This is a genomic window from Peribacillus aracenensis (assembly GCF_025175645.1).
Lineage (GTDB): Bacteria > Bacillota > Bacilli > Bacillales > DSM-1321 > Peribacillus > Peribacillus aracenensis.
The window spans coordinates 1-49,546 of record NZ_JANZMJ010000039.1 but is presented as its reverse complement, the minus strand read 5'-3'; the positions used below and the strand labels follow the sequence as shown (position 1 = coordinate 49,546).

Sequence of the window (49,546 nt, the reverse complement as noted above, 5' to 3'; positions counted from 1 at the left end):
TGATCTTCCACGTTTGGAAAGAACAATTTGGCCTTTCCACTTCCCAGAGCTTGCTTCAGCGAGATGCAATCCTGCATGACGAAGGAGCGCATTCCCGTGAGCGAACCCACTCAGATCTCCAGCTTCTCCTAAGATTCCCGCCAGGGAAATCTCGCTGATGCCTTTAATGGCAAGTATTTGCTTAACGAATGGAATCTGTTCCAAGACGTTTGTGACTTCTTGCGTCACTCTTTCTAGTTGGGATGAAGCGAGATCATATTCCTCTAATAACTGTCCCAAGTGAAGTTTATACGCATCTAGGGCTTGTTTCGTCCCAATTGAACGCTTGGCCAATACAAGCAGGGAACGGGCTTTTTTATGCCCGGAATGTCGCTTCATACATGATTTCCATCCGGTTACGATATCTTGAAGCTGTAAGGAACATAATTCATTTGGGGTAGGAAAGAGGCGTAGGGTTGCGATTGCCCCTTTACATGATACGTCTTTAAACACTTGCCGGAGCTCGGGAAAGACAACATCCACCCAGCGATTAATTTGGTTGATGGAGCTAACAAGACGCTTAACGATCACATCTCGGTTAGCCATAAGGACACGAAGTTTTTCAAATGATTCTGAAGTGGAACGAACGAAGGCATAGTAGCCATTCTTCACCATATCAGCGATGACAAGGGCATCTTTTTTATCACTTTTGGATTGCGTATTATCACGATTTTCTTTGTTTCTTTTGACATGGTGAGGATTGACGGTGACGACATCCATGTTTTGTTTGACTAGCCACTTTGAAAGGTTTATCCAATAATGACCGGTAGGTTCCATACCCACTATCGTTGTGTCTAGATTTTTCATTTGTTTTAGTTCCTGGATCCAGTTTAGTAAGCTAGTAAAACCCTCCTCGTTATTTTCAAAAGACAGGGGTTTCCCGACCACAATGCCCCGAAAGTTTACAGCACGGGCCACGTGTACGTGTTGGGCAATATCCACACCAACAACTAGATGTTGATCCGTAATTCTCTCAATTAGTTGATTTTGTTTGTTTTGCATTTTAAAATTCATAGTAGGGCTTCCTCCTTAAGACTTTGAGTTAGATTGGTCTCTATACTCGTATCTTACTGAGGAGTTCTATTTTTTTCAAACCTGATATTTAACGATCTACAGGAATGCTAAAGGGGCAGTTAGTGGAAAAAGAGAGATGATAATCTATCTCTCTTTTATGTGCATTTGACTCCTCATGCGAAAATTTTCTCTTTTTGTAGGATAAATTTCAAAAGAGTCTGGAATTATTTGTGTCGACTGGTAGAGCAATTCAGATACAGTTACACATTTATACCCTCTATCGTATAAAAACCCCAAAATGTTATCTAATACAATAACTGTTTGAGAAGTCTGAGTAAATTCACTACCATGCCAATCATGAAATAGAATGATATTACCTGGTTTTACTCCTTTTGTTATATAGTTATAAATTTGACTTGCGGGTGGATTTGACCAATCACGAGAGTCCTGATTCCATGACCATAAAACGACATCTTTTCCATTTTTTAAAGAAGTATTAATAATTAAATCATTATAAAAACCACCTACTGGGCGATAAAGAGTCGGTTTTAAACCAACTGTCTTCTGTATAATTTTATCTGTTTCTTCTAATTCTGATGATAGTTTTGCTGATGTAATATTACCGTAAATATGATGATAAGTATGATTGGCAATTTCGTGTCCTTCTTTTACTTCCCGTTTTAATAGTTCAGGAAATCTTATTACTTTATTACCAGCTACAAAAAAGGTGGCTTTAGCATCATATTTAGCTAATATATCAAGTATTTGTGGGGTGAAAAACGGATGAGGTCCATCATCAAAAGTAATGGCAACTAATTTTTCCTTTGTGTTAACTTCCCAAATAACATGTCCAGTTTTTTCATATTCCTCACGACTTTTAGTGGATGCGGACACATTTATTTGAAAGGAGAAGAAAGGAATCAATAACAGAAAGATTAAAAACAATATTTTTTTCATTGGACACACTCCTCATTTAACGACTTGGTTTATGATGCCCTTATTAAAATATTTAATGAGAAACATGAAATGATTGGCAGGATTTAGTTGAACATTTAGAAGATTTTGTGCAATAAAAGATAAGGTGCTTGTTCAACTACCATGAAAATAGACTTCTGGAATTTAGGGGAAAGGGCAATACTTAAGAAGACGCAGCTTATTGTTTTTTTAAAAGGGGGAGAGCGCCTAATTTACTGATTTATTGTAGGTAAGTGGCTGGATTAAGATGCTTCAGGTTCTTGTAATGTAACTGTGTATCCTAAACTTTCAAGTCTTCTTAGTGAAACCGAAAAATTGATTGTTGTCTCTGCTTATCAAAGTAGTCTTCGCCTAAGTCTACATACATTTCTTTTCGAGATAAGAAATAGGAGATACGTAACATGGCATGAGGCAGGTTAGTTGAATATAGGAATGAAGTAAAAGGTTGTTGGCTCTATGGTTGATATAACGGAACGAAAAAAGATTGAAGAGGAATTAAGATCGACCAAAGAACGACTGTAATCATTTATAAACCATAACATGGATGCTATTACAATATGTGATATAGAAGGATATATATTACAGGTCAATAAAGCTTATGAGGAGGTACTTGGTTGGTCAGCACAAGAAATCATGGGGAAAAAATACCTTTTGTACCTGATTTTTTAATGGATCAAGCTTTAGGAAATATTCACAAGGTTATATCCGGAGAATCTATTACTAGATTGGAAACAGTTAGACAAAGAAAAGATGGAAGCCTCATCGATATAAGCCTGACGCTTTCACCTATTCGAGATTCAAAAGGAAAGGTGATCGCCGTGTCAGCGATTAGTAGAGATATTTCCGAAAGAAATCAAGCAGAAAGAGAACTCCATCGATTACATCAACAATTGCAGGAAAGTGAAATGAAATATCGTACGCTATTCGAACATGCAACTGATGCGATTTTCTTATTAGAATTGAATGATGATCGAATCCCAACTCGATTTCTTGAAGTAAACCCAGTTGGGTCTAAAAGGTTTGGATACAGTAGGGAAGAACTTCTCTTGAGTCCATGTGCCGAAATTGTTGATTAAAGTTCTCCAATGTTCATAAGATTTAGGAATAAAATTAAAGAAAGAGAACATTCGTTCGCTTTACAAGAAGAATATGTTTTTGAAAATGGGAAGAACATGCATCTTGAGCATAGTGTTTGTTTTTTTAACTTGAGTGGGAAGGAAGTTTTACTGGTTATTTCTCGAGATGTTACCGAACGGTTTAAAACGGAAGAATTATTACGGAAATCAGAGAAGCTTGCTGTCGTCGGACAATTAGCAACAGCAATCGCCCATGAAGTTAACAATCCTTTAACCGCAATGAAAGGGTTTATGAAACTACTAAAATCAACTTCGAATGAGAACAATCAGCGTTATATAAATGTAGTGTTATCAGAGATTGAACGAGTAGAAGTAATTACCAATGAATTCATGACGGTAGCTAAACCACAAGCAGTAAAGGTTCAACCTAATGATCTAAATATATTAGTAGAACAGGTTACAACCTTACTTCAACCTCAAGCAACAATGAATAATGTGAAAATCAGAACGAAGTTTAAATCTGACATTCCATTAATACCTTGTGAAGGGAACCAATTAAAACAAGTATTTATCAATATCAAAAAATGCAATTGAAGCGATGCCGACGGGAGGAGAAATTTTGATTCAAATCGATAAATCCGATGATAATCAAGTAAGCATTCGTTTTATCGATCAGGGTTGTGGGATTTCAAAAGAACGTATCCCATATCACGGAGAACCTTTTTACAGTATCAAAGAAAAAGGAATTGGTTTAGGATTAATGATCTGTTATAAAATTGTTGAAACACATCAGGGAAAGATAGTGATTGAAAGTGAAGTGAATAAAGGAACGATAGTTGATGTCATTGTCCCTATTTAACACTATCCAAAAGAAGAGTTATTAACCAAAATTCCGGGACTGCGAAAATGAATCAGCAAGAGAACAATCATAATTAAAAAACATATTTGTTTGTATATTTATAACAAATGGATAGGATTGCTTTGATCATTAAATTGTTTGGGGCTGGTTGGAACCAGATCTCGTATAACAAGCGAAGCTATGACACTACATGGAGGACTAGGTAGGGGTACTGGTGGGTATGGGAAAAAGCAAAAAAATAATGGATTCCGCGTCTCGAAATCCATTTCAAATAAACGTGTATCAAAGTCACGTAATTAATCTTCGTAATTTATTGGAAGATAGAAATGAACTACCAGATTTACAAGAATGAATTAAGAAAATTCATGCAAGATTAACAGGGGGATGTTACATTTGGAAGTAAATAATTCAGAAAATCTTTTAAATTAAAAGGAACGAATGTAATCGTTGAAGTGATCAAAGGTAAAGATTGGGACGTTATAGCCAAAAGATTGGATACCGGAAAAGTTTATTCTTATCCAATAATGTACATCAAAAAACACTTTATTTAAAGGGTTGGATTATCACATTGAAGCTACAAAACGAAATTAAAATATTCTCATGATGACACCACATGGCGGAGGGATTGAGGTAGGAACTTCTGAACTTGTTTTATTCGCTGCTAAGGGGATGTTTTCTGAATATGCTTTTGAAGGCTGTAGAACTTCAAACAATCGCGAATTACACATCACTACAACTAATTTTGATGAGCCAATTTGTTTGGATATGGTTAGAGAAACTGAACACATTCTAGCTTTTCACGGATACGCAGACACAACAAATAAACACACCTTAATTGGTGGTCGTGATACAAGTGCAAAGCAATCCGCATTTAAAGCTTTAAATACTGCCGGATTTAGTTGCGAAATTGTACCTGTTGGGGGATACCTTGCTGGTAACGATCCCAACAACATTTGCAATAAAGGCCCAAGGGGAATGGGATTGAAATTAGAGATATCCACTGCACAACGTAACGCATTTTTCGGAACTAATACACGTGCTAAGCGCAGGCATACAACACTACCTGAATTTCACAAGTATGTAGAAGCTATAACTAGTATTTATAATCCAGTTGTTTGAGTAAAAACCACTTGAAGTAACAACACTTCGAATGTAGTGTGACGTACAGTTGACACAAACTGTGATGTTGGATTACTGCTAGTATGGGATATGATTAATTTTTAATTTTAGAATACAAATAAATAAAAATAACTGTAATAAAAATTATTAATAAAATAGGGAACAACACTGTATTAATCAAATGATTATAAATCCATGTATCATGCATTAAATTCACCTCAGTTTTTGTTTAAGTACATAGTTTTTAAAGAGAAAAAAAACAGGCAACAAAAAAGAGAAATATAAATATGTAAATTAAAAAGGTCCAATACCGAAGGCTAAATAACATCATCCGTCTTTTAACGTGTGGATATACGTAATATCTGCTACCCATTTCTCATTAATGGTTTGAGTAGTGAAGTTTCGTTTTAGCAAATTATCCAATTGAATAAACTTTTCTTTAGATGGATAGGGACGGTATTTTTTCTTGGTAATAGAACGAATTCTCGCCTTGTTCATTAAACGTTGAACACGCTTTAGACTTAGGGAAAACCCTTTGGTTAATAAGGTTTCATGAATCTTTGGAGCCCCATATCGTCCTTTGCTTTCCAGGTAAATAAGATGAATTTCCTTCGTTAGTTCTGTGTTTTCCTGTTCGCGATTTGATACGACTATTTGAAGGGATTGATAATGGCTGCTTCTTGGGATTTCTAGTATTTCACACATCTTCTGTACGGGATATTGTTTCTTGTGTTCCTCAATAAATTCGGTAAGATCTGTCTCGTTTACTTTTTCGCGAATATGGCCATAGCCTTTTTTTAAGATTTCAACTTCTTGCTTTAACCGAAGGTTTTCCTTCTGAATGGCGGCTAATTCCTTTGGAGTCATTGACTCTTCCCCTAAACCAATAGGAGTAAATTCTTTAATCCATTTATAAATGGTAACTTCTGATACGCCATATTCGCCGCTTAATTCTTTGACCGAATTACCCGAGTGATAAAGATCTACAATAGTTTTTTTAAATTCATTATTATATTTTTTACCTTTATCCTTACGTTCCAAGACGGACACATCCTCTCAAAAATCATTGTAAGGACTTAACTAAAATGTGTCCATGAAACTATACTAACTCCATTTCCTTCAATGCACCTTTGCCTTAAAGTCCTTACTCTTTGTGAGTAGGGGCTTTTTTTGCATTGTAGAATGAATAGAAATTAATTGAATGAATACACTGTGAATAAACCTTTTAAAAATGAAATCCATTACTTGGTACCCTTCTTCTTAATTGGGGAAGGGATTTTTTTTGTCTTTTTCAAGAACGCCCGTTGCATATAATGGATAAAAAGGCGGGATCTATCTCATGAGTACAATTCGTGATAGAGGGCTCGCTAAATGGAAAGCAGCATTAATTATGCAATAGTGGGTGAGGTTGATTATTTCCTAAATGCCAGATTGAAGAGTTTGAAAACAGTATTCACTATGCGATGGAATATCATTTACCTCTAAGTTTTTGATTGCATAACGAAGGTAATCCACATGAACTGCACGGGTATTGTTGTGTACATATATCCTGTCGCGAAAGAGTTACTATTAAATATTTGAGATTGTGGTTTCATATGACTAAGTCTACAGATTGAAAGATTAATTGATCAAAATCATTACTGAAGTTCCGTACCAAATCTACAAGTTTTTGGTTGTATTCAAGCATTAATTAATAACTCCATTCTCTACAATTTCAGTGTTTAATTCCACTTTTATGGGAAGTTCTTGATACTCCTTGTCCCAGCTTATGTTTTTCCACGTATTGTATTCGTTTGCCTGAACCTTTGAACCAATTCCTAACCCATCACAGTTAGCGACTTTCATTTTTTTAAGAGTTAGATTTGCCATTTCCCGAAAGCTTTTTTCAATTTTCTTATTTAATTCTGTTACTTCTAGCTGCCTATCTAAATGATCTTCTGGGTATTCTTTAACTTCCAATTTTATGTTTACTTTTATTTTCGCATAAGGTTTACCTTTATTTTGTGAAACTAATAATTTTCTTTTAGTCCGAATAACATCAACGCTAATGAAGTTTTTGTCTAGGCTTTCTTTTTTATTATGGACTTTTATCGTAAAAGATGTTTTTTTCTTTTTATTTCCTTTCATCAATAAAAACATTTTTGATTCAGTTATACCTAGCTTACCGACAAACTTATCTTTGTGAAACATAGCTAAGCCAGTAACTTTCGTTCTTTTTTCTTTACTAAGTATCTTTAGGTATGGAACCAAAAAGTCCTCACCTTCAGAAAATATAATTGTGCAAATCGATTGTACATTTTCATTATTTATAACGCCTATTTCAGCAGTACTTTTTAATAACTTAGGCAAGTACTCACTTGAAAGAGGAGTTTCTGGTGGAAACTGGGACAAAGCTTTTTTAGCGCTTCCGTCAACAACTGCTAACTTAGCTTGTAAAGGACCTTTAGGATCTCTATAAACAGCGTCCAACACTGGATATATTCCCTGTTTGGCTAAGGACTCTCCGAATAAAAAAATCCTGTTTTTAGACGCATCATAGCGATCGGGTAGTTTCTGGTCAAGTTCGCCTTTTACATTTAAGGTTGTATCTCCTTTCGAAGAGATTGTCACAACATGTTGTTGAACATTGAGTCCTCGCTTAGACTTAGGGAATGTAACAGTTTCTAATATTTTTTTATCCTTAGTCAAATCAAATGCAGTACCAAGAATAAGACTGGTATCCTTTAATAAACGTTGGTCCCAGCAACCGGATGTAAAGAGTAATAGGAGTAAGCTAAAAAGAAAACCTATGTATTTTTTCATTTATTTGTGAATGCCTCCTGCTTTCTCAATATTATTGATATAAATAACAGAATTATAGGTATTACTATATTGAAAATTAATCCACTATTTGCGACGATTTTAGAAAGCCATATGATTTCTTTTTTATTCATGGGAATTATGGAAATTATAAAGATAGCTATTGCGCAAAAATATACAAACTTCTTTCTATTCATAAATTTCAGGGTGGATAACCCCTTCGATGCAGCATATAAAAAACTCATGAAGGTAGTACTAACTAATACAATCCAAAATGAAATGAAAAAAACATCAGGACGTTCAATGATACTAAAGCCAAAAGATTTTATTAAATAAAGTATTGGTTCGGGAATTAAAGGAAATTCCTTAGGACTAAAAAACATCAAACATATTAAGGTGAGAAATGTATATAAAATAGTGACAGTGATACTGGCTGAAGAAACTATTTTTAATTTTGACTTCGATGTTGCATTAACAAAAGGAAAAATAATTATAAAAATTTCAAACCCTTGCATTAGAAGAAAAGCTTCTTTTGCTCCTTTTAAAATTGCAAAAGCTCCTTCTTTTCCGATTGGTAGTAAATACAACGTGGTACCGTCTTTTAATGAGTATATGGGTAGAAGAATAAAAAGAAAGAGAACAATCGTCGTAAGAACAAACAAACGAGCCATAACATTTAGCTTCTCCCTAGCAACATAAATACCGATACTTATTATTAATAATTTCACAATCCATCCTGGAGTGAATGGCAATAACCAATTTTTTATCGTATGACTAAAAAAGGAAAGTAGCGTACTGCAAACTAAAATAAAATATATGGAATATGAAATTGTAATAAAAGTTCCGATTATTTTTCCGCATAAACTATTTGTGATTTCAAAAATTGTATTTGACGGGAATCTTCTACACAAAGCCCACTGGATTAAAATCACTACCTGCACGATTAATCCACCTATCAATACAGAAATCCAACTGTCGGTCTTTGCCTTTAGAAATACTATATAAGGTATTGATATGAGACCGAATCCTATTTGGGATTGCAAAACAATGAAAAATAGTTGAGATTGTGAAATACGTTTGTTATTCATTTTGATTGTCCCAACCCCTAGTATCATGCTGTCGCAATATTTTTTTAGGATTTAAATCTCTTGAACGTTTATTCAGCTGCCATATCGGAAACCTGACGAATGTATCTTTTAAGGCTGAAATGTCTAATGGGGCTATTGGCGCAAAATAAGGTTTTCCGAAAGATTCAAGCATGCATAAATGAGCTACAATAAACATAATCACAATTACGATACCTAAAAGTCCTAGAGTTGAGGCAGCTACCATTAATGGAAAAGTTAATAAACGAACCGTTGAGCTCAATTCGTAACTTGGAATAGTGAATGAAGCGACGGCAGTTATTGCGATTATTATCACCATGAAATTTGAAATGAGACCAGCATTAATAACTGCATCACCTAGTATTAATCCACCAACAATACCTATCGTTTGTCCAATTGGAGTAGGTAAACGTACTCCTGCTTCTCTAATAAGTTCAATTGTAAATACCATAATTAATGCTTCAATTAATGGTGGAAAAGGTATCCCCTCCACAGAACCTTTAACTAAAACAATAATGTCATTAGGGATTACCTCGAAGTGAAAACCAATTATTGCTATATATAGTGCTGGAAAGGTGAGAGAAATAAAGAAACTAATTAACCTTAAAAGACGAAAGAAGCTTCCCGTATATACTCGGGTGTTAAAGTCATCCGGTGACTGGAGAAATACGAAAAAAGTGACAGGAACTATAATCACATCAGCACTTCCATCAGCGAAAATGATAACTCTACCCTCCATTAAATGTGACATTGCTCGATCTGGACGTTCCGTATATAAGGTATGAGGGAATGGGGAAAATGGATTGTCTTCTATGAATTCTTCAATATAACCTGGACTAAAGAGCATATCTGAAGAAGCAAAAGATAATCTTCGTTCAACTTCCTTAACCACTGAAGAATCTGCTAACCCCTCCATATAAACTAGCGCAAGCTTTGTGTTTGATTCTTCTCCTAGTTCCATGTATCTTATTGTCAATTGTCGATTTACAATTCGTTTTCTAATAAGAAATAGGTTTGTATTAATGTTTTCTATAAATCCTTCATGTGATCCTCTAACTATTTTTTCATTTGTAGGTTCCTCGGGTGATCTTTCAATGATTTTGCTTGAATTAAGCATGTAAACCTGATTCTCGTTTTCAATAAAAACTATACTCATCCCATATAGAATTTTTGATACTGCTTGATTTAAGTTGTTGGTTTTTTTGAGTTCTGCAGATGAGATTAATAATTCTAGAGGGATATTCTTTTTTGTGGTCAGGGGTGTTAGTATATCTGTCTTTAGTTTCTCCGTGTCTACGACGGTTTCAAGATACAAGATAATCCCATTTTTACCGTTATAGTTTATTTCCCGTTTTTTTAAATCACTTGAATAATTAAAGCTATGTTGAAAATATTCAAAGTTTTCTTCAATATTGGAATATATGTCTTTTTGTTCCAAAGGAACTACTTCTTCTTTATAATTAAACTCTTTTGTTTTTCTTTTCTCTTTCATCAAAAATCACCACACTCTCTTTTATATATAAAGTTATTATTGTTGTTTTTAATAAAAAAAATACACTGCTAATTTATCTTACTAAGGCAAATAGATATGACAAGAATTTGGATTAGGGCGAAAATAGCCTCAATTATTATTTTTACCTACAAAAAAACCAAATGATATAGGAATATACATCAATGATTCATTTAATTTCATTCATGAAACCCTCAACAAAATACAACTTGTCCATCAGTTTATTTACAATCCCATTGAAATAAGCAAATTGTCCTTTATGTATTTCACTCCACTTTTCACCTTCATAGCAAATTACTTAAACAGTATGGTGCCGGTTTCTATTCCTGTTCACCTGTGAATCTCTTTTGTTAGTATAATAACCAACCACTCTATTACACTGTTTAATTACCCTTCCAAAATTCCTGTATAGTTTCAGCCTTGTCTCAGAAAGAGCCTACTAGATTACTAAATGCATCTGGAACCCAATGAGCTACAAAATTCGCATGTTTCAAAGAGTTTTCTGGATAATTATCCACATGAGAGAATTGAGCAACGGGGGAGGGGTAGTGAATATAGGAGAAATCGATAAATTCCATACCCAGAAGATCCTGCTTCATAACATACTAATAGGCTTTCAGGCTTCCCTAACTTTTTCATCAATTTGCGAATATCCTCTGGCTTATTTTGAATAGTTCCATGAAATCTAGGTTCACCACGACCAGAATCAGCAATCGCAACAGCAATTGAATCTTTAGATACGTCTAAACCAACAAATTTTTGAACATCCTTCATAATATAGGCTCCTTTTCGTGTGTAGCTCTACACTTGTTTTTTTATTTTTGGTAGTAACATTATGACCAAGTGCAATCTACGTTAAGCGATGGGAGCCGTTTTCGTTCATTATGACTATCGGGGCAGGATAGTTGAAGAGTGCTGGTTGATCTTTATTCAACAATTGGGCCATTTAATTGAATAAGATCTCCAAAAAAAGACTGGATATTTATGTTAATATTAGAGGAGGTAAATCCTAAGTATCAAGCGCTTGGTGAGCTTAGAAGGCAGTTAAAACATCTTTCTGTCTATGCGATTATTTACATTCAAAAGAACTTCAACGTGAAATCAACATAGGACTGAATGTAGTGGAAAATTTAATTAACACGCCTGTTAATACTAATTAGTGTTGAAGAAAGGAGGGATAGAGTGCGTGAGTTTTCTTTAAATCTTTTGTCCAATCAAAAACCTTTATTTTTTCAAATTTATAGCTATTTTAAAGATGAAATATTACAGGGACAATTAGAATATGGTGTGTTTCTTCCCTCCATACGAAGCTGTGCACAATCGCTTAAAGTAAGTAAAAATACGATAGAGAGTGCCTATCACCTTTTAGTATCAGAAGGATACATATGCAACATTCCAAAAAAAGGATATAAAGTTGTATATCAAGGTGATCAAAACGTTTATGATAACCTATTTGTTTCAGATGACTCTTATAATAAGAATATACATTTAGATTTTCGTTACGGAAATATTGAACTTGCTTCATTTCCTTTTAATCAATGGAATAAAGTGCGTAACACATTTATATCGGATAATCAAAGTGATTATATGGTAGAGGGGAAATCGCAAGGAGAATATATCTTAAGGAAAGAACTTTCAAGATTACTGTATGAATCGAGGGGAGTGGTATCTAACCCTGAACAAATTATTATCGGTTCTACCCCTCAGCAACTTGTATCTCTTTTATGCCAACTTCTAGAAGCGGATAAATATATAATTGGAGTGGAGAATCCCGGTTACGATGGGGCAAGGAACACTTTCTTAAACCATGGATTTCAAGTGCATGCTATTCCATTGACTGGAGACGGGGTTTCTATTGAAGAACTTGAAAAAAGTGATGCAGATGTTATGTATGTAAGTCCGTCACAGCAATTTATGAACAAGATGGCTATGTCTCAAGAAAAAAGACAACAGTTGATTCAGTGGGTCTTTTCAAATAAATATATCATAGAGGATGACTATGAATGGGAATTTAAATATGAAGATGGTTATTTACCCTCCATTCAAAGTCTAAATCCCGAAAAGGTAGTTTATATTGGAAGAATTTCAAAAGTGTTATTACCAGTCTCCAATTTAAGTTACATAGTACTTCCTTACGATGTACTATCCTTATTTTACTCTAAAATGCCAGAATATGATCAATCTGTTCCTAGACTTGATCAATTGACTTTTTCTCAATATTTATCCGACGGATATTGGTATAAATATTTACAAAAGATGCGAAAACAATATGAAGAGAAAAGGAAAGTTTTTTTCGAAGCTATATCGCATAATATGGGAACTTTAGTGGAAATCGAAGGGAAAGATATAGGTCTACACACTTTCTTAACTGTTAAAACAGATAAAACAGAATCTGAATTAATTGCTTTGGGCTTAAAAAAAGGCGTTAAAGTTTATGGAACATCTAGATATTGGTTTCATACTACAGGTAAGTATCCAACAGTACTGCTAGGTTATGGAGCTTTAAATTGTGAGCAGATCTATAAAGGCACAAAATTACTAGCTGAGGCTTGGTTTGAATCCGGTTAATCTCAGCCTGTCCTACTCACTTTATCCATTCTGTCCCTTTTACAGTAAAGAAGTTCTGTTTACCATGTACTTAAATCAAACTTATTAAGGTGGTTATGTACATGAACTTAATTTTTGATATGGATGGAACAATTTGCTTTAAGGGACAACCAATTTCAAAGAACATTTTAAATCTTTTAATGGAATTACAGGAATCCGGTCATTTTATTGGATTTGCTTCCGCACGACCTTGTCGTGATATGCTGCCAATTTTAGATAACCGATTTAAGAACCATCTTTTAATCGGAGCGAATGGGGCGATGACTTATAACCAAGGAAAACCCAAATGCTTTACACCTATTCCTACTAAAGTAGCTGAAGAGATAGTAAATATACTAGATGACTATCATGCTGAATATCTTATTGATGATAAATGGAACTATTCTTTCAATTTAAAGCATCATCATCCTTTTCTAATGAATGTAGATCCACATAAGTTGGCTAACCATATAGAAATTGATCAAATTGAATCTTTCATTAAAATCGTTGTGTTATCTTGTAATAACTTTGAAGAATTATCTGAAAGAATAACACAATTAGATGTCACCATTCATTATCATTCTGCTGAAGGTATTTTAGATATAACATATAAAGATGTGAATAAAATGGCGGCCTTGGAGGAATCAGGTCTCTCTCTAGAGGAGTTTATTTGCTTTGGAAATGACATGAATGATCTCCCATTATTTCAAAAAGCTCACTATTCAGTAGTAATCGGTGAATATGAACCTCTTCTTATGATAGCGAGGGATCAAATTTTAGTTGATGAAAAAGTCGAACAAAATATTATATCAAAACTACAAGAGCTTAGTACAATATTTGTTTAAAAGGATAATTATTAATTTTACTTTTCTTCTAAACATCAATTAAGTATGATCAATTTTAATATATTATTATGAGAGGTGGAGGGAAGTTTTGAATCAATTCCTAGAGAAAAGACATTCAGCCTTAAGAGATGCCGAAAGGAAGGCTGAAGAGCTATTCAGAGTGGTTGATGAAAAAGGTATATTACGTGATGGTGTAACTGAAAAACAAATCAATAGAGAAATTTATGAATTGGCCTTTCGAATGTTCGGAATTAAGAAATATTGGCATAAACGCATTGTGCGAGCTGGAAGGAACACATTATTTCCTTATAGAGAAAATCCACCAGATTTAACCGTGTCGGAGGAAGATATTATATTTCTTGACTTTGGTCCCATCTTTGAAGACTGGGAAGCTGATTTCGGCCGGACATACGTTCTTGGAGAAGATCCAGTCAAAATAAAGCTTCGTAATGACATTAAACAAGCTTGGGAAGAGGGAAAAGCCTTCTTTCAATCCAGGCCTAATATTACAGGTAGTGAACTCTACGCATTTGTTTGTGATCTTGCAAAAAAGTATGGATGGGAATATGGAGGTCCGCACGCCGGTCATCTTATTGGTGAGTTCCCTCACGAACGAGTTCAAGGAGAAGAAGTTGAGAACTATATTCATCCTGATAATGAAGTTCCCATGGGAGAACTTGATAGAAACGGTCAACCACGAGATTGGATTCTAGAGATACATTTTATTGATCGAGACCTAGAAATAGGCGGTTTCTATGAACAGTTATTAACAGTTGAATAGATGGGGATAGTAGGGTCTGGAGACTACGCTAAGATTAAAAGACGATTTCTGTAACAAAATGTTCAATTTTGTTACAGGGATCTGTTAGTTTTGTGAAATCTATTCTCATGTTGAAGAAATTCGTCCAATTGTATTGTTTTGATTTTATTTTATTTTAGTGAACCACATTGCACCATTATCACCTTCAGGTTGATCACGTTTCGTACCTGTTAAAGATATCAATACGTTCAAATTATTGATACATATATAGCACTTTAAGGGTTATTTAAAGTTAGGAAGATTTTATCTTTGCTTATTCAAGAAAAGGTCGCGATTCTTTAATAAGAATCGCTTTTCTTAATGAACTCCCTCAGTTTAATAGATAATGCTCACGAATACTCGCTTATTCGCAGGATTTCAAACCACATGGTATAGGTTGCTTTAGATGAACGAAAGAGATAGGACCGTTTTGATAAGATGAGGGCAGATTGAAATAGGGGATCTATTGGAAATCCCAAATTATTACATAAACTGCACGCATTTTCCACGCTACCCCTGGAGGCTTTCCCTCCCATGTCTCAACGGGTCATATTTCATATGCCCTTTCATTCCGTTTTGCTAACGGGTGCGTGGGACTTGATCCGTGAACTAAACTGTCCGCCCCTACTTGTAGAAACATGTTTGAGGCTGATTGGGACTTAGATTTCGTATAACAAGCGAAGCTATGACACCGCATGGATGACTAAATGGTACTGGTTAGTAAGTAGAGGACGGAAAAATAATGAATCCAGTTGTTGGTCTGGATGTGGCAAAAGGAGAGAGCCAAGTTCACGCATTTTTAGATCAATCTAAACCGTATGGGTAGAGCTTTCAATAAAGCATATCAAAGAGGAATTAGATCATTTTTTAGACTTTCTAAAAGAAGTTGAAGAGGTGACAGGGCAGATGAATTAATAAAGGAGTTATGTACATTTTTTATTCAGTAATGGATGAAATTGTAGATGAGTATTTCCCAAGCATTTATAAAAAGTGAAGGAATTGAATGGAATAGAAACGAAAAAACAAATCAAGATTTAATTGAAAATTATGTTAAACATCCTTATGCAAAAAATCTATTGGTTCTGTGATGCCTTTAAGTATCTCATAATAACAGTTTCCTCGAAGGCATAGCAGAAGGGATTAACCTTGGTAATCAGTATATAAAAGTTAAGCCAACGACATCTAAAATATGATACATCGCATTTTAGATGTCGTTGGCTTAATATTAATTAGAAACGGGCTGAACATTATAGTATTCTTCGAGTGTCACCCCTTGAGCTTGAATGTCTTTTGCTATCTCTATACCTACATAACGAATATGCCAAGCCTCATATTTATAGCCTGTAATTTCTTGCTTCCCTTCTGGGTAACGAATGATAAATCCAAACGCACTTGCATTTTTAGCTAACCAATCAGCCTCTTTAGTTTGACCAAAACATTCCTCAGCAGCACAAGTGCCATTAATGCCACTTACATCAATAGCCAAGCCTGTTTGGTGTTCACTGGTTCCTGGATATGCACTATAAGTTTTAGCCTTTTCAAGCCCATCCCTTTCTACATAATTATTAAAAATAGCTTCTTGCGTTTCCTGTGAACGAAATGCCGATACGCCGGCTAATTTAATATCGTCTTCTTCGGCCTTAAGAAATAATTTTTCCAAGGCTTCTCCGCCCTCTTTGCGCATCATTCGTTTTTCGATTTTTTCCTTGAAAATAAACGGTACATTTGGATAATAAAGGTCATCAGGTCTGTATTTATCAGGAAGTGGATTAAACTTATTTACTAATACGGGAATGCTTTCAGGGTTTGCAGAGACTTTAATAGCCTCTTGTTGAACCGTGTTAATATTAGGTTCATTTTCCTTTGGGTTAGATGCTGAATTTATCGTACCTACACTTTGATCGTGTATATTATCTTCTTCTTTAGAGTTATCCTTAACTGTACAGCCTAAAGTACATAATAAAATAAACGTTAGTAAAGCTATGGTGATAATGGATCTTAACATAGTGCGGCCCCCAGGTTCAATTTGTTACTAATCTTGCTTAATATTTTATACAAAAATTTAACAATCGATATATTAGGGAGGGAGAAAACAAAAATGAACTGTCCTATCATTTAGTCTCTTATATCCATCACATTTCGATTAATCATTCAATATGAAAATAGATATTAATAAAAAAGAAAATAGTCGATAGATTCCCATAATTTAAACATGAAATTGTATATCATGTATTTGTCTTTATAAATCGTAATTGTTACTATTTATAATTGATAAAACTCACAATATCAAATAAGAAGATAAAAATCAATATCTTTAAAGTACATTTCTACTAATTTCTGTAACGCCAACTCATCTTTTTCCTTCTGTGCTTTATAGAAATCCCCCGAATACCCCGACTAACTCCTTATCTGCGACCTGGTTTCCCATTTCTTTTAAATCGTTTTTGCTGCACTGATATGTAAAGGTGAATAAAATTCAAAGGGATAACCATGGAAAAAGAGAAAATTAAAAATTATGACATTGTTTAAGCGGCAATAGTGTAAAAAAAACTTGACCAAATATTGACACTTTCTAACATTATGCTATAATTCATTTTGTAATTGATAATCGTAATCATTACTATTTGTGGTGAATAATACTTTATGAAGAAAGGAAAACCAAAAAATATAATGTAGAGGGTAGTTGAGATGATCCAGGAAATAGATTTTATAAAATTTAATCCAACACAAAATATGACAATTCTCGTTAAAACTAATTATCTAGTTGAAGAGTATAAGCACATTGCTGAGAAAATCATGTCATACGACAGCGTGCATGCAGAACAAGTTGGATTTATAGAAAAGCCGATAAATAATAAAGCTGCTGCAAAGTTACAAATGGCTGGAGGTGAGTTTTGTGGTAATGCTTGTATGGCACTGGCAGCTTTTATAGCATCTGAAAAAGGATTAAAGCATAATGATTTGGCGGAGATAATATTAGAAGCTTCAGGCACAGATAAATTAATTACATGCCAAATGAAAAGAAATTTAGATGAATATCTCTGTCTGGTTACTATGCCTGTTCCTAAAAAGATAGAAGAGAGAACAATAAAATATGATGGCAACGATTTGAATATAATTATAGTGAGATATCATGAATTTATACACATTGTGATAGAAGTGGAGGAATTCGGAAAAACAGTAAGGGAAAAAGCGCAATCATTAGCAAAGTTGCTTGGAATAACTTTAGCTGCTAATTTGATTGGCGTTTTATTGTATAAATCGAAATCTGAGGAAATGGCGCCCCTCATTTATGTCCCACATTTAGATAGTATGATATGGGAAAGGGGGTGTGGTTCCGGTACAGCCTCCTTAGGAGCCTATCTAGCTTGGAAGTATAAAGGGGAGATTGTTACAAATATAAGGCAACCCGGTGGCGATATTAAAGTATTTGCTACTTGTCATGGAGAAGAATTAACAAGCCTTATGATTGAAGGGTCGGTACAAATAGTAGCACAAGGCAAAGCTTTTATAGATGGTTAGTTATAACATTGTACTGGGGGAAAATTAATGAATGCATTAATAACTTTTCAAGAATATTTAAGTGAGTTTTCAGAAAAATTCGATGGTTTAGCAGGAAGTTATGATCATACAATCAATAATTGTTCAGAGTTAGAGAGTTTAATAGATGACTATTCAAAATTCATAACAAATGAGACGAATAAAGAAGCTTGGAAACAACTAGAACTACAAGAATCTAGTGATTTGAATCAACTTGTGATGAACCTAAGAAGAAAATCGGCACTTTGTGTAGCTATTATGGAGAAATTTCGTGCAATCAAGCTACTGGATGGAAATGGTAAAAAGACAGACTATTTTAAAAATATAGAATCATGTATTGAAAAAGAATTTGGCAGTTTTCAAATTACTTCGGAGTCAAAAGTATTGTTAGTAGGATCAGGTTCATTTCCAATGACGCCATTATTAATCGCTAAGCGAACAGGAGCAGAGGTTGTAGGCATAGATATTGATGATGAGGCTATTCAACTTGGACGAAACGTAGTAGAGAAATTAGGAAATGGATTAAATATTAGATTAGAAAAAATATTAGTGGAAAATCTTGATTTTACGAAAACCGTGACTCATATCATTTTTAGTTCAACTGTTGAAAGTAAATATTACATATTGGATCAATTACATACATTAACGAATGAAAACGTAGTTGTTGCTATGAGGTATGGTAATCAGTTGAAGTCCTTATTTAATTTTCCATCAAAAGAGGTTGATGGGCAGAAGTGGAAGATGGTTGAAGAAATATTGCGTCCAGATCATGTGTTTGATATCGCATTGTATAAAAAAGCATAGCATACTATTTTGTAAGAAAAGGAGTCCTTTATGAATGATTTTAAGCGAGTCCTACTATTAGGCACTGGCCCAACATCTATCCAACTAGCTATGAATCTTAAAAATCAATTGAATTGCTACGTAGGAATTGTTGGGAGAGAATCTGTTCGTTCAGAAAATTTTTTTGAGGCACTTAAGGAAAGTAATCATTTAGTTCGTGTAAGCGTTCAAAATGAAAAGCATCAAACTATGCAAGGTGAATGCTTCATTGATCAAGTTTTTAGGGGTTATGGAACAATTAAGGGTGAATGGGATACTATTATTCTTGCTGTAACAACGGATGCTTATATAGAAGTATTAAAACAAATTAATAATGAGAAATTAAAACAAGTAGGGTGTATTGTTTTAATTTCACCGACTTTCGGTTCAAATAGCTTAATCAATAATTATATGAACGAGCTTAATTCAGATGCGGAAATTATCAGTTTTTCTACATATTACGGTGATACACGATGGATGCACGATAAACCTTCTAATAATGTGTTAACAACAGCAGTCAAGAAAAAAATTCATATAGGCTCTACACATTATCCATCTAAAAATGTTGAGGGGCTATGTAAGTTATATGAACAATTAGGTATTACTCTTGAAACTATGAAATCTCCAATAGAAGCAGAAACGAGAAATATTTCTTTATATGTTCACCCACCGTTGTTTATGAATGAATTCACACTAAGTGCAATATTTGGAGACTTAGAAAGCAAGAAATATGTTTATAAACTTTATCCTGAGGGGCCCATTACCCAATATTTAATTAGGGATATGCTGGCTCAATGGAAAGAAATCATGAATATCTTAGGGAAATTAAATATAAAAAATTTAAATCTACTTAAATTTATGACAGATGATAATTATCCCGTGAGATTGGAAAGTTTATCACGTCATGATATAGAGAATTTTAATCATTTAGAAGCTATCCATCAAGAATATTTATTATATATACGTTATACCGCACTGTTGATCGATCCTTTTTCAGAACCAGATAAGGATGGGAAATATTATGATTTTTCTGCTGTTCCAATTAGAAAAATGTTCGTCAATAGGGAAGGATATTTGGATATCCCTAGGATGCCTAAAGAAGACTATTATCGTATAAAAATAATTCAAGGAATTGCAAAATATTTAAATGTAAATTGTCCAACAATAGATAAATTCATTAAAACATATGAGAAAAAAATTGAAAAAGTGGCTCAATCCCATGAAGATAAATTGCTATCTAATGCATTTGTTGTTCAAAGCTTTGATGAAGATTTGAATATGATAAGCAGTGAAATAGGAAAAAGTATAAGCGCAAAGAAGTAGGAGTTAATAGAGTAATATACTATTTAAATAGTAATCATTTCGATTTATCAAAGCGGGATTTTTTCAATTTAGATCATATTTGACCAGTAAAAGGTGAATTAATTCAAATTAGTAAGGCTAAAGGGAGAGAAATATATTGTTAATTAAAAAATTTAAGTTAGCATCTCTAATATTTTTGGTTTTATCTATTCTAGTTGCCTGCTCTGCAGAAAAATCTAATAGTAAGAAAAAGGAAGGTGCTGATTCAACGAATAGCGCAAAAGAGTTAGTTTATGCATCTTCCAAAGATATTAATGATATGAATCCGCATCTGTATACAGGTTCAATGCCAGCACAAGGGATGGTCTATGAATCGTTGGTTGAAAATACAGAAGATGGGATTAAACCTTTGCTTGCTGAATCCTGGAAAATTTCAGAGGATGGAAAAGTATACACTTTTCATTTAAGAAAAGATGTGAAATTCCATGATGGAGAACCATTTAACGCAGAGGCAGTAAAGAAAAATATTGAGGCTGTGCAAAACAATGCAGAAAAGCATGCTTGGATTAAATTATCTACAAAAATAGAAAATGTAAATATAGTAGATGCTTATACAGTTGCACTTGTACTATCAGAAGCATACTACCCAACTTTGGTTGAATTGTCTATGACCAGACCTTACGTATTTTTATCACCCAAAGATTTTAAAAACGGGGGAACTAAAGATGGCGTAAATGGATTTAATGGTACAGGACCATATATTCTCACTAAACATAAAACTGATGAGTACGCCACTTTTAAAGCGAATAAAAACTACTGGGGTGGCTCACCTCAAATTAAGAAGATTACTTCTAAAGTTCTTCCAGCAGGGGAAACGACATTTTTAGCTTTACAAAAAGGAGAAGTAAACTTTGTTTTTACTGATGACCGCGGTGCAGACAGTCTTGATGTAGAAGCAATGAATCAATTAGTTGATTCAGGTGATTATCAGTTGGTTAGAAGTGAACCAATGAATACGAAAATGATTGTAGCTAATAGCAGTAAATCTGATAATCCAGTAAGTGAAACTGCTGTTCGTGAAGCCATTTGGCACTCGATTGATAGAGAAACCATTAGTAAGGATATTTTAAATGGTACGGAAACAGTAGCCAATACACTATTCTCACCTAACGTCAATTATGCAGAGGTCGAGTTGAAGAAAAGAGGCTATGATTTAGAGAGAGCGAAAGAACTTTTAGAAGAAGCTGGCTGGAAATTAGAGGATGGTGCTGCGGTTAGAACGAAAGACGGTAACAAATTAGCCTTACAACTTTATTATGACAGCAATTCTTCTTCCCAAAAAACACAGGTTGAGTTTATTCAAAGTTCTTTAAAAGAGATTGGTATTCAGCTAGAGATTATCGGTGAAGAGTCGACTTCAATTGCTAATAGAAGGACTACTGGTGACTATGATCTATTATTCAATCAAACATGGGGACTAGCGTATGATCCACAAAGCACAATCTCTGCTTTTACTTCTGAGGCTTCTTATTTACATACTACAAGTGGCATTGCAAAAGCAGATGAACTTTACAAGAAGATTGATAAAGTAATGGTGTCACCTGATGAGGAAACACGAAAATCATTATATGCTGATATTTTGACGATTGTACATGATGAAGCAGTCTTTATTCCCATTTCAAATGGCAGTGTCACTGTAGTTGCCCCCAAAAATTTAAAAGGCATATCATTTAAGCAAACGCAATTTGAGTTACCTTTTGAACTGATGAACGTTGAATAGAAAAATAAAGGGGAAGATTCCCCTTTTTATTTATGTGAAGAGTAACCTTTTAAGTATTATATTGCAGAAGTAAGTGTGTTTTTTAAAATTTCTATTAAAGGAGATTTTCTATGGGAAGTTACATCATTAAGAGACTATTCATATCAATCCCTTTACTTTTAGTCATTTCATTTTTAACGTTTATTTTAATTAATCTTTCTCCCTTAGATCCTGCTGAAGTGGTATTGCAAGCGCAAGGTGTTCCAACAATAACAGATGAATTAATTGCTCAAACGAAAGAAGAGTTGGGAATGGATAAACCATTTATTATACGATACTTCGATTGGGTTATTGCTTGCTTACAGTTGGACTTTGGGATTTCCTACGTGACAGGAAAACCGGTTTGGTCGTTAATTGGTCCAGCTTTTCTAAATACGTTCAAGCTAACGTTGGTTTCATCTGTTGTCATTATTGTTCTATCGATACTTTTAGGTGTGATCTGTGCGATGAAAGAAGGAAAAATAATGGATAAGTCAGTAAGAGGATTTTCATTTTTCCTAACGGCAATGCCGTCATACTGGCTGGCAACTCTTATGAGTTGGTATTTTTCCGTTAAATTGGATTTATTGCCAACAAGCGGAATGGAGTCGTATAAAAGTTATATTCTACCGGTTATTGTCATTGCGATAAGCTATGCAGGCATTTATTTTAGGGTCGTTAGAAGTTCGATGTTGAGTAATTTAAATGAAGACTATGTACTGTATGGAAGGGCATGTGGCTTAACAGAGAGGAAAGTCACCATGCATATATTAAGAAATTCATTGCAAGTGGCCATTTCGATATTTTGTATGGCTATACCTATTATATTGGGAAGTACAGTAGTTATAGAAAATGTATTTGCTTGGCCAGGATTAGGAAGTTTAAGTGTTCGAGCTATTCTAGGCAGGGATTTCCCTATTATCCAAGCGTATGTACTTATTTTAGCAGTGGCCTTTGTATTGTTTAATACGATTTCCGACATTATAAACGCTGTGATGAATCCTAAATTAAGGAATGATCTCTAAATGAGAATATTTAAAAGTTTAATAAAAGATAGGTTAGGGACAATTTCTCTCTTAGTTATTATTGTAACAATCGTTGTTGGTATATTTGCCCCTATATTTGCTCCACATGACCCTGAAGAAGTAAAAATGAGCCTTCGTTATGCTTCTTCATCATGGGATTACCTATTAGGTAATGATCACTTAGGACGATGTATTTTATCTAGAATCATTTATGGCATTCGTCCCAGTGTTTTATGGGTTTTAGTTGCATTATTCATATCTGTCTTGATTGGAGCGGTTTTAGGATTTCTAGCAGGCTACTTTAGAGGAAAAGTAGATGCCACTGTAATGAGAATTTGTGACACGATGCTATCTTTTCCAGGATACGTAATGGCATTAGCTGTTGTTGGTATTTTAGGTGTGGGGCTTGAAAATATATTGATTGCGTTTACCTTGATTAAATGGGCATGGTTTGCTCGAATAATCAGAACGTCTGTTATGCAGTTTGCTGAAAAAGAATATGTGAAATTTGCCAAAGCATCAGGTATTAGTGACGTGAAAATTATTTATAAACACATGGTTCCTGTTACATTTTCTGATATCGCAGTGATTTCGAGCAGCTCAATTGGTTCGATGATTTTGCAAGTATCAGGCTTTTCATTCCTAGGATTAGGAATTCAAGCCCCAAATGCTGAATGGGGAATGATGTTAAATGAGGCAAGGGAAGTAATGTTTACAAGACCAGAATTAATGTTAGCTCCTGGACTAGCCATTATTATGGTAGTATCTGCATTTAACTTTTTCTCTGATGCACTTCAAGTTGCCATAGACCCTAAATTAATTACCTCAAAAAATAAGCTTCAAGAGGAGTTAACAATCTCTAAAATTAAGCTTCAAAAGAGGTGGCAAAATAATCTATGAATATATTAGAAGTTAGAAATCTGAGAATATGGGATAGTAGCTCCGGTAAAGTGATTATCTATAATAGTTCATTCCATTTAAAGCAAGGAAGCTGTCTGGCAATTGTAGGAGAAAGCGGAAGCGGTAAGTCTCTGACTTGTAGGTCAATAATGCGATTAAATAAATCCTGGCTTCACCAATCAGGAGACATTTTATTTAAAGGAGAGAACTTTAACGAACTTTCAGAAAAGGAGATGAGAAAGAGAAGGGGAAGAAACCTTTGCATGATTCTACAAAATGGGATGAGTGCCTTTGACCCTTCCTGTGTAATTGGGGTTCATTTAAAGGAAACGCTTGTTGAACATTTCGGTTGGAGTAATAAAGAAATCGAAGAAAAAATGAAAAATGCTATGGAAAGTGTCATGCTGAAAAATCCGATAGAGATTATGAATAAATATCCACACCAGCTATCGGGTGGAATGTTGCAGCGAATAATGATTGCGTTAGCATTAGTATTAGAACCAGACATTATTATTGCTGATGAACCAACAACAGCTTTAGATACTATTTCACAATTTGAAGTCGTTGAGCAATTTATAAAAATACGGGAAAGAATGGGCTGCTCGATGATCTTTGTTTCTCATGACTTGGGAGTTGTTAGAGCAATTGCTGATGAAGTTCTAGTCATGAAGGATGGAGAAATTATTGAAAGAGAAAAATCGAAAACTATATTTTCAGAACCGGAACATGACTATACCAAATATTTAGTATCTACTAGACTAGCGTTGAGTAATCATTTTAAGAAAATAATGGGGAGAGCTTAAAATTGCTAAAGGTTGATAGTGTAGAGAAGTCTTATAAAAGTGGTGGACTCTTCTCAAACAAAAGACAAAAGATTTTGAACAATATTAGTTTTGAATGTGGAAGTGGCGAATGTCTCGGTATTATCGGAGAAAGTGGGAGCGGGAAATCCACCTTAGGTCGTTTACTAATAGGAATTGAAAAGCCAGATCGGGGAACCGTTTTATTTCAGGGTGAAAATGTAGGGGATAGAAGAGTGAGATTGGGTAACATTAGCGCTGTTTTTCAAGACTATAAAACTTCCATTAACCCATTTTTTACAGTTGAGGAAGCCATTATGGAGCCATTAAAAATTAAGAGCAAGCTCAAAATAGAAATTCAAAACAGGATTGATAATCTATTGAATCAAGTTGGGTTAAATCCATCCTACAGAAAAAGATATCCTCATGAATTATCAGGGGGAGAGGTTCAAAGGGTATGTATTGCAAGGGCCATTTCCACAGAACCAAAATGTATTTTATTAGATGAAGCAATCAGTTCTTTAGATGTATCAGTTCAAATACAAGTGCTTGAATTACTTAAGGAATTAAAAAACCTCTACAATATGAGCTATGTATTTATTACTCATGATATTCAGGCCGCCGCCTATATTTGCGACAGGGTCATTATTTTTAGAAATGGTCAAATTGAAGAAGTAATTAAAATCGAACAATTAAAAAACGTTCAGTCAGAATATGCTAGAAAATTATTGGACAAATTAATAACTTTTTAGATTATTTTCGAACTAGGAGGAGAAAAAATTGTGAGTGGAGCTATGTCTTGGCCGTTTCTGCGTTTATATCTGTTGGTTCTTCTTTATTTTAGTGCCAATGCCATTCTAAATGTTATTATCCCCTTAAAAGGGGAATCATTAGGAGCCAGCAATACTACTATCGGCTTGATTATAGGGGCGTATTTATTTACAACCATGTTCTTTCGTCCGTGGGCAGGTCAAATCATTCAAAAGCATGGACCGATAAAAGTGTTGCGCATTATTCTTATAGTCAATGGTTTTGCTTTAATATTATATACGATTACTGGGTTAGGCGGCTATCTAGTTGCCCGTATGTTACAAGGAGTGTCGACAGCTTTTTTTTCCATGGCATTGCAGATAGGCATTATTGATGCACTACCAGAAAAGGATCGCTCTCAGGGCATCTCACTTTATTCTTTATTCTCTTATATACCAGGTATTATTGGACCTATACTGGCATTAGGAATTTGGCAAGGAGGTATGGATTATTTTACTGTAGTGATGATAGCAATTGCCATCACTACAGGGGTGTTTGGCTATAGTGCCAAAATGGAAAAAGGAAAGGATCAACCTGCTTCAGTTAAAAATGAGCAAGGAGTAAGTATGTTTAAGGCATTTAGTCAGTTGGTAAAAAATCCGTTTCTGTTTAAATGCAGCGTATTGATGTTAGTTACCTCCATTGTATTTGGAGCGATTACAACCTTCCTACCACTGTACGCTATGCAATTAAAAAACGGCAATGCTGGAATTTATCTCATGCTTCAGGCTGGTACCGTTGTCTTTGCTCGTTTTACTTTAAGGAAAAGGATTCCTTCAGACGGTAAGTGGCATTCATCTTTTATCATGGGGGCTATGCTTCTTTTAGCAATAGCGGCGCAATGTGTAAGCGTATCTATAACTTGTGGGGCTTTCTTTTTCTATGCAGGTGCGATTTTAATGGGGATAGCTCAGGCAATTATCTATCCAACGTTAACAACGTATTTAACCTTTGTATTGCCTAAGGTTAATCGAAATGTGTTACTTGGTTTATTTATTGCTATGGCTGATTTAGGTGTTTCGCTAGGTGGTGTCATTATGGGGCCGATAGCTGATTTTTCCTCATACTCATTTATGTATAGGATTTGTGCTATCTTAGGTGTGACGATGACCATTTTTGCATATGATCGAAGAAAAATATTTGTTGGGTAAATATAAAGGAGTCTTTCAAAAGTTTCATATATGACTTTTGGAAGGGTTAGTTGAATTTAATATTTTACTCTTATAGAGGATAATCTTTTTATAGGATTCTTTTTCTTTTTAATGGCTAATTAATTTTGTATGAGATAAGCCTAAATTAAGAAAGAATGTAAGTTGGCATATTGTTGTGAATTAAAATCAAAATCATCAATCTTTTTTATAAAAAATAACTGATCTATAGAAAAAGCTCGTTTTGATCAAACTTTATTCAAAACGAGTTCTTTTTGTTTGCAGCTAAATCAGCGTTTACGGAAATTTTTTAAACAAACTTTATTCCATACCAACATCCATACTATAACCATTCAATTGCCTGATAAGCTCCGTGAGAAATTTTCTAAAGGAATTCTTTTGAATCTCTTATACTTCAATCGGAATGAACTTATCTGTAAAAGGCCTGAAAGGATTCCTTAGAAAGCCAGTCATTATTAAACCTTGAAACCTGGGCATTGGTTATCCTTTTGCGATTATGATTGTTGAATACACTTTTTTAAAAAAATTCGCAACTTAATCATAAGAAAAGAATCCGTTTTGATTATTTTTTCAAAAAAGATTCTTAGTATTGGCTATCAAAGGATGTATTTGTGTTTATAGCTACAATTTTGTTAAGGTTAGTAGCATGTACCTGAATTAAAAAGATAGAAAAAGAATTCAATTACCAGTACTGGCGGAATGTGTGTTCAAATCGTAATTATTCCAATTTACAAATCGTAATAATTACGATATACTACAAATGCTAAAAAAGAGTGAATATATATCGGAGGGTAATTTCATGAAAAAGTTTAACAGAATGTTAGCTCCTGTATTTGCAATCCCACTTATGCTTGTTGGATGTCAACAAGGGGATGGTAAGGAGAGGGCGGAAAATCAAATAAAGAAGGATACTGACAAGATTCAAATAGTCACTACTTTTTATCCAATGTATGAGTTTACAAAAAATGTTGTTGGCGATCTCGCTGAGGTAGAATTATTAATTCCTTCTTCCATAGAGCCTCATGATTGGGAACCTTCACCAAAGGATGTAGGTAATATACAAAATGCAGACTTATTCGTCTATGACAGTGAGTATATGGAGACATGGGTGCCTGATATCGAAGAGAGTTTAGATTCTAAAAAGTCTACTTTTGTTAAAGCGAGCGAAGGAATCACTCTAATGGAAGGTGAAGAGCACGAACATGCAGAGGAAGAAGAGCAAGCACATAGTCATGAAAAGGATCCACACGTTTGGTTAAGCCCTGCACTTGCACAAAAAGAAGTTGAGAATATTAAGGATGCATTAATAAAGGTTGATCCAAATCATAAGAAAGAGTATGAAAAAAATAGTGTGGCTTATATAGAAGAACTAAAGGACCTAGATAAAGAATTTAGATCTACACTTGCAGATGTTTCAAGTAAAGAAATTATTACTCAACATGCAGCTTTTGGATACTTAGCAAATGAATATGGTCTTAAACAAGTAGCAATTGCCGGCTTGTCTACTGAAAACGAACCAAGTCCTGCTAAGCTTGCAGAATTGAAGAACTTTGCATTAGACCATAATATAAAAACTATTTTCTTTGAAGAAGTAGCATCCCCAAAAGTAGCAAAAACTCTAGCAGATGAAATAGGGGCGGAAACTCAAGTACTTAATACCTTGGAAGGATTAAGTGAAGAAAATCAAAAAAAAGGCGCTAATTATATTCAAGTAATGCAAGATAATTTAGATAAACTAAAGGGTGCATTAAGTAAATAGTTAATGAAATAAAAGTGTGATACATGACATAGTCACGCTTTTTATTTTTTTGTAAAACTGGAAAGGAGTGACATGATTGAAACTTGTAGAAGTAAAAGCAATTAAATTTGGGTATGGCCATACTCCAGCACTAGACGATATTTCCTTTCAAATAAATAGTAGTGAATTCATTGGGGTTACAGGACCTAACGGTGCCTCTAAATCAACTCTGTTGCGATTGTTGCTAGGCTTATTAAAGCCTTGGAGCGGAGAGATAAAAATAAGTAAAAGTAATGAAAAAGGACTACCGTTAAAAATTGGATATGTACCTCAACAAATAGCTTCATTTAATGTTGGTTTTCCAAGTACTGTTATAGAGTTGGTCCGTTCCGGGAGATTTCGTAAAGGAAAATGGTTTGCTAAATTGACTGCTCTTGACGAGAAGGTTGTTCAAAATGCTTTGGAAATGGTTGGGATGTGGGAATTTAGGAACCATAAAATCGGGGCATTATCTGGTGGTCAAAAACAAAAAATCTGTATAGCACGTGCTTTAGCAGCTGAACCAGACTTTCTTGTACTTGATGAACCAACAACCGGAATGGATTTTGAAAGTAGAAAAAATTTTTATGAATTTATGAACCATCGAGTTAAGGAGCACAACTGTACGGTCTTGATGGTAACCCATGATCAAGAAGATGTAAAACCTTTTCTTGATAAAATCATTCATCTTGAGAAGGGAGAACGAGATACATGGAAATGTTTGACCTTGAATTCATGCGAAGGGCATTTTGGGCAGGAGGATTAATTGCCATCATTGCTCCAATATTGGGAGTCTTTCTCGTATTAAGGAGACAAGCGTTAATGGCTGATACCCTCTCACACATTTCCCTAGCTGGAGTAGCTGTCGGTTATTTCATTCATACTGATTTAACGCTTTCAAGCTTTCTTGTTGTTATTATTGGTGCCGTTGCAGTAGAGTATATGCGCAGAGCTTACCATTCTTATTCTGAGGTTTCCATTGCCATATTAATGGCTGCTGGTTTATCTCTAGCCCTCTTTTTAATGAGTATTAGTGCTGGTGGCATGACAACTAATGTGGAACAATATTTATTTGGTTCCATTGTAACTATTAGTAATCGGCAAGTATATATCATGCTGATTATAACCTTAATAGTTCTCCTGTATTTTTGGATATTAAAAAGACCGCTATTTTTGTTAACATTTGATGAAGATACTGCATTTGCTAGTGGGATTAATACACATATTCTGTCACTCTCATTCAGTATTTTAACTGGACTAGTAATAGCGGTCATTATCCCTACAATTGGTGTACTGTTAGTATCAGCCCTGCTTGTCTTACCAGCTGCCTTTTCAATAAGGATAGCAAAAGGTTTCAAATGGGTAATTATTACCGCGATAATTACTGCCTTTTTCGGCATTATCACCGGTTTAAGTACTTCCTATTATTTAGGAACTCCTCCAGGAGCAACTATTACGTTGCTTCTTGTTGTCATCTTATTACTGGGATTTGCTTTTCAAAAGATTTACTTTTTAAAAAGAAAAGGTCATTGATATGTACTAAAAAGTTTTTTTTGTTAACTTAGGGAAACCGTAAATCTTTCTGAGAGAAGAAGTGCCAATAATCATCTTACAGTGATAAAATGCGCACCTTCTCTCTAGAAAAATGAATAATTTTATTTATTCACATTCCAATGTTTTAAATCATTTCATTATCTATTGTATTTGTCAGCAGTATCGTGTACAACGAAATTAACTATTTTTTACGTACTAATTAAAGAGTTTATAAAAAAAATAAAGAAATATACTTCTTTGATTTACTAATGAAAATATGATTTAATTTTATGCAAATCGAAATGATTACGATTTTAGGTGAATATAAAATGATAGATTATTTAACTTTAATTTCTTAAAAAGAGATTATTCAATTAGGAAAGGAGTTTATAATGATGAACTTACAATATGAAATAAATTCTGTTTTAACTAGAACGGGTTATAAGATGACGAATAATAGAAAACTATTAATTAAATTGATAAGTAACAAAAACAGTGAATTTATTTCTGCCAGAATTCTTCATAAAGAGGCTAAATTAAAAATCCCCGGAATCAGTTTAGATACGGTTTACAGAACATTGGTTTTGTTGGAAAAAAAAGGATTTATAGAGAAGAAAGGTATGTGGGAAAGAGAATGTAAATATCAATTAGTGACTGAAAATACGAGGAGTATGATAAAATGCTTGAATTGTGGGAAAAGTGAATCTCTGGATAAAGATAACTGTCCTATAGATTTCTCAAAGGTTTCCTTTAATAATCAATTTAAATTACAAAGGTTTGAGTTTTATGGGTACTGTTACGATTGTTTAGAGAAATAGGTAGTAAATCACGTTACATCAAGGGTATTGAATGATAGATATACAATAGTTAATTAAAAATATTGCCCTAATTACTCACATAACATAAACAAGTTCAACTTCGAACTGTAATAGTAGGTTATATCTATAGATTCTCTCTAAACTTTATAATGTAAATCGTAATTATTTCGATTTATGTTGTGAAATAGAACAAGGAAAAATGGAAAATAGGATTCATAATTAACGAGATTCATTTAGCAGTAGTAATTAGCTTTTTATAAAAGGAGGAATATACATGATTACGATTATAGGAGGAGGCCCAGCAGGGATTGGTATGGGTGTTCTATTAAAGCAGAATGGAATAGATGATTTTATTATTTTAGAGAGGGATCAAGTTGGTTCAACATTCTTTCAATGGCCTGAAGAAACAAGGTTTATCACACCATCTTTTACTGCTCATGGTTTTAGTTATTTAGATTTAAACGCGATTTTACCTGATACGTCACCTGCATATACTTTTGGAAAAGAACACTTATCAGGGGAGGAATATGGCGAATATTTATGTATGATTGTTGAACACTACAAGTTGCCAGTTAGTGAAAATACACAAGTACATAAAGTAGAAAAAAGGGAAGAAGAGTATTGGGTACAAACAAGCGAGAAGGGTGATGGTTTTTTCTCAGATTCAGTTATTATTGCTTGTGGCGAATTCCAATTTCCAAAACGTCCTTTTAAATATGGTATACATTACGGCGATGTTACCTCATGGAAAGAAATTGAAGGGGATAGAATCATTATTGGTGGTGGTGAGAGCGCAGCGGATGCGGCCTATCACTTAAATAAAGAAGGGAGAAAAGTGGATGTATATTACTCTGCGAAACAGTGGTTTGATATTGAGGTAGATCCTAGTAGGACCTTATCGCCATTTACAAGAGAAAGGCTTGAATCAACAAAAGCGCTTAATAGAATCTTTGAACATCCAATGAGTAGAGCAATCTCCGTCGAAAAGGACGATGAAAAAGACATGTTTCTCATTCAATTCGAGAATGGTGATGTTGTAGAAACAAAATGGGAACCAATTATCTGTACTGGTTTTGGGAGCGGTGCGAAGCAATTCAAGGAGTTATTTGAATGGAACGAAGAAGGATTACCAATCTTAACTGAAAAGGATGAGTCCACGCAAGCCCCTTCAGTATATTTGATTGGACCGAATGTAAGGCAAAGTAATACAATTTTTTGTTTTATTTATAAATTCCGCCAAAGGTTTGCCATTATTGCTGAGGATATCTTTTTCCATCATAATCTTACTCGCAATCAAGAGGTTTTTGAAATGTATAAGAAGTCTGCCATGTACCTTGATGACTTATCTTGTTGTGAGAAAGGGTGCGCCTGTTAGGAGATAAATATGAAAATTGTATTATTAGGTTTAGAATCATCAGGAAAAACTACGCTACTCAAAGGATTATTACAAAAAAAATTCCCTACTCAGGGATCTAATGTTAAAGGATCTACCTCTACAATACTAGAAGTGAATGAAAACCAGACCCGGTATATGGATACACCTGGAATCCGTATAGGAAGTGAATTAGTCTCAAGTCAATATACAAGAAAAATGATAAAATCTGCAGATCAATATTGGTTTATAGTTAGAGGCACCCACTTTAAAGAGGAGATTGAAGTCTTAACAGAAGTTTTCCCTTTTGAAGATAAGCCGATTGCTGTCATAGTTAGCTTTGAAGATAAAATGGATCAAGAATCACTAAATGAATTAAATGATTTTAAAGAAAAAAACAAATTCCCTTTATTTATAATGGACACACGAAGAGTTGATTCAAGAGTTGGGGATAAAATACGTGAGTTAGCAAGATCAGTTACTTTTGCAGAAAGTGTGGAAATTAATAATTTACGTATAAAAAAAATAAAGGACTTAAAATCACTGTTCCAAGTGCGAATCTTAGGGCCTTATGTGGCTCTTATAACTTTACTAGTTATCTATTCCCTCCCAATCTTTTTAGCCTACCAGTTTTCAAAAAGAGTAGAGGGCATTGTAGAATCAACCATTGTTAATTCTCTTATTAGATGGAGTGGAGGGGCTTCTGAAACCTTAAAAACTGTGCTCTTTGGAGATTTTGGACTACTATCATTGGGAATCTACTCCTTCATTTGGGCTTTTCCAGTTGTGATTTTATTCGGCTTAGCTATTGCGATTACAGAAGAAAGTGGATTAAAGGATCAAATTACAGATGCACTTAATCCACTTATGAGAAAAGTTGGTTTAACCGGACAAGATCTTGTTCCTATCATTAACGGTTTTGGATGCAATGTTGTTGCAATACAATCTAGTCGAAGTTGCAACATTTGTACTAGGAAGAACTGTATTTCAGTTATTTCCTTTGGCTCTGCCTGTAGCTATCAGCTAGGAGCGTCTCTATCTGTCTTTGGTGCTTCAGGACATATCTTTCTTATTATCCCGTATATATTCATCTTGATATTAATATCACTTATTCACGGGGGAATTTGGAATAAAAAAACATTGGTACCAATGTTTAAAAAAAGAGAGACTTTCTTGCAATGGCCTTCCGGACAAACTTTATCCTATAGACTAAAGCCTGTTTTAAGTCAATTTCTTGTCCAAGCTATGCCAATTTTTTTAATTATTTGCCTGGTTGCTTCATTATTTGATTTTCTGGGATGGATGGAAATTTTAAAGGAGTTTATCGCACCCTTATTGGTTGTTATTGGCTTATCTATTGATATAGCCCCTGCATTTGTTGCAAGTTTATTCCGTAAGGACGGAATATTATTATTGAATGAAGGTTCCGGAATTATGGCAGAACAAATAGCAGTAGGAGAACTATTTATTGCGGTTTTCCTCTGTAGTACATTTACTTCCTGTTTAGTAACCTTAGTAAAAATAATGAAAGAACTTTCTTTTAAAGAGGCATTCTTATTAGCTGGAAAACAAATGATAACAAGTATTTTAAGCGTTATTTTGTTTTCCATTCTTTTATCGTTGTATAATTAAGTTTCTCACTTACTATCATAAATAATAAACCCAAATGATGAAGTTAGAGGAAAGAATCATATGGAATGAATTGTATTATTTATTCCCCAGTACTTTTTACTATTAAAAAGTACTATATAAAGTAAGAGCAGATTTGATAGTGACTTTATCAAAAGCTGCTCTTACTTTTGTTTATATTAGTAATAGCCTGTCTATACTATTCGGTTATATCTACATATTCATATAAAAAGACATCCTTTGGAGCTTGGATTTTCTTAGAAGTGATTAATTGGATCACTGGAACGGTCTCACCATTATAGCTTCCCTTAGTTAATTTCCCTTTAATAGTGTACCAACTATTCGTTTTCATTTTTTTTACATGACCATTAACCTGGTAACCATATAAGTTAGCATCAACGATACAACAGGTCATGGAAAGGCGAGCAATAGCAATTTGATTTTTCGGAAACTGATTCTCTCGATATACAAAACCTGAAATTTCTATTTTTCTTCCTTCGATATCTTCAATATTTGTCATTAAATAGTCCAAGACTTGAAAATAATTTTTATCGTCAACTTTTATTACATCATGTTGATGGAATGTTTCGTTCTTGGCAGAATCGTCAGACTGAATCTGTTTTTGAACAATTCCTCTCTTTGCCAATACATCTTCGCTTAATGTGAAATTAGTCAATGTAAACCCAAGTAAAATTGGTATCAAAAATAGACCATATTTGGAAATGGAGGTAAGAGACGACTTTGATTTCTCTTGATCTGTTTCACATCCACAGCAATGAACATTCTTTTTTTCTTTTTTCATTCGTAAACATCCCACAATCAAAAATGCTGCTAAGGAAATTAATGAGTATGACAGCATTTTCGGAGCAATTAATTGAGTTAAATTTCCAGATACATATAGCTTGAAAATCATTAGACCTAATCCAAGCAACAATAACGCTTCAAATTTATAAGTAATATTTTTCACTACAAACCTCCTCTACTGATCCAGACCCCTGCTAACAGGCATAAACTAAGGACGACTAAGAAGACTAGCAATATATATATAAATACAAAACGCCATTTAAAGCATGACATCATGATAAGAGTGTTTTTCAGGTCGAGCATAGGCCCAAATACTAGGAATCCCAAAATTGAACCCGGTAAAAAACTATGGGAAAAGGAGGCAGCCACAAAAGCATCTGCTGATGAACAAAGGGAGAGTATATATGCTATTCCCATCATCAGTACTGTTCCTTGGATTTGTGAATTTCCAAGTTCGGCTAGTATTGTCCTATCAACACAAACTTGAAACACACTGGCAAATACTGCACCTATGATAAAATATTTCCCCACCATAAAAAACTCATCAGTAATATGATTAATTAAATGAGTTAATTTATGTGATAAAGAGGAAAAGTGGTCGTGTTGAGTATGATTGTGCTCATTTGCATTTTCTTTAATAATGTCTTTTCTACAAAAAATATAAACGAATGCACCTACTATAATGGCGGTAAGTATACAAATGATGACCCGTCCATATATAATTTCTGGGTTCTTTTGAAAAGCGTAATAGGTAGATCCAAATACTATGATATTTAAAATGGGTGCAGTGACTAATAGAACGACACCTGCATGTATAGGGACACCCTTAATAATCAGCCTACGAACGACTGGTATAATTGCACATTCGCATACAGGTACGATCAGTGCGGCAACGATAGACCAAAAGAGTGCGGCAATTGGTTTTTTTGGTATCATTCGCTGAATTAATTCTTCACTAATAAATAAGTGTATGAACGAGGAAGCGATTGCTCCAAGAAAGAGAAAGGGAATGGATTCTAAGAATAGTCCTAAAAATACAACGAACATTGAATTCAGCATTGGCATGGTTGATAGATTAATTTGAGTCGGAATAAAGCGTTCTCCCAAAAAGAAGAATCCTAGAAAAAGAAGTGATAGGATAAAAAATAATAGATTTGCCGAATAGCGTTTAAAACGCATCATATTAAGAACCACCTTCCTTACAAATCTTAATAATTACGATTTATGTTAATAAAGCATATGCTTGTCTTTATTCAACATGCTCACTTTTTTTTCAAGTAGACATAGTTGTTAAAAGAAAAAGACTCAAAGTTTAGTAAATTCTTGATAGACTCTCTGATAGAAAATAAGTAGTTTTTTTGTCTTTAACCACTTATAAATAATTGATTTATGAAAGTAAATAATATATGGTTATAGAACAAAGCGTAATGATTACGATTTATTATATTTTCGTACTCTTCAAAGTATTCCAGCGTAAAATGAATTTTTCTAGAGACTTGTTTAGGGACCAATCATGTGATCACTAAATGGTTTCTAAATTGTACAGAACTTTTGTACTTAACTAAATTAAGAGGAATTCCATGTAGTTTTAGAAAAAGGTAAGGTGATAACATGATACTTTCAGCAAAGTACCGCGAAATTGTTGTTGAGGATGGGCAGTCCATTAATATACGACCGTACTCATTCCTTCGAGCTACTACAAAAGAATGGATTAAAATTCTGGGTAATATTACTGCGTTCTTAGAAGGGAGAAGTTCAGTAGGCAGCTTGGAACTATTTATTCAAAATGCAGGGTGGGTTGAATTGACCCAGGTTTTGAAGGGAATATAACCCCCAACCCCTTGAGCTTTTTTACGCGAATAGAATCCCGATAAAATTAATATAGATCGTTGAATTTGTCAACTTGTCTTTACAGAAGTGGATCAACAAGCAAAATTATACAATGGTAAATACTTTGGTCAAAAAAATGCGACTTCAAGTAGAATTAATAAGGATTTAGAACCTTAAAGAAAGAGATGAAAGATGTTATTTATAAAAAAACCTTGTAAATAGTAATTGTTACGATTTATAATGGTATAGCTATTAATCATAGCGGGAAAGAAAAAGCAAACCTTAATAATAAAGTATAGCTGTGTATTATTACATTTTAAATCGTAATATTTACGATTTGTATATACGTGGTTATATTCAATTAATTATATATGGGTGCTTTTTGAAAGGAGTGAAAATGTGGGTTCGAAAAGAATTCCAGTTACAGTACTAAGTGGTTATCTTGGTTCAGGAAAGACAACACTACTAAATCACATTTTAACTAATCGGGATAATCTTAAAGTAGCTGTCATTGTCAATGATATGAGTGTAGTAAATATTGATGCTACCTTGGTTAAAAAAGGGGGATTTTCTAAAACTAACGAGAAACTGGTAGAAATGCAAAATGGCTGTATATGCTGTACGCTTAGAGAAGATTTACTGATTGAAGTGGAAAAGCTTGCACAGCTAGGAGATATTGATTATATAGTTATAGAATCAAGTGGAATAAGTGAACCAATACCCGTAGCTCAGACCTTCACCTATGTTGATGAAAGTTTGGGAATAGATTTGTCTAGATTATGTAAGCTGGATACTATGGTTACCGTTTTAGATGCTAATCGTTTTTGGCATGATTACGCATCAGGAGAAACTCTATTGGATCGTAAGCAGGCAGTTGATGAAACTGATGAGAGGGAAATAGCCGATTTATTAATTGATCAAATTGAATTTGCTAATGTGATTGTACTGAACAAAGTCGATTTAGTATCGTCAACAAATGTTCAAGAACTAAAATCAGTTTTACAAAAATTCAATCCAGAGGCCCGTATTATTGAGAGTGAATATTCACGTGTACCACTTACTCAGGTTCTAAACACAGGACTTTTTGATTTTGAGACCTCCAGTCAGGGGGCAGGGTGGCTTAAAGAATTAAATGAAGAGCATGTCCCAGAAACAGAAGAGTATGGTATAGCATCATTTGTATATCGCCGAAATAAGCCATTCCACCCAGAAAGGCTAATGAAATGGATACATAATTGGCCAGTAGAGGTGGTACGCTCTAAAGGATTTCTTTGGTTAGCTACTCGGAACGACATTTCCGGACTTCTCTCGCAAGCTGGACCTTCTCTAACTATTCAGGCAGCAGGAAACTGGATAGTGAGCTATCCCGAAGAAGAGCGAATGCAAATTTTAAAAGATGAACCAGAACTCTTGGATAATTGGGACGAAACATTTGGTGACCGTTTAACTGAATTGGTTATGATTGGAATTAATATGAATCAAAAAGAAATTGAAAAAACCTTGGACGAATGCTTACTTTCGGAAGCAGAAATGAATCAAGATTGGTCGGAATTTAAAGACCCACTACCTTCTTTTTAACAAATATGAGTAAATTTAAAACAATGTAGGAGGAAAAAAGATGAGAATTAATATTACGTTAGCATGTACGGAAACTGGAGATCGCAATTATATTACTACAAAGAATAAACGAAATAACCCGGATAGAATTGAACTAATGAAATATTGTCCACGATTAAAAAGACGTACGTTACACAGAGAAACCAAATAAAGTATTAAGAGCATAAATTAAAAAAGCAAAAGCATTTATAGTAAAACGTAATCGTTTCGATTTGTAAAAGGAGAATTATTATGGCGAAAAAATCAAAAGTTGTTAAAGAACAAAAAAGGCAGGAGATGGTGATGAAATATGCAGCCATTCGTGCAGAGTTAAAAGAAAAAGGTGATTTTGAAGCACTAAGAAAACTTCCTAGAGATTCTTCACCTACACGGCTTAAGAACAGATGTGAAGTAACTGGAAGGCCAAGAGGTTATCTAAGAAAGTTCAAAATGTCTAGGATTGCTTTTAGAGAGTATGCTCACAAAGGTCAAATACCGGGTGTGAAGAAAGCTAGTTGGTAAAATATTCAATCTCCCAACCACCGGATGTTAAAATCTGGTGGTTGGTGTTTTTATGTAAATATTAAGGGGTGAAAATATGGAGCAGATTAATCCTATCTTAATGGAATTTTTACTTCGCAGTGTTATCAAAAAATTACCTGATATACACAGAGAAGTTTACCAGTATATTGAGAGTATGGAATATCAATTAGAGGAAGTTTCTGTGGATGAAAAGCAGTTTCTTCAGTTAATGATTGAAAAATCTCCATTTAAAGCGGCAGCAGATCACTTCTCTCTCCATATCTCTACAATAAAGGAAATAATGGATGAGGCACAAATGGAAATAGATAAATCTATAGATGAACGGTGTAATCGAATTAAATGGATTGATTATACCGATAAATTTAAGCAATCCGATAAAACTACCCAGCGAGCATTTATCTTCTTATCTTAACCTTAAAACCATCTGCGCTAAAGATAACTGAACCATTCTAATTTAAGTATTGAGTTATCTTCCAATGATACTTCATTAATTTCCTTTTGAGATAAGGGAAAAAGACTAATCTGGTGACTAGTGCACTATGCACAGTCCCGTTTACACTCACAATTTAACATTGGATGCATGCTATAAACTAGGTATATTGATGAGAAACAACAAATGGAGAGAATTTGCATATAAGGATTGCGTCTTCTTACATTAAGTAATTATGATATTGATTATACATAAGGAGGTAGTTATGTTTAAGTGGATTATTGTTGGAGGCGGCATACAGGGAACCACATTAGCCACATTTTTATTAAAGACTGGCAAGGTAACCATTAATGAGTTAGCTATTATTGATAAAAATGCTAGGCCTTTGGAAAAGTGGAAAAAACGAGCTGATATCATATCAATGCCATTCCTTCGGTCACCGGTTGTACACCACATCGATGTTAAACCAGATAGTTTAAAAAGCTACGTGAAAAGAAACAAAAAGGATTGGCCTACAGCTCTGTACGGATATTATAAACGTCCTTCACTTGATGCTTTCAATGAACACTGTAATCAGCTTATGGAAGAGGTAGCAATTAAAAAAGCTTGGATACAAGGAGAAGCATTAACCCTTGAAAAGACAGATGATCGTTGGTCTGTTTCCTTAACTAATGGGCAGAAAGTATATGGGAAAAATCTTGTCTTAGCTTTGGGGATAGGTGAACAACTTATGTGGCCTGAATGGGCAAGAGATTTGAAGAAAAGAAACCCAGATAAGGTATTACATATTTTCGATGATAAAGTACTGGATTTCACTTCAATTATGACACCTATTGCTATCATAGGTGGTGGCATTACAGCTGCACATCTAGCTGTAAAAATGTCAAACCATTTTCCTGCTGAAGTTACATTAATAAAAAGGCACCCCTTTCGAATCCATACCTTTGATAGTGATCCAGCGTGGCTTGGACCAAAGAATCAGACGGGGTATCGAAAAATAACGGACTACCGAATGCGAAGAGAACAAATCAAAAACGCCAGACATAGAGGGTCACTTCCGCAAGATTTATATGCAACCTTAAAAAATAGTATAAGAAAAGGAACAATCCGTGTTGCCGATCATGAAGTGATGGCGATAAAAATAGAAGATAAAAGGGTGCACTTATTCGACGACAAAAATAATAAAATCGGAACCTTTGGAATGGTAATATTAGCTACTGGTTTTGAATCATCTTTACCCGGTAAATCTCTAATACAACCTATTATAGAAAAATATCATTTAAGGTGTGCAGAATGCGGTTATCCTATTGTTTCAAAAAATTTACAATGGGGAGAAAACTTATATGTGACAGGTGCATTAGCAGAACTTGAAATCGGTCCTATAGCACGTAATATTTCTGGTGCACGTCAAGCTGCAAGTTTAATTGTAAATTCTTTATGCTAAAACATATCGTGTAAATCGAAATGATTACTACTTATTAGATGGTGAGGGAAGTGATATAAAAAAATTCCGGTTACGGTATTAAGTGGTTATGTAGGGGCAGGAAAGACAACTTTACTGAATCATATTTTAAAAAATAGCCTAGGATTAAAAGTAGCAGTGATAGTAAATGACATGAGTGAAATAAATATTGATAGCGAACTGGTCAAAAAAGGTGGCCATGTTTCTCAGGTAGAAGAGAGGCTTGTTGAATTGTCCAACGGCTGCATTTGCTGTACTTTACGTGAAGACTTACTTCAAGAGGTAGAAAAGTTGGCTAAAGCAGGAGATATTGACTATATTCTCATAGAATCAACTGGGATTAGCGAGCCTATTCCCGTAGCACAAACATTTTCATATATAGATGAGAATATGGGTATCGATTTAACTAAATATTGCCGATTGGATACTATGGTTACGGTTGTAGATGCGAATCGATTCTGGCATGACTTTCAATTAGGGGATTCCTTACTGGATAGAAAGGGAGCAGTAGGCGAGAGTGATGATAGAAATATTGCTGATTTATTGATAGATCAAATTGAATTTTGCGATGTACTCATTCTTAATAAATGTGACTTGATAGAGGATGAAAACTTAAATCAATTAGAGAATGTATTACGTTAATTACAACCTGATGCTAAGCTGATCCGTACAGAAAATAGCCAGATAGATCCAACGCACATTTTGGATACTAGACTGTTTGATTTTGATAAAGCAAGCAGTTCAGCAGGTTGGCTTCAAGAATTAAATGAAGGGTATGCTGCACATACACCTGAGACCGAAGAATATGGAATATCATCGTTTGTTTATGCAAGAAGATTGCCTTTTAATTCAGAGAAATTTTCAACTTGGATACATACAATGCCTAAAGAAATAGTACGAGCTAAAGGGATTGCATGGTGTGCGACCAGAAATAATGTAGCTTTGCTATTTTCACAAGCAGGGCCATCAGTGACACTTGAGCCATTGTCTTATTGGGTTTCCTCTCTATCGGAACTACAACAGGAGGAGATATTTAATAATGAACCATAAATCCTTAAGGAATGGGATATTGAGTATGGAGATCGTCATACTAAGCTAGTCTTCATTGGGATGGATATCAACACAAGAAAACTCACAAAAGAATTGGATGCATGCTTGTTAACGGTAGGTGAGTTAGAAAGCAACTGGGCAGGGTTTCCAGACCCATTTACTTGGAAGGTATAAGATAATTCAGTTTATGAATAGGTGAGATTATATGATAAGTATTCAATTCCTGTGGAAATTAGTTTATTTAAAATGAGCAAACATGAAAACCATGTGAAAAGGAAAACAAAAGTTTGCATCAAATAAAGACATATTATTACTAACATAATTTTTAAGCAACATGTTTATTAAGGAGTAGTTAAAATGGCACAAGTAGAGGTAGTTATCATAAGTGGTTTTCTCGGAAGTGGAAAAACTACTTTGTTGCAGAATCTATTAATGGATGAAAAAGGTAGCGGAAGAAAAGTGGCAGTTTTAATGAATGAATTGGGCGAGAAATCCGTTGATTCAGACATTATAGGGGACAAGGTTCCTCTACAGGAATTGTTAAATGGATGTATCTGTTGCACGGCTAAAGATGAATTGGAAATCTCTTTATTAACATTATTCAATATGCATCAACCTGATGTAATATACATAGAGGCATCTGGTGTGGCCCATCCTATTGAAATCCTGGATGCTTGTCTGTCTCCTGTCATTGCTGATCGTATATCCATACGCTCCATCATAACAACGGTTGATGCATACAGATGGTTACAAAGGAGCAGAAATAGCCCTCAACTGAATCGCTTATATGAAGAGCAAGTAAAACATGGAGATACCTTGATCATCAATAAAGCTATTCGGTTAAGTAAAAAAGAATTGGAGCAAATTAAAGCTGATTTAAAATCAATAAATCCAGGTGCAACTCTTCATATAACTAATTTTTCGAACATATCATTATCAGGTATCCCTTATTCCAATCGTAATTCCATTTGTGAATTTGAGAAGTTGAATGTTCATCAACGTCTGCATATCCAATCATTAACCTATACCTTTACGAATGAAATTAAAAAAACAGATTTTGAAAATTGGTTAATGAAACTTCCTGTTACAATTCACCGAATAAAAGGCTTTGTTCGATTCGAGGAAGAAAAAGGAAAAGTTAATCTATTCCAATATACATACGGGGTACCTTCTTATTATCCACAAGATATTGCTTTTAAAAATCATTTCGTTGTTATTGGAGAAAATCTAGACAGTAGGGAAGTTTATTCTCAATTAAAAGATCTCGATATTAAATAAAATAAGATGTGAATAACAGACGCAAGCACTGCTATATCAAATTTATTGCTGATTACAGGAAATTATGGCCGTCCAGGTACAGGTGCCTATCCCTTAAGAGGCCACAATAACGTACAGGGAGCCTGTGATTTCGGTACAATGCCATCATGGTTTCCTGGTTATGAGCCAGTCGGAAATGCCGAGGTTAGAGAAAAGTATGAAAAAGCATGGGGCGTTGAAATTCCAAAAGATCCTGGAATGGACAACCACACCACATGGTAGAGGCAATCCACAAAGGAAAATTAAAATCCCTTTATCTATTTGGAGAAGAAATGGGGCTTGTGGATGCAAACTCGAACCATGTTCAAAGTGCATTTGAAAAATTAAACTTCTTTGTCGTACAGGATATTTTCTTCTCGAAAACGGCACAATTTGCCGATGTTGTTTTACCGGCATCACCTTCACTTGAAAAAGATTTAAACAATGGACGTTTGCTTGAGCACTTCCATGAAGGAAATATGAGGTACCGGACAGAAGGACTTATCCATAAGGTACCTGGCACATGGCTGGAGGTATCGCACGAATTGGCGGAGGAACGCAATCTCAGTGACGGTACATTAGTTAGATTAAGTTCACCATATGGACAGGTTAAAGTAAGGGCGCTTGTTACGGACCGGGTTAAAGGTTGAAAACTGTCAGAATGACAGAGCTTTCAACTATTTTGACAATTAAAAGAAGACGTGAGAAAAGGGAATCCGATTGTGGAATTCCTTTTTTTATGGCAAGGCGGTAAGAGCAGCTGCTTCTGAAGAGCTTTCGGCTAGTACCGAACAGTCTATAGTAACATCGGATCACATCTCGGAAACGATACAAGCGATAACTTAGAACAATAGTGAACAAAGCCAGTTGACAGTTAACTGTCTAAAGGCGGTTACTGATTCACTAAATAGCATCGTTTCGGTTGCTTCGAATACATCAAAGGTAGCAGAAGTATCATCAAATATGAGAGGGCAAGCTGAAAGTGTTGCAAGCTCAGTAAAAGAAATGTTCGAGCAGATGAAATCTATCAATCTGTCTGTTGACATGGGGGATAAAGGAGTCACCCCATTAGTATTTAGCGCGACAAAAATTAAAGAAATCTCCACTCTAATTACTGATATTTCAGGTCAGACGAATTTACTTGCATTAAACGCTGCAATTGAGGCAGCTAGAGCCGGGGAGAATGGAAAAGGATTCGCAGTTGTTACAGAAGAGGTTAGAAAATTAGCCGATCAAACAACACAATTTGCAAATAATATCCATAAGCTTGTTTCAATCATCCAAAATGAATCAAACTAGACCGTTTTAATAATATTCAAATGTAAGAGATAACGTAGACTCGGGAATAAAGCATTCTGAAGAAACGTAACAAACTTTGAAGAAATTTTAATTTTAATTGAGCAGGTAACATCTCAGATTCAATAAGTGGCAGCCTCTACCCAGATAAATAATGGTTTTGAAGAACTACAGCAAACCATAGAAATAATTGCTGAAGGGTCACAGGAAAAGTTATCTGGTACTGAAACAGCAGCTGCTCTGCTAGTAAGCAGCAATTGGCCTCAATTGAGGAGGTTCCAAATGCAACAATTTCCTTGATCAGATTGTCGGAGGAATTGAAGGAGATGATTTCTCGTTTCAAAGCTTAACTAAAAAAATGCCCCGAAGCGATACAACACCTTTTCGGAATGAACTATTTCTAATGCAATGTGCATGCGAATAGGTGGTTGTGGCTTTAAAAAACATATCTCAGACGTCACCTAGTTTGGTATTTGTATAAATCACATGTAAAGGGGGAAAATGAAAAAAGAAATAATGAAATTTGAAAGGGAAGATGAGAAATCACGAACTCAATAATAGTAGAAATAAATGAGGCTTTTAAAGATGCAGAAGACTTTTTCATAGAACCGTTTATTTTGGATGGTGAAGCAGTCCTTTTACTTGGTTTACATTCAATAGTTAACCTTATAAAAACAAAAGAAATATTAAAAAAAGATATGGATACCAGTGAAGTGATTCATTCAATAAAAGTAAAAAGAACTCTTTTCAACAGAAAAGGTGTTGAAATAAATAGTGAAGAAGCAATAGAGTCTATTCTTCAGGGTAAACTCATTGTTTATTCAAAAGAAAAAAATATAATGTTGCAATTTGAACCACTTCCTAAAGAATTGACTCGGTCAATTGAACCGCCTGCTAATGAAAACGTATTACAAGGTCCTTTAGATTCTTTTATTGAAGATATGTCAACAAATATAGGAATAGTGAGAAAAAAAGTTTCCTCTGCTCAGCTCTCAGTTAAAACCTATACGGTAGGAGGTGATCAAAAAAAGAGTTTATCAATAGTTTATTTGAATGACCGAGCAGATAAAAGTATGATCAAAAAGATCATTTCACATATTGAAATGAATCAACACACAAATATTCTCTATCTTCAGCATCTTTATCGTTTTATGGGTGTGCGAAAATGGGAGGTTATCCCTCAGTTTAATAACACAGAAATGCCATTGGAAGCAGTAGATGGTTTAAACAAAGGAAGGGTCATTCTATTCGTTGACGGTTTTCCCTTTGCGCTTATCTTGCCACATTTATTATGGGATATGTTCGCCCAGGCGAATGACCGGAACTATGCTTACCCAATTATGAGCGCCATCCGATTTTTACGTGTTCTTGGTGCTTTGGTTACCCTTATATTTCCAGCTCTCTATGTGGCCCTTGTTGCTGTAAATCCTGAGATATTAAAAATTGAACTGGCTCTATCGATTGCTCAGAGCAGGGAGGGAATACCCTATCCCCCTTTTGTTGAAATTACAATTATGCTCCTTATTATAGAGTTAATTATTGAAGCGAGTATAAGGCTTCCGCTCAGCATCGGTCCAACGGTAACAATGGTAGGGGGAATTGTCATCGGACAAGCAGTAGTAGACGCGAAGCTGGTTAGCAACCTGTTAATTATCATTGTAGCAGCAACCTCAATTGCGAATTCAACCGTTGTAGGGTTTCAAAATGCCTTAATCCTGCGTTTACTTAAATATGTAGTTGTTATTTTTGCTTCAATGTATGGCGTGTTGGGCATATTATCCGGTCTGGTATTCATAAGCGCTTACTTTGCAAGTCGAGAGATATTTGGAATTCCATACATTAGTTTAGCTAAGAGGAGAGGGGAAATTGGATAAAAGCCTTCAGGTTATATGCATGGGGTTAATGTCTCATTTTGGTCTTATTTTTTTCATTTATCCGGAAAGAATTATTGCCAGCACACAAAAAGGTCACTGGGAACCGATTTTAATTCAATGTGTCATATTTATTCTATTTTTATGGCTTTACCTAAAGGGGCTTTCTTATTTTCCCGAACAGAATATTATTAGTATTTTAAAGATCTTAGGTAAAGCTTTTTCTTTCACATTACTTTTTCCTGTTCTTCTTTACTTAGTCATAACTACTATTGAACTTGTTAGCGCCTATGCAGAAGTGACCAACATTATCTTTTTAGCGAATACTCCTACATGGGCAATTATTACATTAATGCTCCTTATTTCAACTTATATCGCCGTAAAAGGAATAGAAACCATCTTACGTACAGCCTTATTAATATTCTGTATCTTTTTCCCGTTAATCTTACTTATGCTTTTGCTTTGCTTTCAAGACATTGATTGGCATAATGCCTTTCCGATTATGGATACCGACTTTTCTTTTTTTCGACAACCTCCCTATTATACAAGTTTTTTTTCTTTCGCCATTGTTTTTTCATTTTTAGGTTTTCTTCCTAAAAAAATATCGTATAACTCTAAAAAAATCATGTTTGCAGTCTTTTTGCTTATCCCATTTTTTTTCTTATCCGTTTATTTACCTCTTTTAACCTTTGGAAATGAAACGGCTAGTACGCTGCTTTTTCCCTTTATAACCACATTGGATAAAGTTCAGCTTCAATGGCTTATATTTGACAGGGCTACCTTGTTTTTTGCGTTAAGCCTAGTTACCTTTATCATGTTGCTTACTTCCTTACTTTTATGGCAGTCCTCTATAATAATGAATCAATATTTCTCGGGATTAAAGCAAAAATATCATATTGTAGCCTTATCTCTTAGCATTCTTATCATTTGCTTATGTATTCCTAGTTGGCAAGAGACTGAGAAGTTGCTATGGTGGAATACTTCTTTCCGATTTTATATTTTAATCGTACTCCCTTTAATTATATTCCTAATCGGTGTAAGGAGAAAAAGACTATCATGAGAAGTATTATGATTTGTTTTAAACTAGTACTTAGTCTATGTATATTGATGCCATTAAGTGGTTGCTGGGATATTAAAGACATTAATCATCGAGCCTTTCCGATTGCAATGGGAATTACTAAAGAAGGAGAAAAATTCAAAGTCTTACTTCAAATTCCTATTTCTTCAGAGGGTGTTCAGAAACAGACAATTGTCAAAGGAACAGGATTAACCATTTTAAAGGCTGTAGAGGACATTAGAACTAATATGGAAAGCAGTGTAGACTTATTGCACATAAGGATAATCATATTTGATCGAAAATTAGTAGAAGAAGGAGGGATGGAAGAACCGATTAACACATTTATGAGAATTCGTGAAATATCTTCAAAAACATTAATCGCAATATGTGATGATAATATAGATGCTTTTTTCTTAACAATCAAAAAAAATCAAGAAAAAGGGATACATCTTTATGACTTTTTTGAGAAATATGCAGGTTGGACCCCACAAATATCTTTAACACGTCTATGGCATGTTTATCGAGCTCTTAATTCCTACACTCAAAATGTAGCAATTCCTATTGTCAAATCAGGGGAAAACACCCCAGTTACATATGCAGGTTCTGCAGTGATGAAAAGAGGAAAAATCGTTTCTAAAATGGATCCTAAAGAAACCCTCCTTTTTAATGCCTTTCATGGGAACAGTATGAAGGGAAGGGTAGAAGTAATGGAACATGCAACCATCATGATTGTTGGAAATACAGGTTTTCATAAAGGAGAACTAAGAAATCATATTCCATATATGTTCTCAACGATTCGTTTAGATGTAGTTATTCAAGAGAGAAGAGGAAAAGTTTCCAATGCGATAATTAAAAAAGAGCTGGAAAAGGTAATGGCAAATCGTTTTGATGGAATGCTGAAACGATTTCAAAAGCAAGAAGCAGATGTCTTCGGTTTGGGACAATACTACAGAAATAAAATTCCTTATGAGGAATTGAAGGACTGGCGAAAGAAATATTATCCCAATCTAGAAATGAAGCTTACCATTCATACTACAATACAAAACGAGGGAAATATCAAGACTATAATTGACAAATAGATATTGGATATCATACAAAAAATGGATAGGCTTTAATTTTAAAATGATCATTATCAAGAGCCCCATGCATCATGGTGCTCAGATGGTTTTTTCTAATGGCTGTTTTTTGTTTATTTGGTATGAGTGCATCTGTAAAAGAGTTTGATCCATTAATTGAAACAGTGGAAGAAAACAATCCTGAAGAAACCAAACGAAGTGAAGAAATGTTTGCGGTACCCCTAAGTGAAAGTTAATGGATAACATTGTGATATGTAGCAAATGCGTTGGGAATTATTGGTTAGTTATAATTTTTTACTAATCGTTCTAAAAAGGGTATCATTTAATCATGGTTTGAAATTCATGTGTTTATTTTAGAACGCTCATTCTACAATAGATTATGACGTTTGTTTTTGTTAGTATTGGTTCATGGATTTTTTTTAAGGAGAAATAAAATGGCTAGAAGTAAAGAGTTTGACGAAAAAGCAGTATTAAGAAAAGCAATGGAGCTTTTCTGGGCACAGGGTTATGAAAAAACATCCATGCAAGATTTGGTGGATCATATGGGGATACACCGCAGGAGTATATATGATACATTTGGTGACAAGCGTTCATTGTTCTTAGCTTCCCTTAATCACTATGAAGAGCTCATCGTCAATGAGATGGAAAGCATAATTAGTAGTACTTCATCCATCAAACAGACGATCCGTGATGTTTTTCTTTTCGTACTGAATTCCATTGAACAATACCCAAAAGGTTGTCTATCAGTAAATGCAGCCATTGAATTATCTTTGTTGGACAAAGAAATTGGACGCATAGTTACAAAAATGTTTAACCGTACTGAAGATATGTTTAATAACCTTATAAAACGGGGCCAGACTAGTGGAGAGCTATCAAAAGAAATCGATTCTGATATCACATCTCGTTTCTTACACAACAATTTGGTAGGTATAAGAGTACTAATAAAAACTAATTACAATAAAAAAGAATTAGAAGGCATCATCACTCTAGCACTTTCAGTGTTGGACTAGCTTTCTTTTTTTACCCTTTTTAGAATGTTCATTCTAAAATTAAACGATGAAGGAAGCTAAGAAAACAGAAGTAATGGTTGGAATTGAGCCAACAGGCCACTACTGGATGAACTTAGCTAATTTCTTAGATCATTACGGTATCCCACTAGTCATGGTGAATCCAATGCATGTCAAACGATCGAAGGAACTAGACGATAATTTAC

At 34.5% G+C, this 49,546-nt stretch carries 41 protein-coding genes and 6 pseudogenes; 36 read left to right on the top strand and 11 right to left on the bottom strand.

The window, feature by feature from the left end; translation table 11 throughout:
- Positions 1 to 1,053 (bottom strand): IS110 family RNA-guided transposase (locus tag N0M92_RS25640; protein ID WP_260288448.1); only part of this gene is annotated, 1,053 nt, incomplete at its 3' end.
- 144 nt (positions 1,054 to 1,197) lie between these two features.
- Complete coding sequence (locus tag N0M92_RS25635; RefSeq protein ID WP_260288447.1) at positions 1,198 to 2,010, bottom strand: polysaccharide deacetylase family protein; 813 nt, start codon at positions 2,008 to 2,010, stop codon at positions 1,198 to 1,200.
- Positions 2,011 to 2,469: 459 nt separating this feature from the next.
- Here N0M92_RS25635 and N0M92_RS25630 point away from each other — a divergent pair.
- Together N0M92_RS25630 and N0M92_RS25625 are read left to right on the top strand one after the other, a co-directional pair.
- Positions 2,470 to 3,963 (top strand): annotated as a pseudogene (locus tag N0M92_RS25630) (PAS domain-containing sensor histidine kinase); the annotation flags it as partial.
- A 600-nt stretch (positions 3,964 to 4,563) separates the two neighbouring features.
- Positions 4,564 to 5,082, top strand: coding sequence for a poly-gamma-glutamate hydrolase family protein (locus tag N0M92_RS25625; RefSeq protein WP_260288446.1), 519 nt, complete (start codon positions 4,564 to 4,566; stop codon positions 5,080 to 5,082).
- Positions 5,083 to 5,412: 330 nt separating this feature from the next.
- Here the strand turns inward: N0M92_RS25625 and N0M92_RS25620 are convergent.
- The 6 genes and pseudogenes from N0M92_RS25620 to N0M92_RS25600 all read right to left on the bottom strand — a co-directional run.
- Positions 5,413 to 6,123 (bottom strand): annotated as a pseudogene (locus N0M92_RS25620) (IS3 family transposase); the annotation flags it as partial.
- Between the two features lie 536 nt (positions 6,124 to 6,659).
- Positions 6,660 to 6,754, bottom strand: a pseudogene (locus N0M92_RS29610) (DUF2935 domain-containing protein); the annotation flags it as partial.
- A gap of 14 nt (positions 6,755 to 6,768) precedes the next feature.
- Positions 6,769 to 7,884 carry a Ger(x)C family spore germination protein gene (locus N0M92_RS25615; protein WP_260288445.1) on the bottom strand — a complete coding sequence of 372 codons (1,116 nt, stop codon included), beginning with the start codon at positions 7,882 to 7,884 and terminating at the stop codon, positions 6,769 to 6,771.
- The gene (locus tag N0M92_RS25610; RefSeq protein WP_260288444.1) at positions 7,881 to 8,969 is read right to left on the bottom strand and encodes a GerAB/ArcD/ProY family transporter; all 1,089 of its coding nucleotides are present in this window, start codon (positions 8,967 to 8,969) and stop codon (positions 7,881 to 7,883) included. Before N0M92_RS25610 ends, N0M92_RS25615 begins: the two co-directional genes overlap by 4 nt.
- Positions 8,962 to 10,479 (bottom strand): spore germination protein, encoded by a 1,518-nt coding sequence (locus tag N0M92_RS25605; RefSeq protein WP_260288443.1) that lies wholly within the window; start codon positions 10,477 to 10,479, stop codon positions 8,962 to 8,964. Before N0M92_RS25605 ends, N0M92_RS25610 begins: the two co-directional genes overlap by 8 nt.
- Before the next feature lie 528 nt (positions 10,480 to 11,007).
- Positions 11,008 to 11,271, bottom strand: coding sequence for a hypothetical protein (locus N0M92_RS25600; protein WP_260288442.1), 264 nt, complete (start codon positions 11,269 to 11,271; stop codon positions 11,008 to 11,010).
- 408 nt (positions 11,272 to 11,679) lie between these two features.
- Here N0M92_RS25600 and pdxR point away from each other — a divergent pair, with 408 nt between their 5' ends.
- From pdxR to N0M92_RS25585, 3 genes are all read left to right on the top strand, one after another.
- Positions 11,680 to 13,065, top strand: a complete 1,386-nt coding sequence (gene pdxR, locus N0M92_RS25595) for a MocR-like pyridoxine biosynthesis transcription factor PdxR (RefSeq protein ID WP_260288441.1) — start codon at positions 11,680 to 11,682, stop codon at positions 13,063 to 13,065.
- A gap of 101 nt (positions 13,066 to 13,166) precedes the next feature.
- Positions 13,167 to 13,928, top strand: coding sequence for an HAD-IIB family hydrolase (locus N0M92_RS25590; protein ID WP_260288440.1), 762 nt, complete (start codon positions 13,167 to 13,169; stop codon positions 13,926 to 13,928).
- Positions 13,929 to 14,016: 88 nt separating this feature from the next.
- Complete coding sequence (locus N0M92_RS25585; RefSeq protein WP_260288439.1) at positions 14,017 to 14,709, top strand: M24 family metallopeptidase; 693 nt, start codon at positions 14,017 to 14,019, stop codon at positions 14,707 to 14,709.
- Between the two features lie 1,243 nt (positions 14,710 to 15,952).
- Here the strand turns inward: N0M92_RS25585 and N0M92_RS25575 are convergent.
- Complete coding sequence (locus N0M92_RS25575) at positions 15,953 to 16,732, bottom strand: M15 family metallopeptidase (RefSeq protein WP_260288438.1); 780 nt, start codon at positions 16,730 to 16,732, stop codon at positions 15,953 to 15,955.
- Positions 16,733 to 17,415: 683 nt separating this feature from the next.
- On the opposite strand from N0M92_RS25575, the gene N0M92_RS25570 reads away from it, so the two are divergent.
- From N0M92_RS25570 to N0M92_RS25500, 15 genes are all read left to right on the top strand, one after another.
- Positions 17,416 to 18,249 carry a diaminopimelate epimerase gene (locus N0M92_RS25570; protein WP_260288437.1) on the top strand — a complete coding sequence of 278 codons (834 nt, stop codon included), beginning with the start codon at positions 17,416 to 17,418 and terminating at the stop codon, positions 18,247 to 18,249.
- Between the two features lie 27 nt (positions 18,250 to 18,276).
- Positions 18,277 to 19,071: a class I SAM-dependent methyltransferase gene (locus N0M92_RS25565; RefSeq protein ID WP_260288436.1), complete on the top strand. Its 795-nt coding sequence runs from the start codon at positions 18,277 to 18,279 to the stop codon at positions 19,069 to 19,071.
- Between the two features lie 30 nt (positions 19,072 to 19,101).
- A complete protein-coding gene (locus N0M92_RS25560) occupies positions 19,102 to 20,412 on the top strand; it encodes an opine metallophore biosynthesis dehydrogenase (RefSeq protein ID WP_260288435.1) in 1,311 nt (436 codons plus the stop codon).
- A 136-nt stretch (positions 20,413 to 20,548) separates the two neighbouring features.
- Entirely contained in the window at positions 20,549 to 22,171 is a 1,623-nt protein-coding gene (gene cntA / locus N0M92_RS25555) for a staphylopine-dependent metal ABC transporter substrate-binding lipoprotein (protein ID WP_260288434.1), read from the top strand.
- A gap of 110 nt (positions 22,172 to 22,281) precedes the next feature.
- Positions 22,282 to 23,214 carry a nickel/cobalt ABC transporter permease gene (gene opp1B / locus N0M92_RS25550; RefSeq protein WP_260288433.1) on the top strand — a complete coding sequence of 311 codons (933 nt, stop codon included), beginning with the start codon at positions 22,282 to 22,284 and terminating at the stop codon, positions 23,212 to 23,214.
- A complete protein-coding gene (cntC, locus tag N0M92_RS25545; protein WP_260288432.1) occupies positions 23,215 to 24,114 on the top strand; it encodes a staphylopine uptake ABC transporter permease subunit CntC in 900 nt (299 codons plus the stop codon).
- A complete protein-coding gene (cntD, locus tag N0M92_RS25540) occupies positions 24,111 to 24,917 on the top strand; it encodes a staphylopine uptake ABC transporter ATP-binding protein CntD (protein WP_260288431.1) in 807 nt (268 codons plus the stop codon). Before cntC ends, cntD begins: the two co-directional genes overlap by 4 nt.
- A 2-nt stretch (positions 24,918 to 24,919) precedes the next feature.
- Positions 24,920 to 25,666: an ABC transporter ATP-binding protein gene (locus tag N0M92_RS25535; RefSeq protein WP_260288430.1), complete on the top strand. Its 747-nt coding sequence runs from the start codon at positions 24,920 to 24,922 to the stop codon at positions 25,664 to 25,666.
- 30 nt (positions 25,667 to 25,696) lie between these two features.
- Positions 25,697 to 26,875 carry a staphylopine family metallophore export MFS transporter CntE gene (cntE, locus tag N0M92_RS25530; protein WP_260288429.1) on the top strand — a complete coding sequence of 393 codons (1,179 nt, stop codon included), beginning with the start codon at positions 25,697 to 25,699 and terminating at the stop codon, positions 26,873 to 26,875.
- An 817-nt stretch (positions 26,876 to 27,692) separates the two neighbouring features.
- The gene (locus N0M92_RS25525; RefSeq protein WP_397443924.1) at positions 27,693 to 28,652 is read left to right on the top strand and encodes a metal ABC transporter substrate-binding protein; all 960 of its coding nucleotides are present in this window, start codon (positions 27,693 to 27,695) and stop codon (positions 28,650 to 28,652) included.
- 76 nt (positions 28,653 to 28,728) lie between these two features.
- Entirely contained in the window at positions 28,729 to 29,436 is a 708-nt protein-coding gene (locus N0M92_RS25520) for a metal ABC transporter ATP-binding protein (protein WP_260288428.1), read from the top strand.
- Positions 29,382 to 30,203: a metal ABC transporter permease gene (locus tag N0M92_RS25515; RefSeq protein WP_098373690.1), complete on the top strand. Its 822-nt coding sequence runs from the start codon at positions 29,382 to 29,384 to the stop codon at positions 30,201 to 30,203. Before N0M92_RS25520 ends, N0M92_RS25515 begins: the two co-directional genes overlap by 55 nt.
- 392 nt (positions 30,204 to 30,595) lie before the next feature.
- A complete protein-coding gene (locus N0M92_RS25510) occupies positions 30,596 to 31,021 on the top strand; it encodes a Fur family transcriptional regulator (protein ID WP_260288427.1) in 426 nt (141 codons plus the stop codon).
- A 274-nt stretch (positions 31,022 to 31,295) separates the two neighbouring features.
- A complete protein-coding gene (locus tag N0M92_RS25505; RefSeq protein WP_260288426.1) occupies positions 31,296 to 32,396 on the top strand; it encodes an NAD(P)/FAD-dependent oxidoreductase in 1,101 nt (366 codons plus the stop codon).
- Between the two features lie 9 nt (positions 32,397 to 32,405).
- On the top strand, positions 32,406 to 34,025 hold the full coding sequence (locus N0M92_RS25500) for a nucleoside recognition domain-containing protein (RefSeq protein ID WP_260288425.1): 1,620 nt from the start codon (positions 32,406 to 32,408) through the stop codon (positions 34,023 to 34,025).
- 196 nt (positions 34,026 to 34,221) lie between these two features.
- Here the strand turns inward: N0M92_RS25500 and N0M92_RS25495 are convergent, their stop codons facing one another.
- Both N0M92_RS25495 and N0M92_RS25490 read right to left on the bottom strand, forming a co-directional pair.
- Positions 34,222 to 34,989, bottom strand: coding sequence for a TIGR03943 family putative permease subunit (locus N0M92_RS25495; protein ID WP_260288424.1), 768 nt, complete (start codon positions 34,987 to 34,989; stop codon positions 34,222 to 34,224).
- The gene (locus N0M92_RS25490) at positions 34,989 to 36,008 is read right to left on the bottom strand and encodes a permease (protein ID WP_230160228.1); all 1,020 of its coding nucleotides are present in this window, start codon (positions 36,006 to 36,008) and stop codon (positions 34,989 to 34,991) included. The genes N0M92_RS25495 and N0M92_RS25490 overlap by 1 nt, the downstream gene beginning before the upstream one ends.
- A 429-nt stretch (positions 36,009 to 36,437) precedes the next feature.
- On the opposite strand from N0M92_RS25490, the gene N0M92_RS29535 reads away from it, so the two are divergent.
- From N0M92_RS29535 to N0M92_RS25410, 16 genes and pseudogenes are all read left to right on the top strand, one after another.
- A complete protein-coding gene (locus N0M92_RS29535; protein ID WP_397443923.1) occupies positions 36,438 to 36,656 on the top strand; it encodes a dCTP deaminase domain-containing protein in 219 nt (72 codons plus the stop codon).
- Positions 36,657 to 37,055: 399 nt separating this feature from the next.
- Positions 37,056 to 38,234, top strand: a complete 1,179-nt coding sequence (locus N0M92_RS25480) for a GTP-binding protein (protein ID WP_260288423.1) — start codon at positions 37,056 to 37,058, stop codon at positions 38,232 to 38,234.
- A gap of 40 nt (positions 38,235 to 38,274) precedes the next feature.
- Entirely contained in the window at positions 38,275 to 38,424 is a 150-nt protein-coding gene (gene rpmG / locus N0M92_RS25475; protein WP_098373698.1) for a 50S ribosomal protein L33, read from the top strand.
- 80 nt (positions 38,425 to 38,504) lie between these two features.
- The gene (gene rpsN, locus N0M92_RS25470) at positions 38,505 to 38,774 is read left to right on the top strand and encodes a 30S ribosomal protein S14 (RefSeq protein ID WP_214795881.1); all 270 of its coding nucleotides are present in this window, start codon (positions 38,505 to 38,507) and stop codon (positions 38,772 to 38,774) included.
- A 76-nt stretch (positions 38,775 to 38,850) separates the two neighbouring features.
- On the top strand, positions 38,851 to 39,207 hold the full coding sequence (locus N0M92_RS25465) for a hypothetical protein (RefSeq protein WP_260288422.1): 357 nt from the start codon (positions 38,851 to 38,853) through the stop codon (positions 39,205 to 39,207).
- Between the two features lie 283 nt (positions 39,208 to 39,490).
- Entirely contained in the window at positions 39,491 to 40,669 is a 1,179-nt protein-coding gene (locus N0M92_RS25460; protein WP_260288421.1) for an FAD/NAD(P)-binding protein, read from the top strand.
- A gap of 63 nt (positions 40,670 to 40,732) precedes the next feature.
- A pseudogene (locus N0M92_RS25455) lies at positions 40,733 to 41,911 on the top strand (GTP-binding protein).
- 183 nt (positions 41,912 to 42,094) lie between these two features.
- Positions 42,095 to 43,015: a CobW family GTP-binding protein gene (locus tag N0M92_RS25450; protein WP_260288420.1), complete on the top strand. Its 921-nt coding sequence runs from the start codon at positions 42,095 to 42,097 to the stop codon at positions 43,013 to 43,015.
- Between the two features lie 15 nt (positions 43,016 to 43,030).
- Positions 43,031 to 43,680, top strand: a pseudogene (locus N0M92_RS25445) (molybdopterin oxidoreductase family protein); the annotation flags it as partial.
- Between the two features lie 316 nt (positions 43,681 to 43,996).
- Positions 43,997 to 44,332, top strand: a complete 336-nt coding sequence (locus N0M92_RS25440; RefSeq protein WP_397443922.1) for a methyl-accepting chemotaxis protein — start codon at positions 43,997 to 43,999, stop codon at positions 44,330 to 44,332.
- A 539-nt stretch (positions 44,333 to 44,871) separates the two neighbouring features.
- Positions 44,872 to 46,203 carry a spore germination protein gene (locus tag N0M92_RS25435; RefSeq protein ID WP_311202603.1) on the top strand — a complete coding sequence of 444 codons (1,332 nt, stop codon included), beginning with the start codon at positions 44,872 to 44,874 and terminating at the stop codon, positions 46,201 to 46,203.
- On the top strand, positions 46,196 to 47,260 hold the full coding sequence (locus N0M92_RS25430) for a spore germination protein (RefSeq protein ID WP_260288418.1): 1,065 nt from the start codon (positions 46,196 to 46,198) through the stop codon (positions 47,258 to 47,260). Before N0M92_RS25435 ends, N0M92_RS25430 begins: the two co-directional genes overlap by 8 nt.
- Positions 47,257 to 48,336 (top strand): Ger(x)C family spore germination protein, encoded by a 1,080-nt coding sequence (locus tag N0M92_RS25425; protein ID WP_260288417.1) that lies wholly within the window; start codon positions 47,257 to 47,259, stop codon positions 48,334 to 48,336. The genes N0M92_RS25430 and N0M92_RS25425 overlap by 4 nt, the downstream gene beginning before the upstream one ends.
- 95 nt (positions 48,337 to 48,431) lie before the next feature.
- The gene (locus tag N0M92_RS25420) at positions 48,432 to 48,569 is read left to right on the top strand and encodes a hypothetical protein (protein ID WP_260288416.1); all 138 of its coding nucleotides are present in this window, start codon (positions 48,432 to 48,434) and stop codon (positions 48,567 to 48,569) included.
- 198 nt (positions 48,570 to 48,767) lie between these two features.
- Positions 48,768 to 49,343 carry a TetR/AcrR family transcriptional regulator gene (locus N0M92_RS25415; protein ID WP_260288415.1) on the top strand — a complete coding sequence of 192 codons (576 nt, stop codon included), beginning with the start codon at positions 48,768 to 48,770 and terminating at the stop codon, positions 49,341 to 49,343.
- A 46-nt stretch (positions 49,344 to 49,389) separates the two neighbouring features.
- Positions 49,390 to 49,546, top strand: a pseudogene (locus tag N0M92_RS25410) (IS110 family transposase); the annotation flags it as partial.

Coding starts and splice junctions, on each gene's coding strand:
- N0M92_RS25635 (WP_260288447.1), bottom strand. CDS start 2,010: ATGAAAAAAATATTGTTTTTAATCTTTCTGTTATTGATTCCTTTCTTC.
- N0M92_RS25625 (WP_260288446.1), top strand. CDS start 4,564: ATGATGACACCACATGGCGGAGGGATTGAGGTAGGAACTTCTGAACTT.
- N0M92_RS25615 (WP_260288445.1), bottom strand. CDS start 7,884: ATGAAAAAATACATAGGTTTTCTTTTTAGCTTACTCCTATTACTCTTT.
- N0M92_RS25610 (WP_260288444.1), bottom strand. CDS start 8,969: ATGAATAACAAACGTATTTCACAATCTCAACTATTTTTCATTGTTTTG.
- N0M92_RS25605 (WP_260288443.1), bottom strand. CDS start 10,479: ATGAAAGAGAAAAGAAAAACAAAAGAGTTTAATTATAAAGAAGAAGTA.
- N0M92_RS25600 (WP_260288442.1), bottom strand. CDS start 11,271: ATGAAGGATGTTCAAAAATTTGTTGGTTTAGACGTATCTAAAGATTCA.
- N0M92_RS25590 (WP_260288440.1), top strand. CDS start 13,167: ATGAACTTAATTTTTGATATGGATGGAACAATTTGCTTTAAGGGACAA.
- N0M92_RS25575 (WP_260288438.1), bottom strand. CDS start 16,732: ATGTTAAGATCCATTATCACCATAGCTTTACTAACGTTTATTTTATTA.
- N0M92_RS25570 (WP_260288437.1), top strand. CDS start 17,416: ATGATCCAGGAAATAGATTTTATAAAATTTAATCCAACACAAAATATG.
- N0M92_RS25565 (WP_260288436.1), top strand. CDS start 18,277: ATGAATGCATTAATAACTTTTCAAGAATATTTAAGTGAGTTTTCAGAA.
- N0M92_RS25560 (WP_260288435.1), top strand. CDS start 19,102: ATGAATGATTTTAAGCGAGTCCTACTATTAGGCACTGGCCCAACATCT.
- opp1B (WP_260288433.1), top strand. CDS start 22,282: ATGGGAAGTTACATCATTAAGAGACTATTCATATCAATCCCTTTACTT.
- cntC (WP_260288432.1), top strand. CDS start 23,215: ATGAGAATATTTAAAAGTTTAATAAAAGATAGGTTAGGGACAATTTCT.
- cntD (WP_260288431.1), top strand. CDS start 24,111: ATGAATATATTAGAAGTTAGAAATCTGAGAATATGGGATAGTAGCTCC.
- N0M92_RS25525 (WP_397443924.1), top strand. CDS start 27,693: ATGAAAAAGTTTAACAGAATGTTAGCTCCTGTATTTGCAATCCCACTT.
- N0M92_RS25515 (WP_098373690.1), top strand. CDS start 29,382: ATGGAAATGTTTGACCTTGAATTCATGCGAAGGGCATTTTGGGCAGGA.
- N0M92_RS25510 (WP_260288427.1), top strand. CDS start 30,596: ATGATGAACTTACAATATGAAATAAATTCTGTTTTAACTAGAACGGGT.
- N0M92_RS25505 (WP_260288426.1), top strand. CDS start 31,296: ATGATTACGATTATAGGAGGAGGCCCAGCAGGGATTGGTATGGGTGTT.
- N0M92_RS25500 (WP_260288425.1), top strand. CDS start 32,406: ATGAAAATTGTATTATTAGGTTTAGAATCATCAGGAAAAACTACGCTA.
- N0M92_RS25490 (WP_230160228.1), bottom strand. CDS start 36,008: ATGATGCGTTTTAAACGCTATTCGGCAAATCTATTATTTTTTATCCTA.
- N0M92_RS29535 (WP_397443923.1), top strand. CDS start 36,438: ATGATACTTTCAGCAAAGTACCGCGAAATTGTTGTTGAGGATGGGCAG.
- rpmG (WP_098373698.1), top strand. CDS start 38,275: ATGAGAATTAATATTACGTTAGCATGTACGGAAACTGGAGATCGCAAT.
- rpsN (WP_214795881.1), top strand. CDS start 38,505: ATGGCGAAAAAATCAAAAGTTGTTAAAGAACAAAAAAGGCAGGAGATG.
- N0M92_RS25465 (WP_260288422.1), top strand. CDS start 38,851: ATGGAGCAGATTAATCCTATCTTAATGGAATTTTTACTTCGCAGTGTT.
- N0M92_RS25460 (WP_260288421.1), top strand. CDS start 39,491: ATGTTTAAGTGGATTATTGTTGGAGGCGGCATACAGGGAACCACATTA.
- N0M92_RS25450 (WP_260288420.1), top strand. CDS start 42,095: ATGGCACAAGTAGAGGTAGTTATCATAAGTGGTTTTCTCGGAAGTGGA.
- N0M92_RS25440 (WP_397443922.1), top strand. CDS start 43,997: ATGAGAGGGCAAGCTGAAAGTGTTGCAAGCTCAGTAAAAGAAATGTTC.
- N0M92_RS25425 (WP_260288417.1), top strand. CDS start 47,257: ATGAGAAGTATTATGATTTGTTTTAAACTAGTACTTAGTCTATGTATA.
- N0M92_RS25420 (WP_260288416.1), top strand. CDS start 48,432: ATGGCTGTTTTTTGTTTATTTGGTATGAGTGCATCTGTAAAAGAGTTT.
- N0M92_RS25415 (WP_260288415.1), top strand. CDS start 48,768: ATGGCTAGAAGTAAAGAGTTTGACGAAAAAGCAGTATTAAGAAAAGCA.